This window comes from Lentilactobacillus sp. SPB1-3, from assembly GCF_026913205.2.
GTDB lineage: Bacteria > Bacillota > Bacilli > Lactobacillales > Lactobacillaceae > Lentilactobacillus > Lentilactobacillus terminaliae.
Map to the genome: position 1 here is coordinate 922743 of NZ_CP168151.1, position 57671 is coordinate 980413.

Genomic DNA, 57671 nt, shown 5'->3' on the forward strand with positions numbered 1-57671 from the left:
GGCAAACAATTTTTAGCTATGACTTTTCAAGATAAATCCGGTGAAATTAATGGAATGTATTGGGACGCAAGTGATGAGGATGTTGAAAAATTTACTGCAGGGACGATCGTTCATTTAACTGGTAAACGCGAAAGTTATCTGAATAGTCCCCAAATTAAAATTTCGTCAATGAGTTTACCTAATGCTGATGAACACCTGGTTCGGGATGATTTCGTTCAATCGGCCCCAATCAAGATTTATGATATGAAAGCAGAAATTGACCAAATCGTCTTTTCCATTACCAATGCGACTTGCAGTCGAATCGTTAGATTCTTATTGAAAAGACATGGCGAGGCGTTCTTTGAATATCCAGCGGCTAAGTCTAATCATCATGACTATGAGGGTGGATTAGCATTTCATACGATATCGATCGTTAGATTAGCTGAACATATTGTAGATCAGTACAGTGGTATTGATGCACCGCTGTTATATTCAGGAGCTTTATTGCATGACTTAGGTAAGACTGTTGAATTGTCAGGACCTGTTGGGACGACATACACATTAGCAGGTAATTTGCTAGGCCATCTAAGTATTATTGATGCGGAGATCGTTGAAGCTGCTGATAGTTTAGGGATTTCACAAGATTCCGAAGATTTATTGTTATTGCGGCATATGGTACTTTCTCATCACGGACTAAAAGAATATGGTTCGCCTGAACGCCCACAATTACTAGAAGCAGAGATTCTCCATGATTTAGATGAAATGGATGCTTCAATCATGATGATGAAGAGGGCCATTAATCAGACACAGCCAGGGGAGTTTTCTGATAAGATTTTTGGACTGGACAATAGAAGATTCTATCGACCAACCAAAACCGAATAAAATATATGTACAAAAAAAGTGAGCAACTATAAAGTTACTCACTTTTTATTATTTACTGATTATTTCTTGCTACTTGATGAAGTAAGGTAATCAGCTAAGACGTTTTGAAGGTCTTTATCTTGAATTTGAACGTTACCCTTCTTCAAGACTTTTGAAACGACTGACTTAACAGTTGCACTGTCTTGAAGTTTGCTTTGAACGATTTGGTCCTTCAATTCACTTTCGTGATCTTTGTAAGAACCTTTCTTAGGATGGTTTACCATTTGAATTACTTGGTAACCATATTGAGTCTTAACAGGGGTCTTAGTGTATTGACCGTTGTTCAACTTGAAGGCAGCTTTCTTGAAGTTAGTATCAAGTGAAGTGTTAGTGTTATCAAAGGCTGCGATACGGCCACCCTTGTTCTTAGTAGCAGAATCAGTTGAATACTTCTTAGCTAAGCTTGAGAAGCTCTTACCGTTCTTAAGTTCACTGATAACTTTTTCAGCAGTTGATTTCTTAGCAACTAAAATTTGGTTAACAGTTACTTTTGGTTGGTAAGACTTGAATTGTTTCTTCAATTGAGCGTCTGTAATCTTGATATTATCCTTAACGGCTTCTTGAAGAAGAAGGTTAGAACGAATATCATTCTTAAGACCTGAAGCAGTCATACCATTTTGTTGTAGAACAGCGTTGAATGATGAACCGTATTGTTTCTTGTATTTGTTAAAGGCATCAGTAACTTTAGAGTCTTTAACTTTGTTGCCGTATTGTTTTTCCAATACTTTGTTCAAAATCATTTGTTGAAGTACTTGTTTACCACTTGAAGTACCTTTCAAACTACTGTAATAAGCACTTTCGGTGATTTTACCACCATCAGTTGTGGCAACTGATTTACTACCACATGCAACAAGAGTAAAACTAAGTAATACTCCGGCTAAAGCGATTAGCCATTTTTTCATAAATAAACACATCCATTTCTACAGATTTTTGGCTTGAAACCAAGCGTTCCTAAAAATAATAACATACAAATGCTACTATGCACTAACGTCAGCTAAATTTAAACAAATATTCAAAAAGATTAAACCAACCTTAAAATCTCACTTAATCAATGTCATTAAGCTCATCTGAATGCTTCTGAATCTCTTCAAGACGAGGTTCGATTTGAAACATTGCTTCATCAATATCTCTTTGAATATCATTCATAACGTCATTGATGATCGTTGATTTTTCTGAGAAATTATTGAGAGAATCTTTGAAATTATCCATCGCAGATTTGAAATTCACAATATCAGTTTTCTTTTGCGTAAACTTTTCTTTGGCATTCACCACAAATTCTTGCGGGGTTTCTTTTCTTGAGTATAAATAAAGACCTGCAAGGAGGGCTGAACTGCCGACGACCTTAAACAATGTTTTCATATTACTTACCCAGTTCCTTAATAATTGAATTTTGAATAGCCTCTAATTGTTCAGGGGTGTATTCATTGGAATTGTCTTTGAATGTCATGCTGAAATCATCATGATCAGTATAACGAGGAACTAAGTGGAAATGTGAATGAAATACTGATTGGTAAGCAATCTGACCGTTATTATTCACAATATTCATCCCTTGAATATCTGGATTTGATGCTTTGACAGCACGAGCAATTTTTGGAATTCTTGAGAATACTTCTCCAGCTAGTTCAGGGTCATATTCAAAGATGTTTGGAACATGTTTCTTTGGGATTACCAAGGTGTGACCTGGAGTTCCTTGAGAAATATCTAAGAAAGCTTTGACAACATCATCTTCGTAAATGGTGTAGCTGGGGATGTCACCCGCAACAATCTTACAAAAAATACAATCTTTCATAGCAATTTACCTTCTTTCTCATGCATTATACTTCGATTATAACATTGCTTAGTCGTAACACTAATTCAAAGTTCAGTGACCTATGTTATAATCGTCGATGTAAATTTATACGATTGGAAGTGGCATGTTGGCTTTAAAAATCAATAAGTTAGTTGGTGGCTATTCTTCAGTCCCCGTATTAAAAGATATTACATTCGACATCAAAGATGGTGAGTTAGTAGGACTTATCGGTTTAAATGGTGCCGGAAAATCAACAACGATCAATCATATTATTGGGTTGTTAACTCCTTTTTCAGGTTCAATTGAAATTAATGGTACGACTATTAGTCAAGATCTAAAGAAATATAAGGAACAGATTGCCTATATTCCTGAATCGCCAATCGTTTATAAGGAACTCACATTAAGAGACCATATTGAAATGACGATTATGGCTTATAGTTTGGATCATGATGAAGCTTGGCAACGAGCTCATGCTTTGTTGAAAACATTTAGGCTAGATAATAAATTAGACTGGTTCCCAGATAACTTTTCAAAGGGAATGCGACAAAAAGTGATGATTGTTTGTGCATTTATGACTAATGCCAAGCTGTTTATCATCGATGAACCATTCTTAGGCCTTGATCCACTGGCTGTTAGTGATTTACTACAACTTATTACTGATCGTAAACGTCAAGGTGCTAGCATTTTGATGTCAACCCATGTTCTAGACACTGCTGAAAAGTATTGTGATCGGTTTGTTCTGGTTCATGAGGGTCAGGTTCGGACTGAGGGAACTCTAGATGAACTTAAGGGTGAATTTCCAGAGGCGGGAGATTCATTAAATGACATTTATTTGACCTTAGCAAAACAGCAGGGTGAACGAGATGAATAGTTTGTTTAAAAACAGACTATCAAGTCATTTAACTGAAATGCTGAAGTATCTTCGTCTCGTATTCAATGATTACTTCGTTTTGGCATTGATGTTTATGATCGGTGGTTTAGGTTATTACTATTCAGGAGTTTTAAAAAGTCTTCATCAAGGTACTTGGTGGGCTGCACTGTTGATGATAGTTATTTTCACTGCTAGTTTGCAACTTGGTCGGCTAGCGACTTTACTAGAAGATCCAGATTATGTGTTCTGGTTGCCTAAAGAATCGGAAATGCATAGATATTTTAAGTCTGGGTTTAATTACAGTTTAGTAATTGCGATTGTGGTTCAGGTCGTCGTTTGGTTCATTAGTATGCCATTCATGGTAAGAACCATGCACGTACAGATGATTTTCTTATTGATATCATTGATATTATTAAAAATAACTTGGTTATTAAGCGACTATGTTAGAAAATTCAAAATTAAAACTTGGTTAGCTAATCGAACGATTATTAGGTTTTGTTTGCCTATCATTACGTTGGTAGCGTCATTTTACATTAACTCAATTGTGGGAATGATCATCAGTATCATTTTCTTATTGACATTGATGTGGTACGCCAGAAAATTATCTGGCAATGTTCCTGTGGACTGGCGAGATGCTATTGATGATGAGAATAGTCGAATGCATACGATCTATTCATTTTTCAATCTATTTACTGATGTCAAAGAGATCGGTGGTTCAGTTAAAAGACGTCGTTATCTTGACTGGTTAGTAAATCGCATTAAACCAAAAGCAGAAAACACTTACTTGTACCTGTATGCACATGGTATTATTAGAGATACAGAAATGAGCGGTCTCTTTGTTAGATTAACCGTGATTGGTTTAGTTTTACTTCTATTTGTTAGTGGAACTTGGCTACCAATTATTCTGGCTGTATTATTTATCTATTTGATTGGTTTTCAGTTGGTGCCATTTTATTACCATTTTGATGACAATGCCTTCGTGCACATTTATCCAATTGACCAAAAGAATCAATTAAGAAGCTTTCAAATCGTTATTAGGGATATGTTAATGGTCACTGCCATTTTGTTTGCCATCGCGGTGGCAATCGCAAATTGGGGTAATTGGACGACAATTGGTTCAGTAATCATCGTAGAGGTGATTGAATTGATCGGGTTCATTTACTGGTATGTTCCTAGTCGACTAAGACGAGCTGCAATAAAACGTTAATTAAAAAGCTGAGGTGATTTAAACCCCAGCTTTACTTATGTATTAAAAAGAAAGAGGCAGAAAATGCGAGTTAGAAAAAAACCATGGGCAGCGTCATTTATCAATGACCACCAAGAATACATTGTTCTAGAACCGAAAAATTATTTAGGCAAATGGCAATCCAGATTTGCTAAGGAACAACCATTACATGTTGAAATTGGTACCGGTAAGGGTCAGTTTATTATTGAAATGGCCAAACAACATCCTGAAATCAATTTTATTGGAATTGAACTGCAAGAGTCTGTAATCGCCACTGCATTAAGAACATTTTTAGAAGCGCCAACACCTAACCTTCAATTCGTTTTGACTGACGGTGGGGATGTCAATGAATTTTTCAACCAACACGAAATCGAAAAGATTTATCTTAACTTCTCTGATCCATGGCCAAAATCTCGTCACGCAAAGCGTCGATTGACGTCACCAGGTTTCTTGAAAAGCTATCAAGAAGTCTTACAAGAAGACGGTGCCATTGAATTTAAGACTGATAATCGTGGATTGTTTGAGTATTCATTGATTAGTTTTAATAACTATGGCATGAGTTATGAATACGTTAGTTTGGATCTGCATAATTCACCAGAAGCAGTTACTAACGTCGAAACAGAGTATGAACAGAAATTCAGTCCCAAAGGACCAATTTATAAACTGGTAGCCAAGTTTAATTCATCGTTACCTGATGACTAGTGATAACACCAGATTGGTCAGCGTAATACTCGTGAATTAAAACATTTGCTGAATTATCTTCGTAGTCTAATCCGAAGTGAAACGCTTGCTTACCATTGTTACTGTTCTGTTCAAACCAGCTACCAAGGAAAGTTAAATTAGAGTCATCAATTGTTGGCTTGACCTTATTAATGAGTCGGTTTTGCAGTGATCGCATTAAAGCCTGATGTTTTTTATTATCACCAAGTTTTTTAGCGACAAATAGTACCATAGAAATACTAGTAAGTGATAAACTGTATAGAAGAGATTTAGCTTGCATCATGATGCCTCCAGTAATTTAATTATTAGATACATTATATAGCAAGCTTGCTCTTTGTAAATTAACTGATTCATTCAGTAGAAAGAAAAGGGATTTCAAATGGAAGTACTTGAAAAAACTAACTACGCCAACCTCATAGATCAGCACAAAGATGGCAAATACATGCTATTCTTCACTGCTGACTGGTGCCCTGATTGCCGCTTCATTAAGCCAGCTATGCCAGAAATCGAATCTGAATTTTCTGATTATACATTTCTAACAGTTGACCGTGATGAAAATATCGATCTTGCTGCTGAAATGGGTATCATGGGAATCCCAAGTTTCGTTGCGCTTTCTGACGGCGAAGAAATCGGTCGTTTTAATAACGGAGACCGTAAAACAAAAAAAGAGGTTGAAGATTTTATCAACTCACTTAATTAAATTGATGTATGGAAAGGTTTTTTAAATGTTAATTGCAAGTTATAATCCTAAGGGGACGGGCGACACATTAATTGTGATCTTACGTCCAGACACTAAAGAGCAAAAACAAGAAATCAAGAATGACATAGTGCGAATTTCAGATGTTGAATCTAATGAAACGTTAGGTTACAACTTCTTTAATGCCAGTCAGATTCTCGATGACTTAGAAGGAGTTAATGGTCAAGCGCCATTAACGGCTACTGATGTTGACAAACTAAATTCTGCTTTGGTGGCTGCTGGTTTTACTGGAGATATTGAATTTGATCCAGAACCTAAGTTTGTCATTGGCTATGTGAAGAAGATGGAAGATCATCCTGATTCTGATCATTTGAAGGTAACCATTACAGTTGTTGATGGTGGAAAAGAGCTTCAAATCGTTAGTGGCTCACCTAACATGGCTGAAGATATCAAGGTAGTTGTTGCCAAAGTTGGTGCTATGATGCCTGATGGATTAATAATTTGGCCTGGTAAACTTCGTGGAGTAGAGAGCGATGGCATGATTGTTTCTGGTCGTGAATTACGATTAGCCAATGCTCCACAGAAAAAGGGAGCATTGATCTTGCCAAATGATTTTGGCGAAGTTGGTGATACCTTTGACTTTGACAAAGGTCAGCACATTTTTGATTAAAAAAGAAAAACGCAGGGGATTGCAATGAATCATTATGATGGCCCTGCTTTTTTTCGTAGAAAACGCGAAAAACGGCAGGAAGTAACTAATAAAAAATTAAATACAGAGTCTGATGATCGTCAATCTAAGATTAAAAAGGTAAGTCATCCAGAAGAAAGCACCAAAACTTCTAAAAGAGAGCAAACTAGCCAACAAGTATTGGCCTCAGCTCGCTCATTTTATGATTTACCGAGTGAAAAAAGCATTCGTCGAACTCCAGGCAATAACCAAAGAACTGCCGTTCCTGGTAGCAGACGTCGTGGACTATACGATTTATTTAAAACTGAATTGGCTGTTCAACCAGATCAGTTGATTTTATTTAGTCCAGTGGGGAATGAGTATGATTTTGATTTAGATAATGCGACAGTAAATGCTCAATCTGGGCAAGTTGTCGTTGAAGAGGAACCGGTTGTTAGAGAAAGTGATTCTGATAATGCACCGTTGCCTAATGATCAATGGCTCGATAATTCAAATTCAGCAACTGAAGTATCATCACAAGATGATCAAGATGTCGAGGATGAAGAGGTGGCAGATAGTTCGGCGAATGAAGAATTTAATGAACCTGATTCTGAACCAGATATTTATGATCAAACGGACAATCAATTGGATTCTATTGATGATACTGATACCGCTGAATCAATGAACGACTATCAAGAGAGTAATTTTGAAACTTCAATGACTACTGTTGAGGATCCTTCGAAGATGGATGAAGATGATTCGTCTGTTGAAGAATCACTAACTCAACCAAGTCTAAGGGCCGCGAAGAAAGTTAAGGTTCGCAAAGGACTTGGCAAATCATTCAAAGCGATGCTGCATCAAAGATCTAATAAGTTAAACGATACTGACCGCCATTCTAAAGAAACTGGTTCTTATGATAATCGGGTGGATACTTTTAATGAACCTGAAAATGATCAGGTAGATTTACAATCGTCAGTCGCATTTACCAGCCATAACGAAGCAAGTGAAGTTTCAGATGCTCGGGCCGATCAAGAAAATTCAGTGGATGATGCGCCAGTTGAATTCAATGAACATTGGCGACCATCAATCACTCTGCTGGACAAAGAGCCAACCGATAACATTCAGTTGAACGATTCATTTGTGACGGAGCAAATTACGAAGTTGAACCAAACTTTGTCGGCATTTAAAGTCAATGCTGAAGTGGTTAACTATACTGTCGGACCAACCATTACTCAGTTTGAAATCAAGTTAGCTTTGGGTGTTAAAGTTAGTCGGATCACCAATTTAGTTGATGATCTTAAACTTGCATTGGCTGCCAAAGATATTCGAATTGAGGCGCCAATTCCAGGCAAGTCAACAGTCGGAATTGAAGTTCCTAATCCACATTCAAGACCAGTTAATTTGGCTGAGATTATTGATTCGCCAGAATTTGTTAACGAGCAAGCCTCATTAGTCGCTGCAATTGGTGAAGATATTTCTGGAACCCCAGTAGTAGGGGACATTTCAAAAATGCCACACGCGTTGATTGCCGGGGCCACCGGTTCTGGTAAAAGTGTGTTTATTAATGGCTTATTAACGTCGTTAATGTATAAAGCTAGCCCAGCTGATTTGAAACTGCTTTTGATTGACCCTAAGGCAGTTGAGCTTTCAATGTACAGTGGCATACCTCATTTGTTGGCGCCAGTTATTTCTGATCCACAAACAGCAACTCAAGCTTTGAAATGGGTTACTAAAGAAATGGATGAACGATACGAAAAACTGGCTGCTGCTTCGGTTCAAAATATTAAACAGTTTAACCAAAAAGCTGAGGATTCTGGAGAGTATGGCTTGAAAATGCCTTATATTCTCATTGTAATTGATGAATTAGCTGATTTAATGATGGTTTCTTCTCAAGATACAGAAATGTATATTGCCAGAATCACGCAAAAGGCACGGGCTGCCGGTATTCACTTGATTGTAGCTACGCAAAGGCCTAGTGTGGATGTTGTTACGGGAACCATTAAGAATAATATTCCAACTCGAATCGCTTTTGCTGTTTCTAGTCAGATCGATTCACGAACCATTTTAGATACTTCTGGTGCCGAAAAGTTACTTGGAAAAGGGGACATGCTTTATTTGCAAAGCGGTTCCTCAAAACCAGTTCGGCTACAAGGAGCGTTTGTTAAGAACGATGAGATTCATCGCGTAATCGATTATGTTAGACAGACAGGTAAGCCACATTATCAATTTTCTCCTGAAGCATTGAAAAAATCTTACGAAGAAGCCGAGCAAAGTGACCCAATCATGGGTGATGTTTTAAATTATATTGCCGAGGAAGACTCTATTTCTACTTCAAAGCTTCAACGAGTCTTTTCAATCGGGTATAATAGAGCTGCAACGATTATTGATGATTTGGAAGAGCAACATTATATTTCCGAACAGCACGGTTCCAAGCCGAGAGAAATTTACTATCGGAAGAATAGTGAGCAAGAATAAAAATAACTTTAGTTAGGAAGAGAGATATGGATTCAGATACGACTTATCATTTTGTAGGAATTAAGGGAACGGGAATGAGTGCAATGGCACTTATTTTGCATGACCGGGGAATGAAGGTTCAAGGTTCAGATATTGAACAATACACATTTACCCAACGAGGATTAGAAAAAGCTGGTATTGAAGTAATGCCATTTGATCCTGAAAATATTCATGAAGGACTTACAATTATTGCTGGTAATTCATTTAATGATGATCATCCAGAAATCAAAAAAGCCCGCGACATGGGACTAACTGTTTACCGCTATCATGATTTCTTAGGTAAAATGATTGAAGGCAAGACCAGTATTGGAGTGGCCGGTGCGCATGGTAAAACTAGTACCACAGGTTTATTAGCCCACGTGTTATCTGGTATTTCTCCAACAGATTATTTAATCGGTGATGGTTCAGGTAAGGGTGTTCCTGATGCTCGGTTCTTTGTATACGAAGCAGATGAATATCGCCGACATTTCTTAGCTACATATCCTGACTACGCAATCATGACAAATATCGATTTCGATCATCCTGATTATTACGAAAGTATTGATGATGTTGTTGATGCATTTACATCATTTGCTAGTCACGTTAAAAAAGGCATTTTTGCATGGGGCGATGATGAACATCTCCGTCAACTTAAGGCTGACGTACCCGTATATTACTATGGACTAAAGGACACTGATGATTTTCAAGCTGTTGATGTGAAGAGAACAACTAGTGGTTCAACATTTACTGTCATGTATCATGGTGAATCATTAGGAGAATTTGAAGTGCCATTGTATGGTGAACACAACGTGTTAAACTCACTTGCAGTTATCGCTGTCTCATACTTTGAAAAAGTCGATCTTGATGAAATTCGTCGAGAACTGCTCAGTTTCTCTGGTGTTAAACGTCGTTTCTCTGAGAGAAAAGTTGCCGACATGACAATTATCGATGACTACGCACATCATCCTTCTGAAATTAAGGCTACATTGGATGCTGCTAGACAAGAGTATCCTAATAAAGAAATCATCGTAGTCTTCCAACCACATACATTTAGTAGAACCATCGCATTGATGGATGATTTTGCTAAGAGTTTGAACTTGGCTGACAAAGTATTCTTGACTGATATTTATAGTTCACCACGTGAAAAATCAGGAAATGTTTCTTCTCAAGATTTGGGTGCCAAGATTACCAAGGGTGGTCAAATCTTGAAGGTCGAAAACATGTCACCATTACTTGATTACGATAATGATGTTGTTATCTTCATGGGTGCGGGAGATATTCAAAAGTATGAACAAGCTTATGAAGAATTACTAAGTCACTTAAGCAAAAAAGTAAATTAATTAATTTTCCTTTATGAAGACCATTAATTGGGTATAATTGCTTGATTAATGGTCTTTGTTTGCTAAAATTACTTAAAACAATAAAAAAGGAGCGATTTAATTGGATAACTTTTCAAATCAAGATGCTCGTCGAGTGGTTAACGCGGACTCTGGTTTAAATAAATTTTTAACCAAGATGTATGGTTGGATGTCACTTGCCGTACTAGTTTCAGCCATTACCGCATACGTGGTTGTCGAAACTGGTGGTGGAACCATTGCAATGGCAATAGCTGCCAATCCTTTGCTTAGATGGGGTTCATTGATTGCTTGGATCATTATTCCAATGGTTATTTCAGTTCAGTCAATGAAACGGCCGACAGCTAGTTTTGTGATGTTGATGATCTATTCTGTGTTAACTGGTTTAGTCTTCTCATCATTGCTGTTAGTTTATACAGGTAAGTCAATCTTCTCAGCATTTCTAAGCGCTGCAGCAATCTTTGTGACAATGACTATTATGGGTGTCGTTACAAAACGGAACCTTAATCGTTTGGGTACTCAGATTACTGGTGCATTGATTGCTTTGATCGTGGCAATGGTAATTAACATCTTCTTAAGAAGTTCAGCGATTGGCTTCTTCTTATCATTAGCTGCCGTTGTTATTTTCTCAATTTTAACAATGTACGATTCAAATCGTCTTACCAAGATGTACACGCAATATGGCAGTACTGGTCAAGTATCAGTTAATGGTATTGCCGTCTTTGGTGCTTTACAACTATATCTAGATTTTGTTAACCTATTCATCCAGTTATTAAATATTTTGGGTGTAACTGATAATAAATAATTTCTGTAAGTTTAAGTTATATAAGGTGTGTGAGGAATTTGTAGTCAAATTCTTCATATACCTTTTTTACATATTTGAGTTTTATCCGTGATTTGAATTAGTTAGAATTATTATTAGCTGAGTAAGGTAATAATTGCTCTCTTCGTGGTAAAATTAAATGAGAAGAATTACGCACAATACAAATTGTTAGGAGATTCTAATGCCAAAAAAATTATTATTAATTGACGGAAATAGTGTCGCGTTCAAGGCTTTCTATGCACTTTATACATCTATGGAAAGATTTGTTAACTCCGAAGGATTGCATACTAGTGCAATGTACGGTTTTAACTTAATGTTGAACAAGGTATTAGAAGATGAACAACCAACGGATGTGTTGGTTGCTTTTGACGCTGGCAAGACAACTTTTAGAACTAAGATGTTTGATGAATATAAAGGTGGTAGAAGTAAGACACCTAGTGAATTGTCAGAACAGTTTCCTTTTTTACGAGAAATGTTAGCAGATCGTGGTATTAAAACTTATGAGCTTGCTGATTACGAAGCTGATGATATTATTGGAACTTTGGCTAAACAAGCTGATGAATCTGGTGATTATCAAACAGTCATCGTGACTGGTGATAGAGATTTAACGCAATTAACCTCGAATACCACCACTGTTCAAGTCTCTAAAAAAGGGGTTACTGACTTAGAATCATATACTCCCGCTTACGTTGAAGAAAAATTGGGTGTTAAGCCAGAACAAATTATTGAAATTAAAGGTCTTCGTGGTGATACTTCTGATAATTATCCAGGAGTCGAAAAAGTCGGTGAAAAGACTGCCGTTAAACTGATTCAACAGTTTGGAACCATCGATAATATTTATGCCAACATCGATGATGTTTCTGGTAAGAAACTTAAAGAACATTTGATCAATGATCAAGAAAAAGCGTTGATGGCTAGAACTTTAGCAACTATTAATCGGGATGCTCCTTTAACCATCGGATTAGATGATTTAGTTTACCAAGGAGACAATTCTGAAACTTTGCCAGCATTCTACGAGAAGATGGGCTTCAAATCTTTTCTCGATAAGTTAGCTCCTAGTGAAGAAGTTGACCAAAGCACAGAAATTGAATATCAAGTGTTGACGAAGGATAATCTTCAAGATGTTCAGGACTCCATTAATGATGAGTTTTCACTTCAAGTGGAATTAAGTGATGAGAATTATCATTTAGCTGATATTGTTGGCTTTGCTTTAGGTAGCGGAGAAAAATGGTTTGCTAGTAATCAAATAGACTTATTAAGTAGCCCCGTTATTAAGAAGTTGCTAGAATCAGACAAAATTAAGGTTAATGTTTTTGATGCTAAGCGGACATATGTAGCTTTAAATCGTTTGGGAATCACGTTGAAAAACGTTGATTTTGATATGCTATTGGTTTCTTATTTATTGGATACCAGCAACAACAGTAACGACGTGGCAACAATTGCTAGAAGTCAGGGATATCGTAATATTCAAACTGATGAGGATGTTTATGGTAAAGGTGCTAAACGCTCGATACCAGTTGATCAACCAGAATTCTTGGATCATCTGATTCATAAAGCCTGTGCCATTGATCAGCTTCACGAAAAGATGTTTGTCGAATTAGATGAACATGATCAAACAGATTTGTATCGCGACATGGAAATTAAAATTGCCTTTGTTCTTTCACGGATGGAAATTGCTGGGATTAAGGTCTTACCCCAAACGTTGGAAGAAATGGGCAGCAAGTTTAAAGAACGCCAGAGCGAAATTGAACAACAAATATTCAATCAAGCCGGTGAAGAATTCAATATTGGTTCACCTAAACAATTAGGGAAAATATTATTTGAAAAACTAAAACTACCAGTAATTAAAAAGACCAAGACTGGCTATTCAACTGCCGTCGATGTTTTGGAAAAGTTAGCTCCAGATGCTCCTATCGTGCAAAACATATTGGATTATCGACAAATCAGTAAGTTATTGTCGACGTATATTGAAGGGCTACTCAAGGTTATTCATCCCGATGACTCAAAAGTTCATACTCGTTATTTGCAAACATTGACCGCCACTGGTCGATTATCATCAGTTGATCCTAATCTGCAAAATATACCCATCAGATCAGAAGATGGTAAAAGAATTCGCGAAGCCTTTGTTCCTAGTCATGAAGGCTGGCAGATCTTCTCGTCAGATTATTCTCAAATTGAATTACGAGTTCTTGCATCTTTATCTGGTGATAAAAATATGCAGGCCGCATTTAAGTCTGGTGAAGATATTCATGCGGAAACTGCCCGGAGAATTTTCGGCTTGGAGTCCAATGCGGATGTTACTCCTAATTTAAGAAGACAAGCCAAAGCGGTTAACTTTGGAATCGTCTACGGAATTTCTGATTATGGTCTGGCAAATAACACTGGGATCACAAGAAAACAAGCTCGGGAATTCATCGATAGATACTTTGAAGAATATCCAGGTGTGAAAAAGTATACTGAAGATATTGTTAAATTTGCTCGAGAGCACGGGTATGTCGAAACAATTGCTCATCGGAGAAGATATTTACCAGACATTAATTCTAAGAGCTTTAATCTGCGTTCATTTGCCGAAAGAACGGCTATGAATACACCAATTCAAGGAAGCGCAGCAGATATCATCAAAATTGCGATGATTAAAATGGATGAAGCATTAGAAAAAATGGATACGAAGATGTTGCTACAAGTCCATGATGAATTGATTTTTGAAGTTCCTGAAGAGGAATTAGACGAAATTAAAACATTGATTCCTAAGGTAATGGATGAAGCAATCGATTTGGCAGTTCCATTAAAAGTAGAAAGTCATTATGGCAAGAATTGGTACGAAGCAAAATAATTATTTATGTTAGTGAGGGGTTTAGATGCCAGAATTACCTGAAGTTGAAACAGTAAAACGAGGATTAAATGAATTAGTTGCAGGCAGTACTATTAAGGATATTGAAGTTCTGTATCCAAAAATGATCAGTAATGTCACTGCAGATCAATTTATTGCTACGCTAAAAAATCGCAAGTTAGAAAAAGTTGATCGCCGTGGCAAGTATTTGTTGATTCGCTTGTCAGATGGGCTGACGATTGTTTCTCATTTGAGAATGGAAGGTAATTATGATGTGGTGCCTGATGGTACGGAACCTAACAAACATACACATATTATTTTTCACTTAACCGATGGTCGTGAATTAAGATATAATGACACTCGTAAGTTTGGCCGGATGTCAGTGGTTAATACCGGTGACGAATACACGGTGGCGGGATTGAAGACGATTGGTCCTGAACCAACCGAAGACACCTTAGACATTGATTATATGGTGAAAATTTTTGGTAAAAGTCGAAAAGTGGTCAAACCATTCTTATTGGATCAAAGTAATATTGCCGGTTTGGGAAATATTTATGCTGACGAAGTATTATGGATGAGCAAAATTCACCCTGAAAGACCCGCTAATTCACTAACCAAACCAGAATTAGTTGAATTAAGGAAAAATATTATTTTAGAACTTCAAAAGGCCATTGCTGGTCATGGAACCACTGTTCATTCTTATTCAAATGCGTATGGTGAAGCAGGTAGTTTCCAGAATCAACTCAATGTTTATGGGCGTGAAGGTCAACCATGTTTGCGCTGTGGGACACCTATCGTTAAAATCAAATTAGCTCAACGAGGAACTCATTTCTGTCCTCATTGTCAGGTTTTACCTGAGGAGGGTTAGCATGCCTAAGATTATTGGTTTAACTGGTGGAATTGCCACTGGTAAGACCCAGGTATCTAATTACTTGAAGTCATTAGGCATCTCAGTTATCGATGCAGATATAGTGACTCGACAAGTAGAATCAAAGGGTCAACCAGGTTTGGCGGCCATTATTGACAATTTTGGGGATGAGTTTTTGAATGAAGATGGTGAGCTAGATCGGCAACGGTTTGGTAACATGGTTTTTAGTTCAAAGCGGTCGTTAACTAAGCTCATTCGAGTCATCAATCCGTTTATTGAGCAGGAAATATATCATCAAATCGAATTGCATTCATCAGAAAATGTGATTGTTCTGGACGCCCCAACGTTGTTTGAAAATGGGTACAATAGTATAGTTGATGAGATAGTATTGGTTTATGCGGATCCAACAACGCAACTTACTAGATTAATGAATAGAAATCAGTTGGCGACTGCTGATGCAATGAAGCGAATTGCCAGCCAGTGGTCATTAACAATTAAACAAGAGCTCGCCGATGTAGTTTTTTATAATTCAGGTGAGTTTAACTTAACTAAACAACAGATAGATAATTGGATAAAAAAAGAGAATTTTAAGGAGTGATCGTTCATGCAGTGTCCTCATTGTGGTCACAATAGTTCCAAAGTTATTGACAGTCGACCAACTGATGATGGTCGGGTTATTCGACGCAGACGTGAATGCGAAAATTGTGGCTTCAGATTTACCACTTTTGAACGAGTTGAAGTTACCCCGTTATTAGTAATCAAAAAGAATGGTAATCGTGAAGAATTCAATCGTGAAAAGTTGATGAAGGGAATTGTTAGGTCAGCTGAAAAACGTCCAGTATCAATGAACGCGATTACTGACCTGGTTGATCGGGTCGAAAACCGTCTTCGCTCAAGTGGAGATAGTGAGGTTACCAGTAATGAAATTGGTGAATATGTGATGGAAGATCTTGCATCTTTAGATCAAATTGCCTACATCAGATTCGCATCGGTTTACCGTCAATTCAAGGATATGTCAGTCTTTTATAAAGAATTAAAAGAAATGATGGAAAAAAATGATAACAGTTCAACGGATAATAGTGGTGATAAATAAATGGTAAATGAGGAAAGACTGTCGCCAGATAGTCGATTCGCAACAACAGCTCGTAATAGTAATCAGGAACCGAATCTTAGCGTATTAACCGATCTATATTTACCATTGATTGGTTCAAACGCTTTTTCGTTGTACATGCTATTATTTGGAATTGCTAGAGAAGATAAGTATCAATTCAAAGCACATTCATTCTACGAACTGCAATCTATTCTTAATTTATCACTTTCAGATATCGAAACGGCTCAGCATAAACTCGAAGCTGTTGACTTGTTATCAACGTCTATCGGTAATGAAAAAGTTTATCGATTTGCGATGCATTTACCTCTGTCATCTGCAGAATTTTTGCGAACCGATTTATTAACCACCTTACTATTAGGGAGAGTTGGTAGTGTAACTTTCAAACAATTGGTTCAAAGAGTCGATCAGCCACAGAATGATTCAAAAGAGACGCAAGATATCTCTGCTTCTTTATTGGATGTCTTCACTGTTACCAAGACAGCGGTGCAAAATCCACCCAAAGAAGTCGTTGAATTACAACAGAGAAAAGCTGATCACTCAAGACTATCTGTAAACCAACAGGCTCTAAAACAAAATCCGTTTGATTTTAATTTGTTGATTGAAGTTTTGTCGAATTCATTTATTGATATCGAAAGTGTAAAGACTGCATATAACGCCATAATTGCGGAACATTTACTGTATGATATTGATGAAGTTACGATGAGCAAGCTGATTTTAAAAGCCGTTGATTTAAAGAACAATCAATTAGATACTGACCGTTTAAGTCAGGTAATTGCCAATGATTATCAGAATGCTACTACAGGCCAAATGAAGAAGACAGTTGTGCAGGCCACTAAACCAGTTGCTAAGGCTAGTCAGTCTTCGTTTGACACGCAAACTAAGCAAATTATCTTGATTGCCCAAAAGACTGCTCCACTAGCTTTCTTGAATCAGGTCAAAAAACAAAAGGGCGGTTTTGTTTCTAGTAACGAGCAACGAGCAATTAGAGACTTGGTAGCTAAAGACATACTGCCAATTCAAGTCATTAACATCATGACTTACTATGTTCTGGTCAGCATGGGGAATGCCACAGTGAATAAGGGTCTGCTTGAAGCAATCGCTAATGATTGGGCACAGAAGAAAGTGGCTACTGCTGAGGATGCGATTGTTGCAATCAAGAAAAGACAAGAAGAGCAATCACAACCAAAAAAGAATACCAGAAGGCAGTCTAATGGTCGTCACACAGTCAAAGAAACATTGCCAGATTGGGCGAAGAGAGAGAATAGAAATAAGGACTTGTCAAGCAGTACGATGACTCCTGAAAAGGCAAAAAAGTTAAAAGAAAAGTTGGATAGACTAAATATAAAGAAAAAGTAGGTGAATTGAGTGGAAAATGTCTCTGAATCGATGAAGAAAATTTTGGCTAGTAAGCATTTGAATGATAATTTTGATAAATTGGTTACGGCTGTGAAGCAAGACCCTGAAATCACTGATTTTGTGAAAGAACACCAATCCGAATTAGCTAGTGATGCGGTCGAACGGTCGATTGCTAAATTGTATGAATTTTATAATGTGAAGCAAAAAAATGCACACCAGGAGAAAACGTTTGCTCCAGGATATTTACCTCATTTGGTGGTAAACGACCGTTTAATTGATATCATCTACAGTGCCTCTCCTGAAGTGCAGGCAAGACAGAAAGAGCTGGCACAAAAACGATTGATTACGACTGTTCTCATGCCAAAGGATGTTCAAGATGCTAATCTTGAAAATTTCTTTTCTGATGATGGTAATAAATCAGATGTTCTTGATGCAGCCATTGATTTTATAGATGAGTTCAATGCGAGTCCCGATACTTTCCATCAGGGGTTATATTTATATGGACATTACGGTGTTGGAAAGACGTATTTACTTGGTGCAATCGCTAATAAGCTATCAGAATGGGGGGTTCAAACTACACTAGTTCATTTTCCAAGTTTGGCGGTGGAGATGAAAGCAGCTATTTCTGATAATTCAGTAGCTAGTAAAATTGATTCAATAAAAAAATCGTCAGTTTTGATGATTGATGATATTGGTGCTGATTCGATGTCTAGTTGGGTGAGAGACGATATTTTAGGAGTAATTCTAGAGTATCGAATGCAACAACAATTACCAACATTCTTCTCCTCCAATTTTTCAATGGAGAAACTAGAGGATGAGCATTTGCGAGTCACTCAACATGGAGATAACGAGCCGTTAAAGGCAGGTCGCTTGATGGAAAGAATTAGATTTTTATCACGACCAGTTGAAATGGATGGTCCCAATCGAAGATTGCATTAAAATTTTATTTGACAATAATTGTTGGTAATCATATACTCTAATCATTGATGGAAAGACATGACTATCGTGACTCATCCCAGGGAGGGTTTTCATATACTGAAAGAAAACCTGTTAAGATCACTATAGTTACCACTTTTCAGCTTCGGATTGCGGACAATGCTATCCCGGTAGGTAACCGTTAGCAACCACTTGAGAGCTTTAATTTATTTAAAGTAATATGGGTGGAACCGCGCTAAATGCGTCCCTGGTGTATATATTTGTACACCAGGGACTTTTTTTGTGGTTTCAGTTCAATAAAAAAGGGAGATAATAATATGGCAGATCTATCATTTGAATTTCCAGATGGCAGTATTAAAGAATTTGCTGACGCAGTTGTTGGTGAAGAGATTGCAAAGTCAATTTCAATTAGTTTAGCTAAAAAAGCCGTTGCTGCTAAAGTTGATGGCAAACTACATTCAATTAATGAACCTTTACATAAGGGTGGCAAGTTAGAAATTATTACTAAGGACAGCGTTGAAGGTTTAACAGTTCTTAGACAAACTGCTGCTCAAATCTTAAAAATGGCTATCACTCAAGATTTTGATAACGTTCAATTTGGTGAAAGCGTTGCTGATGTTGATGGTTTCTACGTTGACACTGACAAAGCCGGAACTCAAATTACTGTTGATGAACTTGACGGTTTAGCTAACTCAATGAAAAAAATCGTTTCAGATAACTTAGAAATTAGTTCTTTAGAATTATCAGTTGCTGATGCTAAAAAATTAGCTGGCGATGATCAATATCAATTGTCATTGATCGACAAGTTAGCAGTTGATGGTCAAGTGCTATATAACCAAATTGGCGATTTCAAAGGAATTTCAGAAGGCGCTGTATTACCAAAGACTGGTGCTGTTAAGATCTTCAAGTTACTTTCAGTTGCTGGAGCATACTGGGAAGGTAAGTCATCAAACCCAATGCTACAAAGAATTTACGCAACTGCCTTCAACAAGCAAGCTGAACTTGATGAAGATTTGAAACAACGTCAAGAAGCTCGTGACCGTGATCACCGTGTAATCGGTAACCAACTTGATTTATTCTTCGTTGATCCTAAGGTCGGCGCCGGATTACCATACTGGATGCCAAATGGTGCTACTATCAGAAGAACCATTGAACGATACATTATCGACCGTGAAGTGGCTAATGGTTACCAACATGTTTACACTCCAGTGCTTGCCAACCTTGATCTATACAAGCAATCTGGACACTGGGATCACTATCGTGAAGACATGTTCCCACCAATGGACATGGGTGATGGCGAAATGCTTGAGTTACGTCCTATGAACTGTCCTTCACATATCCAAGTTTACAAGCATCACATTCGCTCATACCGTGAATTACCACTTAGAATCGCTGAATTAGGTATGATGCACCGTTATGAAAAATCAGGAGCCCTTTCAGGATTACAACGTGTTCGTGAAATGACTTTGAATGATGGTCACACTTTTGTAACTCTTGACCAAATCCAAGAAGAATTCCAAAAGATTCTTAAGTTAATGGTTTCTGTATATCATGACTTCGATATTAACGATTACACATTCCGTTTGAGTTATCGTGATCCAAAGAATACTGAAAAGTACTTTGATGATGATGAAATGTGGAACCGTGCTCAAGGTATGTTGAAGGGTGCCATGGATGAATTAGGCTTAGACTACGTTGAAGCTGAAGGTGAAGCTGCATTCTACGGTCCTAAGCTTGATGTTCAAACTAAGACTGCCCTAGGTAACGAAGAAACTCTATCAACTATCCAATTAGACTTCATGTTGCCAGAACGATTTGACCTTCATTATGTTGGTGAAGATGGTCAAGAACATCGTCCAGTTATGATTCACCGTGGTTTGGTTTCAACTATGGAACGATTCACTGCTTACTTAACTGAAATTTATAAGGGTGCTTTCCCAACTTGGTTAGCTCCTCATCAAGTTCGTGTTATTCCAGTTAGTGAAGAAAAACATGGTGCCTTTGCACAAGAAGTTAGCGAGAAATTAAGAGAATTTAACATTCGTGCTGACGTTGATGATCGTCCAGAAAAGATGGGTTACTTAATTCGGGATGCTCAAACTCACAAGATTCCTTATACCTTAGTTGTTGGGGATGACGAAGTGAACTCAAACGCCGTTTCAGTTCGTAAGTATGGTGAAGATGATTCTAAATCTGAATCAGTCGATGCATTCGTTGATGAAATCAGAAACGATATCGATACTTACTCAAGAAACGAAGAATAAGGACAAAACCTTGACACCTAATTTGATAGATGATATTCTATTAAAGTTGACAAGAAAGTAAAGCAGAAGCGACCCGCTTCTCGCCTGAGTAAAAATGTTTACTGGGCACGATATCGAGTCAGGACTAATCACTATGTGATTCAGTCTTGTAATTGAGCGGGCGCAAATATTGCGCTCGCTTTTATTCTGCTTTTATCAATTTCGGAGGTGAAGTACCATAGCAAAAGATATGATGGTTAATGACGGAATTCGCGCTCGTGAGGTACGTCTGATTGGTGCAAATGGTGATCAACTTGGTGTTAAGTCAAAGGATGAAGCTTTAAAGCTTGCCGAAGACGCAGAGTTAGATTTAGTTTTAGTTGCTCCTAAAGCAAAGCCGCCAGTAGCAAAGATTCTGGATTACGGGAAGTACCGCTTTGAACTTCAAAAGAAGGAAAGAGAATCTCGTAAGAAGCAAAAAGTCATCAGTGTCAAAGAAGTTCGCTTAAGTCCTACGATTGATGTTAATGATTTCAACACTAAGTTAAAGAACGCTAAAAAGTTCTTAGCTAAGGGTGAAAAAGTTAGAGTTTCAATTAGATTCAAGGGACGAGCAATAACACATAAGGATATTGGTCGTGAAGTTCTTGACCGTATGGCAAAGGAAACTGCTGATGTTGCCAATGTCGAACAAAAGGCAAAGATGGACGGCCGAAGCATGTTCTTAGTGTTGTCACCAAAAGATTCAGATAAAAATTAGTTAAAATTTTTGAGGAGGAAACATAATGCCTAAACAAAAAACAAACCGCGCTGCTGCTAAGCGTTTTAAGAAGACTGCTAACGGTGGTTTCAAGAGTGGAGCCGCTTATACTAGTCACCGTTTCCACGGTAAGACAAAGAAGCAACGTCGCCAACTTCGTGGCACTCACATGATGGACAGCACTAATGTGAAGACATACAAGAAGTTATTAGCACACTAATACATTAAAAAATTAATCGCCAATAATTAGGAGGAATTCGATATGCCACGAGTAAAAGGTGGAACAGTCACACGCGCACGTCGTAAACGTGTTTTAAAATTAGCTAAGGGTTACCGTGGTGCTAAGCACCGTTTGTTCAAGACCGCTAAAGATCAAGTAATGAAGTCACAAACTTATGCATTCCGTGATCGTCGCGCTAACAAAGGTAACTTCCGTAAATTATGGATTGCCCGTATTAACGCTGCATCAAGAATCAATGGTTTGAGCTACAGTCAATTTATGCACGGTTTGAAGCTTGCTAACATTGACATGAACAGAAAGATGCTTGCTGATCTTGCAGTTAACGATGCAGATGCATTCAAAGCACTTACAGATGAAGCCAAGAAGGCTCTCAAGTAATTTTTGACTTAAACAAGACTTTCACTGGTTAACGGTGAAAGTCTTTTTAAATAATTTATTAAAAAGGGAGTTTCCCAATGATTTCTATGTTTAAACCAAGCTGGATGTTTCGGGATATTTATCATGTATCTCCAGAATTTTTGGCAGGAAATCACATAAAGTATGTTTTAACTGACCTTGATAATACATTGATTCCGTGGAACCAAATTGCCGGTGATGAGAAACTGGCAGAATGGTTAAAGGAAATGAAAAAATATGGCATTAAGGTCATTGTCGTTTCAAATAACAGTTATTCACGGATAGAGCATGCACTCGTTGATTATGACGTGAATTTCGTTTCTAGAGCATTAAAACCACTAACGTTTGGTATTGATCGCGCAATTCGCAAGTATTCACTTAATCGCAAAGAAACAGTAATGATTGGCGACCAGTTGATGACTGACGTGTTCTCGGCTAACAACAGTCGTATTAATAGCATTTTGGTAAAACCGTTAGTAAATAATGATAGTTGGACGACATGGTTTAATAGATTTATTGAACGTTTTGTGTTTCAATTACTAAAGAAAAAATATTCTGATATCCATTGGCAATAGGAGGAAATATATGGCTGAAAGCGAAGTTATAATTGATGGAGAAGTTCTTCACTGTATTGGTTGCGGAGCAGCAATTCAAACTGAGGATAAGACTAAACCGGGCTACACCCCTGAATCGGCTTTAAATAAGGGCTTGGAATCTGGTGAGGTGTATTGTCAGCGATGCTTTAGATTACGGCACTATAATGAAATTGTTCCAGTTGGCCTAACTGATGATGACTTTTTGAAATTATTATCAAGTATTTCGGCTACTGATTCTTTAATTGTCTATGTCGTTGATATTTTCGATGTTAACGGTAGTTTAATTCCAGGTCTTCACCGATTAGTAGGTGACAACAAGGTATTATTGGTTGGAAATAAGGTTGATATTTTACCAACTTCTTTCAAACATAAGAAAGTTGCTGATTGGTTGAGACAACAAGCCAATGGTGCAGGAATTAGACCAATTGGCGTACAACTTGTTTCAGGAAAAACGAATGAAGATGTCGACCGTTTACTTGCTAGTATAGATAAATATCGTAAGGGCAAGGATGTTTATGTCGTCGGCGTTACTAATGTAGGTAAATCTACATTAATTAACCAAATCATTCGTCAATCTACCGGAGTTAAGGACTTGATTACTACATCACGGTTCCCAGGAACTACGTTGGATAAAATCGAGATTCCATTAGCTGATGGTCAAACATTGACTGATACTCCAGGAATTATTCAACCAGAACAGATGGCGCATTTGCTAAATGGGGAAGAACTAAAGTTAGTTACTCCACAAAAGACAATTAAGCCAAAAGTTTATCAATTGAACCCAGAACAGACATTGTTTATGGGTGGCTTAGGTCGATTTGATTACGTTTCTGGTGATAAGAAGCACGGTTTTACAGTTTATGCTGAAAATGGGTTGTACTTGCATCGTACTAAGCTAGCGAATGCTGATGAATTTTACGAAGGCCATCTAGGTGGATTGTTAACGCCACCTACAGCGGATAATGCTGCCCAATTTGATAAATTAGTTCCGCATGAATTTAAAACTACTGTCAAGAGCGATATTGTAATTGAAGGACTAGGTTGGATTACTGTTCCTGCTGGAATCGTTGTCCGTGGATGGGCACCAAAACAAGTTGCGGTCTTAATTAGACCAGCCATGATTTAAGGGGTATACAATGGAATTAAAAGGAAAACAAAGAAGATTATTAAAATCAAAAGCCAACAGAATGAAGCCAATTTTTTCAGTTGGGAAGAATGGCTTGTCACCTGTTTGGTTAACAGAAGTCAACACGGCTATTGAAAAGCGTGAACTTATGAAGATCAACATCTTACAAAATGCAGACGTTTCAACTGATGATGTAAGAAAATATATCGAAGAAAATTCTGATATTATGGTTATTCAAGTTATTGGCCACAGTTTATTATTATTTAAAGAAGCCGGTGACCCTGATAACCGTGACGTATCAGTTGAAGTAACATCAATCTAGGAGTGTTAAATCATGACGAAGGTTGCTAGTACCGTACAAACTTATGCGAAGACACAATTAAATACTGATGACCATCATAAAAAAATTGGTCTATTAGGTGGGACATTTAATCCCATTCATAATGGTCATTTAATAATTGCAGAACAGGTAATAGACCAGTTAGGTTTAGACGAAATCAGGTTCATGCCTGATTTCATGCCACCTCATGTCGATAAGAAGCTGGCCATTGATGCCAAAGATCGTGTCACCATGATCAATGGTTCAATCAGAGATAATCCTCATTTTGCAATTGAAATGGAAGAAATTGCTCGTGGTGGAACTAGTTATTCATATGATACGTTGGTGGCTTTAAAACGCAGAAACCCAAATTATGAATACTACTTTATCATCGGTGGTGATATGGTTGAATATTTACCTAAGTGGCATAAAATTGATGAATTAGCTAAGTTGGTAACGTTTGTCGGAGTTAAACGATCGGGATATAAGACGACTTCAAAATACCCAATTATTTGGGTTGACGTTCCATTCATTGATATATCATCAACACTTATAAGATCTAAGGTAAGAGCTAATCATTCAATTAGATACCTTGTACCAACCCGTGTTGAAAAATATATTAGGGAGAATGGTCTATATGCAAACTAAAGAATTAACGTATCAACATCATTACACGTCGTTAACTCGACCCGAGTTAGTGGCAAAGTTAAAAACTACATTAACTGATGATCGCTTTCAACATGTTTTGCGTGTTGAGCAGACTGCAGTTGATTTGGCCGAACGCTATGGTGTTGATCCTGAAAAGGCCAGTATAGCTGGATTGGTCCATGATTATGCTAAGCAACGTTCTGATAAAGACTTTGTTGATGCGATTCATGAATATCATTTGGACCCTGATTTGTTGAATTATGGCAATGCCATTTGGCATGGAGTAGTTGGCTGGATTTTTGTCAAAAATGAATTAGGTATCAACGATATAGAAATTTTAAATGCTGTTGAATACCATACAGTTGGACACGAAGTGATGACTGTATTGGCGCAAATTGTTTATATGGCTGACTACATTGAACCAAATCGGAATTTTCCAGGAGTGGAAAAAGCCCGTCAGTTGACCAATACAGATTTAGTGCTTGCGGTGGCTTATCAAACTAAGCAGACATTGGCTTACTTAGTGGCAAATAACCGCCCAGTATTTCCCCAGACGGTTGTTACTTACAATAGTTGGGTACCCAAAAGTGGACTTAATTAATAGGAGGATTTATGGATAGTAAAGATATTGCTCAAATCGCGGTGCGAGCTGCAGATAGTAAACGGGCAAATGACATTGTTGTATTAGATATGCAAAACGTTAGTTTGATGGCAGATTATTTTGTCATTGCTGATGCTAATTCAAATCGTCAAGTTAAGGCGATTGCTGATGAAATTGCTGACCAAATGTCAGCATCAAAAATTGAAATTTACCAAGTATCTGGAAGAGACACTGCTAAGTGGATCTTGATTGATCTTGGTGAAGTAATCGTTCATGTTTTCCAAACAGATGAACGTGATTTCTATAATTTGGAAAAATTGTGGTCAGACGCACCATTCTTGGATACACGGGATTGGCTTGAAGTATGATCTACGAAAAGTTTGCTAAATTTTACGACGAACTATTTGATGATGAGTTGTATACCAAGTGGGGCAACTACTTTGAACAGAGAGTCTCTAAATCAGCAAGCATTATGGATTTAGCGTGTGGGACTGGTAAGTTAGCGATTGAATTGATTCGACGTGGTTATAATGTGACCGGATCTGATATTTCAGAAGACATGCTTAAGTTGGCTAGCGAGCATGCTCAAGTAGCTAACGTAAATCTTCCCTTGATTCAAATGGACATGTTAGAAATGGATGGCTTGACGACATTTGATGCAATTTCTTGTTTTGATGATTCCTTATGCTATTTAATTGAAGATGGCCAGTTATTAAGAGCCTTTCAGCAGGTTAATGCTCATTTAAATCCTGGAGGGACCTTTTTATTTGATGTGATTACACCATATCAAACTGATGAGGTGTATCCAGGATATATGTTCAATGATCGAACTGAGGATTCCGCTTTTATGTGGTCATCGTATTCAACTGATGATTCTGAACATGCTATTGAACATGATTTAGTTTTCTTTTTATTCAATGAAGAAAAGAATGCATACGATGCTTATAATGAAATTCATGATGAACGTTCCTTTGAATTTGCTGTCTACCAACATATGTTGAATGATGCTGGTTTTAAAGATATTAAAGTAACCACTGATTTTGGTAATCAACCATATCAAGAAAAGGTTAAACGTTGGTTTATTGAATGTACAAAGGGGTGATTTGATGGAGACGGCTGTAGGGATTATTGCAGAATTTAATCCATTTCACAACGGACATCAATATTTACTAGATCAGGCCCGCAAACAGTCAGGAGCGACAACTGTGGTCGCTATTATGAGCGGTAATTGGATGCAGCGGGGAGAACCAGCCATTTTTGATAAATGGAAAAGGGCTCAAGCTGCCGTTGCCGCGGGTGTCGACTTGGTAATTGAATTACCATTTTCAGGTGCCGTTCAACCAGCACATTTATTTGCTAAGAGTGCTGTGAAAATCGCATCTGAAATGGGGATTGAATCGTTAGCTTTCGGCGCAGAGCACCCAGATATGGATTATGATTTGTTAATTCATAATCAACCTGAAAAAGACGATTCATTTAAAAAATTTAACGAACCCTATGCTTCAACTTTTCAAAATTATTTGAAAGAAAAAACAGGGATAAATTTACGTGAACCTAATGACATTTTGGCATTTAGCTATGCAAATGCTAATTTTGATTTAGGAAATCCGTTAAAATTATTGCCAATTCAAAGAATCGACGCTGACCATAACGAACCAGAATTGAGTAAGGGTTCTTTGATCAGCAGTGCTTCTGCAATTAGAAATAGTATTTTCGGAAATTCAACTGAATTTAGTAAATTTGTTCCTGAATCAAGTTTACACATGATCTATAGTGGTTTTAAGTACGACTGGGAACAGTTTTGGCCAATGTTACGTTATGAGCTAGTAAAGACGCCTATCGAAGAATTACAGCGAATTTATCAGATGACTGAGGGTATTGAGCATCGGTTAAAAGATGCAGCCAGAAAGTCTAGATCGTTCACTGATTTTTTGGAGACGGTGAAGACTAAACGATACACGTATACCAGAATTCAAAGGTTATGTGTATATGTATTAGTGCATGCATTCACCGACAACATGTTAGTGGATCCTAGCTATTTGAGACCACTGGCATTTAACGAGCAAGGCCAAAGGTATTTGAATCAAATAAAACACGACACGGAATGGCCTATTATTACCAAAGTAACCGATGAAGTGGTCGATGAGTTTGTAGGTTTAGACTATCGATCATCAATGATGCAAGAGTTGGTTAGTGGTGAAGCACAAGACATTCATCGACATCCATTTATGGAGATATAAATGCGGTTGCTATCAAGGAATTAGCCTTGACAAGGTATTTTGATGCCGGTATAATAAGTCGTGTTGCATTGGAGGAATAACATGGAAATGTTTTTTAGGGAACTTCAAAAGTATCCCGAAAATGCACCTTTTAAATTTGAAGAAACTCTTGATATAAAAAAAGAGCTTCTTGATAGGTATGCTGATCAAGTAATTGATGCAGATAAGTTTACCGTTTCTGGAACAGCTTATGCTGATTTAGGAGACGTAATTGTGAATTATCACGTTACTGGTAATCTTGTGGTGCCATCATCCAGATCATTAATGCCTGTCAATCTGCCTATGGAATTCGACGTTGAAGAATTTTACGTCCCATCTAAGGCCGCTGAGTCTCGGTACCCTAAAGATGCAGTTGTCTTCGTTCTTGATGAGGATGCAAAAGTTGAAATCACTGATTCAGTAATTGATAACGTCATATTAAATATTCCAATGCAGGTTCTTGCTGAATCTGAAATCGACGGAGAAGACGATATGCCCAGCGGAAACGACTGGGAAGTTATGACCGCCGATGATTTCGACAAGAACAAGGCAGAGTTAGAAACTGTTGATCCACGTTTAGCTAAACTAAAGGATTTATTCCCTGAGGATAATCAAGAAGATTAGTTAGGCATTAATAATTTCACTAGTGGATATTTTAAAGTAGAGGAGGGATTTTTAATGGCTACACCAGCACGTAGAACCTCTAAGGCGAAAAAAGGTATGCGCCGTGGTCACATCAAGTTACAAACACCAAATCTTAGTTTTGATCCTAAGACTGGCGAGTACAGAATGCCACACCACGTGTCACCATCAGGCTACTACAATGGCCGTAAGGTTATCGACAAGTAATTGTCTTTAAACTATTAAGAACGCCATGGATTCTTAACGGTTTGTTAAAACGCTCTAAGCAAATGCTTAGGGCGTTTTATTATGGAGTGGAGTAATCTGAGAGATTAGATAAAAAAGAACTAACGAATAGTTATGCTATTCGTTAGTTCGATTATTAAAGGATTAAACTGTAAGATTATTTAGTAAAGTCAACAACCATACGACCAACAATTTTTCCGGCTTTCATTTCGTCAATGATATCATTGATTTCTTCAAGCTTTCTAGTGTGAACGATAGGTTTAACTTTACCTTCAGCACCGAATTGGAAAGTTTCAGCTAAGTCTTGACGAGTACCAACAAGTGAACCAGCAACTTGGATACCATCTAAAACAGTCTTGTCGATGTTAAGAGCCATGTCACCTTTAGGAAGGGCAACGGCAACTAATTTACCATCTGGACGAAGAGCGTTAACTGAAGTAGTGAAAGCAGCAGCGTTAACGGCAGTAACTTGGGCGTTGTGAACACCACCAACTTTTGCTTGAATTTGTTCAGCAACATCTGGATCATGACGGTCAATACCAATTTCAGCACCATTGTCTTTAGCAGCTTGTAACTTTTGTTCGTTACCATCAACTGCAACAACGTGAGCACCAAAAACATTGTGAGCAAATTGTACGGCAAGGTTACCAAGACCACCGGCACCAACAACTTCAACCCATTGACCTGGGCGAGTGTCACCAACTTTTAATGCTTTGTACATAGTAACGCCGGCACAAGTTAATGATGTTGCTTCGATGGGGTCAAGTTCTTCAGGAACCTTAACGGCATAGTTAGCATCAACGATTACTTCTTCTGCCATGGCACCATCAACAGTGAAACCAGAGTTTTTAACGTTACGGCAAAGAGTTTCACGACCAGTGTTACAGAATTCACAATGACCACAGCCCTTGAAGAACCAAGCGATTGATACTCGGTCACCAATCTTTAAGTTGTCAACATCGTCAGCAACTTGAATGACTCTACCAACACCTTCGTGACCGATGATTCTTCCTGGAACTGCACCAAAGTCTCCGGCAGCAACGTGGAGGTCTGTGTGACAAAGACCACAATATTCCACTTTAACTAAAGCTTCACCATGTTCGATTGGGCGAAGAGTAACATCTTTAATGTCAACGTATCCGTCAACAGAATCGCGTACAACAGCTGCTTTCATATAATACCATCCTTTTGAAATTTATTTTCTTAAACAAAGTTAATTATAAATCAAACAAGTCTTTTATCAAGTGAAAAAAGACACAAATTGATGAAAAATGAAAATTATTTCCATATATACCTTAAATGAGAAAATATCTCTTATTTCACTTAAGTATGTTAGAATTAGAATAATATTTAAAAAGAACCTTAATTAGGATTACGTAGGAGAATTGTAAAATGAGTCGAGTTTTAATAATTGAAGATGAAAAAAATCTTTCCCGGTTTGTCGAGCTTGAGCTACAGCATGAGGGTTATGAAACCCAAGTAGAGCTAGACGGTCGCAAGGGATTAGATGCTGCATTAAATGATAATTTTGACGTAATTTTACTAGATTTGATGCTTCCTGAACTTAATGGTATGGAAGTTGCTCGTAGATTACGAGAAAAGAAAAATACGCCAATTATAATGATGACCGCAAGGGATTCTGTGATCGATCGAGTATCAGGATTTGATCATGGAGCAGATGACTATATTGTTAAACCATTTGCAATCGAAGAATTATTGGCAAGAATTCGGGCATTGTTGAGACGAATTCAAATCGAAAACGATCAACAAAAGGGCAACAAGAAGACAGTTGTCTTTAAGGATTTGACTATCGAAAAAGAGAGCCGAATCGTTCGTCGTGGCGATGAAGTTATCAACTTAACCAAGCGTGAGTATGAATTGTTGTTGGCATTGATGGAAAATGTTGACGTTGTTTTAGCTAGAGATGTGTTATTAACCAAAGTCTGGGGTTATGATTCTGAAGTTGAAACTAACGTCGTTGATGTCTACATCAGATACTTACGAAACAAGATTGACCGTCCTGGTGAGAATAGTTACATTCAAACTGTTAGAGGTACGGGTTACGTGATGCGCTCATGAGCGAAGAAATTAGTCCCAAAAAAAGAAGGATCTCTTTAACATTTAAGTGGTCCTTTTTTACATCTATTGGTGTATTTGTGATTGTCTTAGTATTTTCAATGTTGATTTTTAATCGGTTCACTAATGTTTTAGTCCAACAAGAAAGAGGCTATATTAATGACACCTTGATGACTGTCTCGGGTCGGCTGGCCAATTTTGATTCACCGATTACTAAAAACAACGTTAATTCAGTTTTGAGACCAGACATCGATAATGAAAATAATAACAATGTACCAATTGATAAACAGACGCACCAAAGCATTTACTCTGATTCTCTGATTATTAATCTATCAAGAGACAGTATGGTCGTGAATGTTTACAACAATGATAAGCAATTATTGTTTGAATCTAGAGAATCTAACTTTAAGTTAAGGCCAGCTAATTCCAAAAAAATCTCCATTTCCAGTGTCGATGGCAAAGAAATGTTGATTGGTAGAATGCCAGTCTTATCCAAAAGAAATGGCTCCTTGGTTGGTTACATTCAGGTGGTCGACACCTTGGCTAATTACCATCAAACCGTCAGAAAATTATTGGCGATCATGGGTATCTTATTAATTTTGGCAGTGTTGATTTCGGTAGTGGTTGCATATGTTCTTGCTACAGAACTCTTAAAGCCCATGAAGGAAATCCAAAAGACCATATCTGAAATCAAAGAAAATCCTGATTCAGATGAACGGGTTCCTGAATTACAGACTAATGATGAAATCTCTGATTTAGGTAACTTATTTAATGGTATGTTAGATCAAACGCAACGCTATATGAACCAACAAAGTCAATTCGTTGAGGATGTTTCTCATGAGTTAAGAACTCCAGTAGCTGTCATTCAAGGCCACATGGAAATGCTGCTTAGATGGGGTAAGGATGATCCTCAAGTCCTAGATGAGTCCTTGAAGGCGTCCTTACAAGAAACCAAGCGGATGCAGAGTTTGGTTGCAGAAATGCTCGATCTTTCCAGAGCCGAGCAAATTGAAATCAATTACGGTGATGAAATCACCAACGCCAATGAGGTCTTTGACCAAGTTAATAATGACTTCAAGATGATTCATCCAGAATTTAACTTCATTGTTGATAATGATACGTACAATGATGTGTACGTGAAAATTTATCGAAACCATTTGGAGCAGATTTTAGTTATCTTAATCGACAATGCCATTAAGTACTCCAAGGATCGTAAGGAAATTCATACTTCTATTTCTAGTACAGATTCTACCGTTAATATTGCGGTCCAAGACTTTGGTGAGGGAATTGCTAGTGAAGATGTAGATAAAGTCTTTAACAGATTCTACCGAGTCGATAAGGCTCGTTCTCGAGATAAAGGTGGGAATGGTTTAGGATTGTCCATTGCTCAGCGATTAGTTGAGGCTTACCATGGTGATATTTCAATTGAAAGTTCATTAGGATATGGTTCAATTTTTCAAATAAAATTTCCGATTTTAAGAAATGGTAGCAATGACGATTCAACACAACCAGATGAAGAACCTAATGCAGAAGAGCACAGTGATGCTGATGAATAAAATGTGCTTAACAGAATAATTTATAAAAATAACCTCATGAGTGTGGATGTAATATCGCACTCATGGGGTTATTTTTGATTAGATAAAAAAACCACCCAAATAAAATTTGAGTGGTCTAAAGATTAATCTTTATGGTTTCGGTTTTGCTTACCGGCATTGCGTTGTCTATTATTACCGCTACTTGGGCGTTTGTTGGTATTTGAATCGTTAGAATTAGTATCTTCATTAGAAGGTGCGGGTTGCTTTGGAATGAGATCGTCAACGTTTACTGTTTTGACATTCTTCATTTCAGCTGCAACATCTTTTCTGATTCTTGGACGATACAAGTTAATGATCAAGGTTTGCAAACAAGCGAACAATCCACCGATGAAGAAGTAGATTCCTAAACCGGCTGGTGAGTTAATTGTGAATAACAGAATCATAATTGGACTCATCAATAACATGGCACCAGTTTGCTTCTTTTGATCCTTAGGAATACCTATTAGTGAAAGGTAGCTTTGTAATAGGTAAGTTAGGAATGAAAGAACAGCTAGAACCCAACTTGCTTGACCAAGCTTAATGCCCATGAACACTTCATGAGATAACTCAGGAGAGTAACGAATGGCGGCGTATAAAGCAGCAAAGATCGGCATTTGAATCAAAAGTGGTAAACAGCCGATTCCACCTGTCATCGAGATATTGTTTTCCTTGTAGACTGCCATCATTGCTTGGCTGACTGCTGCTTGTTCTTCAGGAGTCTTCGCTTCTTTTTGACGTTTTTGAATTTCGCTTAGTTGTGGGCGAATAAGTTGCATTTTTTCCTGTTGAATAGTGGAGCTCTTCATCTGTCTAACCATCATTGGTAGTAAGAACATTCTGACAATAACGGTCAAAACGATAATGGCCCAGCCGTATGAACCTGTGAAACCAGCTATCCATTCCATAACCGCCTGAGCGGGTCTAGCAAGATAGTCATAGACAAACCCATATGGGTGTCCTGATTTGGTAGTTCGGACACAACCACTCAGCAAAATTGCCATCATGGAAATGAGTCCAAACACCGTCAGTGATTTAGTTTTTTTCATTAATTGAGACCCTTTCTGATCTTTAATAACATAACAGGTTAAATATTACTAGATTTATTTGATGTTTTCAATTTAATATTTAACATAAAACCCATTCGCTTCCTTTAAGGTTGTATAATTGAGTTTGATATTAGTAACTTTGCCATATGGGCTAGGAGATGTTTTAACTTTTTGAATGAATTTATCAAGTTGTGATACCTCTCCGGTAGCAACGATATGAACGGTGTTGTCTGGTAAATTCTCAACGAATCCACGGATATTCAGTGTTTTAGCTAAATTAGTGGTGCTATAACGGAAGCCAACACCTTGAACTAAACCTGATACTACTATGTCGACAGTTTTTTGCATTAAAATAACCCCAAATCATATTTAAGATATTTGAAAGGAAACCAAAATGGAATTCTTAACTTCAAACCAAAATCAACGAGTCAAAGACTGGAAAAAATTACAAACTAAAAAACAACGTATTCGTGCCAATTCTTACATTATTGAAGGCTGGCATCTAATCGATGAAGCCATCAAAAGTGGTAAGCAATTTAAGGAACTTATGGTGGTTGACCCAGAGGATTTAGATGGTCTTAATCTTAATTCAGAAACCGAGTTGTTTCAAATTACTCCTGAAATTGCTGCTCATATTTCAGATACTAAGACTCCTCAAGGAATTTTTGCTGTCTTGCCACTGGATTCTTATCATGAAGAAATTCCGGAAGAATTATCAGGTCATTGGTTATTATTAGATAACGTTCAAGATCCTGGTAATCTTGGTACCATTGTTCGAACAGCGGATGCTGCCGGCCTTAATGGAGTTGTTTTAGGCGGTAGTAGTGTCGATATTTACAATCCGAAGTTAATTCGTTCTATGCAAGGCAGTCATTTTCATATTTCACTGTATTCAGGTGACCTTAATGATTGGATAACTTCATTCAAGCAACAACAAATCCCTGTATTTGGTACCGAATTAAATGAAGACGCTAAGTCTTATAAAGAAGTTGGGCAACCTGAAAACTTCGCTTTAGTTATGGGTAACGAAGGCAATGGGATGAGCGAAGACACTCTTGAACAAACTGATCAGAATCTTTATATTCCAATGCGTGGCAATGCTGAGTCATTAAATGTTGCGGTTGCTGCTGGAATTGTAATGTTTCAACTTATAAAAAGTTAGTCATTTTAATTGATTATTTGGTATAATGCTAGTATTCTCTGAATAGAAACTAAGAAAAGGGGTATTGCATGCAAAGAGATGAGTGGAAGAATGACGAGTTATATGTTTCCATTGTTAAGGATTTATTAGATACCGATTTGGTCCAGAGTTTGGCTAATTACACTCAACATCATAATTCTACCCGCTTAGAGCATTCTTTATCTGTTTCTTACGATAGCTATAAGATTGCTAAACGGGCGGACTTAGATTATCGTTCTGTTGCCAGAGCTGGATTGCTTCATGATCTGTTTTTCTACGATTGGCGGACTACTAAGTTTGACCTTGGGTCTCATGCATACATTCATCCTCGAGTTGCATTGAGAAATGCCGAAAAAATTACTGATTTAAATGATATGGAAAAAGACATTATTCTAAAACATATGTGGGGAGTTACACTTGCGAGACCCAAATATCGTGAGAGTGTCATTGTTTCTTTAGTCGATGACTATGAAGCAGTTAATGAATTCATTCAACCATTTAAAAAACGAATTACCGCAAGACTAAAAGTATAGAAAGGAGCATCCGATATGAGAACTAGTTTTTCTGTAAAAGAACCAATCAATTATTATCTTTGTCCCCGATTTGAAAAAACTTTTTCATTCTTAGGCAAAAAATGGAACGGTCTAATTATCGACGTTTTGTTGCAAGAAGGTAAACTTCGATTCCGCGAAATCGCCAGACAAATTCCTAAGTGCTCCGATAGAGTACTTGTAGAACGTTTACGAGAATTGGAAAATGATGGTGTGATCGTTAGAAATGATTATGCTGATTCTTCATTGATCGAATATTGCTTGACTGATCAAGGACGTGAATTAGCTCCAATTATGACTCAATTGCATGATTGGTCTGAAAAATGGTATCCAGTTGACGAAGGTTAACTTGACCATTTTTTTGTTTTAGCTTATTATTTTAGAGTAAATGCGTTGTAAAAAGAAGTAGTAGGTTAATCTAATTGGCCAGAGACTTTTGGGATAGTGGGACCAAAGGAATTAGATTAATTGAATTCATCTTTTGAGCTGAAATTGGGAGTTTTAATAAACGAAAAATTTTCCGGTTATCGCCGTTATCGATTTGAGTGTTCATCTGACCCAATGCTTGGGTAGATGTAAACTAGGGTGGTACCGCGAGAAACCTCGTCCCTTTTATGGGATGGGGCTTTTTTTGTGCCTAAAATATTGGAGGGATTCTATGTCTTTAAGAGAAGACTTAACTAACATTAGAACCAAGAACTTAGAGATTATCCAGCAAACAGATAATCTGAAAGAATTAAATGATATTCGTGTCAACTTGCTTGGTAAAAAAGGCCCAATTACCACAGCTTTAAGATCTATCAAGGATTTGCCAGTTGAACAACGTCCCGAGGTTGGTAGTTATGCCAATGAGATCAGGGATGACCTAACAACTGCTATCGCGGCTCAAAAAGAGAATTTGGAGACCGCTCAAATGAATGCGCGTCTTGCTAATGAATCGATCGATGTTACCTTACCAGGTACTGATTTACCTCAAGGCCAACCGCATGTTATCCAACAAATTATCGATCAAATCGAGGATCTGTTTTTAGGAATGGGATACGAAGTTTTAACTGGTCCAGAAGTTGAAGAAGAAAAATATAATTTCGAAATGATGAACCTTCCTAAGGATCATCCTGCACGTGATATGCAAGATACGTTCTATTTGACGAACGACATTCTTATGAGAACTCAAACTTCACCAATGCAAGCTAGAACTCTAGAAAAGCATGACTTTAGTCAAGGACCATTAAAAATGATTTCACCAGGTATCGTTTATCGTCGTGATACTGATGATCCTACTCACTCTCACCAATTCCACCAAGTTGAAGGATTAGTCATTGATGAACATATTACAATGGCTGATTTGAAGGGTACTTTAATCACCATGACTCATGAAATTTTTGGTGACAAATTTGATATTCGACTCAGACCAAGTTACTTCCCATTTACTGAACCTTCAGTTGAAGTGGATGTTACTTGTTTTAACTGTATGGGTAAAGGCTGTGATGTCTGCAAACATACAGGTTGGATCGAAGTTCTTGGTGCTGGAATGGTTCATCCAAATGTCTTAAAAATGGCTGGTGTTGACCCTGATGTTTACGGTGGTTTCGCCTTTGGTCTTGGACCAGATAGATTCGCAATGCTTCAATATGGGGTAACTGATATTCGTGATTTCTATTTAAACGATGTTAGATTCCTAAATCAATTCGACAAGAGGAGTAATTAAATTGAAACTTTCATACAAATGGGTAAAAGAATATTTAGATTTAAACATTCCAGCCAAAGAGCTTGCCGAAAAAATTGAAAGAACTGCTGTGGAAGTAGATTCAGTTAGCCGGTTAGATGATGGCTTGAAAAAAATCGTCACTGGAAAAGTATTAAGTATGGAGAATCACCCAGATTCTGACCACTTGCATATTTGCCAGGTTGATGTTGGTGAGGAAGAACCATTACAAATCGTCTGTGGAGCACCGAATGTTGCTGCCGGACAAACTGTTATCGTGGCTCTTCCTGGTTCAAGAATCGGTGGCAACGTCAAAATTAAGAAATCAAAGATGCGTGGTGTTCAATCGAACGGAATGATCTGTGCGCTTGACGAAATTGGTTTTTCAAGAGATGTTGTTCCTAAGGAATGGGAAGACGGAATTTACGTATTTGATGATTCGGTTCCAGTTGGCGAAGATGTCTACAGTTATTTAGGCATGGATGACGACGTCATCGACTTAGACGTGACTCCTAATCGTGGTGACATGTTAAGCGTTTTGGGAACAGTTCATGAATTAGCTGCTATTTATAATCAAAATCCAGAAATCAAAGAACCTGAAATTACTGAAAATGCTGATGTTAAGGCCAATGATGAAGTAACTGCAGAAGCTGATCCTGAACTCGCACCAACTTATAAGTTGAGATTAGTTAAGGGTGTTAAAATCGCTCCAAGTCCAACTTGGTTACAGATTAGATTATGGACTGCTGGTATTCGACCAATTAACAACGTAGTCGATGTGACCAATTACATCCTAGTTAAATATGGTCAACCATTGCATGCTTTTGATAGTAACCAAATTGACGGTGGTATTCATGTACGAGCTGCCAAAGATGGTGAATTATTCACTACTTTGGATGGCGAAGAAAGAGAACTAGTATCTACTGATACTTTGATCGCTGACGATTCTAAACCAGTTGCTTTGGCCGGAATCATGGGCGGATTGAACTCTGAAATTACTGATAAGACAACTGATGTCTTAATTGAATCAGCTATCTTTAATCCAAGTCGGATTAGAAAAACAGCTCGCAGATTGGTATTACATTCTGAAGCTTCACAACGTTTTGAACGAGGAATCAACTATGATACAGTAGAAACTGCTTTGAATGAAGCAGCTCAGATGATTGCTGAATTAGCAAATGGACAAGTTGCCCAAGGAATAATTTCAGCAACTGATACTCCACGAGAATTGCCAACCATTCATGTTTCAGAACAAAGTGTTAACAAGGTATTAGGTACTGATTTAAGCACTGAAACTATTAAAGATATTTTTGATCGTCTTGGATTTACTACTGTCAATATTAATGACGGCTTAGATGTAACCATCCCCGCACGTCGTTGGGATATTGAAATTCCTGCTGACTTGAATGAAGAAGTTGCTAGAATTTACGGTTACGACAATTTGCCAGTTTCATTACCAACCGGTCGAATGGGTGTCGGAGCCTTAACTGCTAATCAAAAAAATGAACGCGCAATTCGCCAAGTCCTTGAAGGATTAGGATTAACACAAGCTATTTCATATTCGTTAACAACGGATGAAAAAGCCAAAATGTTCTTAACTAGGGAATCTGTGGAGACTAAACTTAGTTTCCCAATGACTAAAGATCATTCAGTTCTAAGAATGAATTTATTATCTGGGTTACTCGATGATGTTGCTTATAATCAAGCTCGTCGAGTATCAGACATTGCTTTGTATGAATATGGCCGTGTGTTCTTCAAGGATAATGCAGAACAAGTTCGTCCAACTGAGGTCAGTCACGTTGCTGGAGTTGTCACTGGCAACTTTGTTAACAAGAGCTGGAGTCATGGTGCAGTCAAGGCTGATTTCTTCCTTGTAAAGGGAATGGTTGAACAAGTTATTCGTAACTTTGCTACTAATGGTGAAGTTGAATTTGTTGCTGATGATAGCATCAAAGAAATGCATCCCGGTCGAACAGCCAAAGTTTTAGTTCATGGCAAAGAGGTTGGTTTTGTCGGTCAGATTCATCCTGCAATTGAAAAACAATTTAAGATCAAGGATACTTACGCATTTGAATTAGATTTTGCTCTTCTTGACTCAATGCCAAAGAATGCTGATCAATTTACTCCAATTTCTAAGTTCCCAAGTGTTCAAAGAGATATTGCCTTACTAGTTGACGAAAACGTTTCAAATGACGATGTTGTCAACATCATTGCTAAACGTGGTGGTGCATACTTAGTTAAGACCGAGCTTTTCGATCTTTATACAGGTGAAAATGTTGTCGATGGCAAGAAGTCACTTGCTTATTCACTGACATTTGCTAACCAACACGACACATTGAAAGATGATGAAGTCAATGCGATAATGGAAAAAATTAAAAAACACTTAACAGATGAGTTAAATGCAGAAATTAGGTAGTTTCATCTCTATAATGAACTTTAAGAAATAATAGGAGGAGCTGCTGATGAATAACGAGCCAACCACCCCGACACCAAAACCAAATAAGGGGTTAGGTAAAAAAATAATTATTACTGTGGTTACTATCTTAGTGATCTTACTTGCAACGCTTGGTCTGCTAGGATATAACTACTTTCAAAAATCTCTAAAGCCACTTGATCCAAATAATGAAAAGGTCAGTCAAGTTCATATTCCTCTTGGGGTGTCTAATAAACAAATTGGTTCGATCTTACAAAACCAAAAAATCGTTCGAAGTGGAATGGTATTTGATTATTATGTAAAATCTAATAACTTAACTAACTTTCGGGCTGGTTACTATCAATTAAAGCCTTCAATGAGTCTTAAAACGATTGCTAAAGAACTGCAAAAAGGTGGAAGTGCTGAACCTATTCAAAGTTCTCAAAGTAAGATTTTAGTCATGGAAGGGGCCAACATTAAGGACGTTTCTTATCGAATTGGCTCAACAACTGACTTTTCAAGTAAGGATTTCCTTAATTTGATGAAAGATAAGAAGTTTATCAATTCACTTTACGCGAAATACCCTCAATTACTTGGTTCAGCCATGAAGGCAAAGGATGTCAGATATCGTCTTGAAGGTTATCTATATCCAGCCACTTACCCAGTGAAGAAGAAGATGTCACTTGAAGATTTAGTTACTCAAATGGTGGCTAAAACTAATCAAGTTTTGACGCCATACTATTCATCGATTAAAAAAGAAAAGCTAACTGTTCAACAATTCTTAACGTTGGCTTCACTTGCTGAAAAAGAAGGCGTGAGTCAATCGGATCGTCGTAAGATTGCTGGTGTATTTATGAACCGGATTAAGATCAATATGCCAATTCAGTCAGATATTTCAGTGTTGTATTCACTGGGAGTTCGCGACAAGGAATTAACCACTAAAGATTTACAAAATGATTCGCCATATAACTTGTATGTAAATACTGGTTATGGACCGGGACCATTTGATAGTCCAAGTTTAAGCTCGATTCAAGCTGTGTTAAAACCACTTGATCGATCAAAGAATTATTTGTATTTTGTTGCTGACACTAAAACTGGAAAGGTGTATTATTCAAAGACGTATGCAGAACACCAAGCCAAGAGTGCCAAATACTTGCACAATAACTAGAATCTGAGGAGCATTAAGATGAGCGCAGAAAAAAGACCTGTAGTCATTGGGGTCACTGGTGGTTCAGGTAGTGGAAAAACCACTGTTAGTCGAAAAATATTTAACGAGCTTGCTGACAATTCAATTATGATTTTACAGCAGGATTCTTACTATAATGATCAAAGCGATATGTCCATGGAAGAGCGTAAGGCGGTCAATTATGATCACCCGTTAGCTTTTGATACTGATTTATTGATTGATCAATTAAAAGATTTGTTGGAATATAAGGCTATTGAAAAACCAGTTTATGATTATTCTCAATTTACTCGGAGTCAAGAAACCATTCATCAAGAACCACGCGAAGTAATCATCATTGAAGGTATTTTGATTTTAGATGATAAACGACTTCGTGATTTGATGGATATTAAAGTTTATGTGGATACTGATGACGATATTCGCATCATTCGTCGAATTGAACGTGATAACGGTGAGCGTGGTCGAGACCTTGAGGGTATCATCAAACAATATTTAAGTACCGTTAAACCCATGTACCATCAATTCGTGGAACCCACTAAACGATACGCGGACATCATTGTTCCCGAGGGTGGCGAAAACCAGGTTGCAATTGACTTATTGACAACTAAAATTCGTTCAATTCTGTTAAAACGTGGTAACGAACATGTTGCAAATAATCAAGATTCAACAATCTAATTAAGGAGACTTTTTAATGGCTGAAGATAGTTATCCAATGACGGCTGAAGGCCGCCAAAAATTACAAGAAGAACTTGAGGACTTGAAACTAGTTCAACGTCCTAAAGTGGTCGAAAGAATCAAAATTGCTCGTTCATATGGTGATTTATCAGAAAATTCTGAATATGAATCAGCTAAGGACGAACAAAGTATGTTGGAAGGCCGTATTCAAACTGTTGAACACATGCTTCAATATGCAGAAATCATTGATGCAAACGGTACAGATAAGAACGAAGTTACAGTTGGTAAGACTGTGACATTCCAAGAACTTCCGGATGAAGAACCAGAAAGTTATCAAATCGTCGGAGCCGCTGAAGCAGATCCGATGTCAGGTAAGATTTCTAACGAATCACCAATCGCTAAAGGACTTTTAGGTCACAAGCTTGATGAAGTAGTTACAATTGAAATTCCTGCCGGTAACATGGAAGTTAAGATTACTAAAATTGAATAATCAAATGATTTAACTGAGGCTCTCGTCATAATTTGATGGGAGCCTTTAGTTTACTTTGTGAAAAAAATTAATGATGTTATAATGATGTAAGCGAATACAATGATTTGGTGGTGGTAAATGTGAAAATTACAGTAACTGACGCTGCAAGTAAGTGGTTTGAGGACGAAATGGGCTTAAGTAGTGGTAACGGAGTTCGTTTCTATGGCAAGGTATATGGTAAGACACCGGTTCATGATGGCTTTTCATTGGCACTAACTCGAGATGATCATCCCAATAAAGTGTATTCTGAGACCGAAAAGGATGGCATCAAATTCTTTGTTGATCAGGGCGACGAATGGTTCTTTAAGGGTTATGATCTCACAGTCGATTTTGATCCTGAATTAGGTGACAATGTCACATATCGCTATGAAGAAAATGGCGAATTGGGATAAATCAATTCAATAAAAAATCCGATTCACACGTACCAACGTGTAAATCGGATTTTTTATTTGCGGCGACGTACGATTGCTGTGCTAGTTAGTGTGATAATTAATGTGATGCACGAAATCACGATTCCTAAAAGTAAACCTTGTGGACGATAACTGAATTTAACTGTCTTAGCACCACCAGGGTTATTAACATAGATAAATGTGTTTGCCCATTTATGAATTGGGACTGTCTTGTTTTTGATTTCAGCATGCCATCCTGAATCATAGGGGATGGAAGTGACGATAGTCTTATTATCTTGATGTTTAAAATTAGCGACAATGTGGGTACTGTTAGTTTGATTAATCTTAACGGAGTCTTGTTTGATTTTCGCTGCCCAATTGGCTAATTTTTGTTGATTTAATTGATAGAACTTAATTGATGAAAGCCAAATATTCTGTTTGGTAGTACTAATATTCATATCAAATATTTTGGTGTGATTACTAGAATTACCAATATTTACGATCACTGAGTGCTTAAACGGTGTGAATTGTTTGATTTTAACGCCGTTGGTAGTGATTGAAATGTCTCTCACAGGAGTCTGTTCGTTGATGGTCATATACAATGAACTATGAGCTTTAATTTTGATTTTGGCGCCGATATATGCCTTTTTTAATAGCAATTTTTTATTGATGATGGCATTGTTAAGACTATTTACGGGAGTGGCATTTTCAGCCGTGAAATCGTAAGGGCTGATTTCAGTCAATAAGTTACCAGTCATGCCAAAACTGTTGGCTAATTCATTTTGATAGGTGATTGGGTCATCATTTTGATATTTTGGATGTGTATTTTTTAGGTTGCTTCTAAAAACGAGCGGTAGTGCGTTTTGATTTTGATAGGTGTCGAGATAGGCATTTCGGTCAATTAAATTGTAAGCCGATAATTCAGGCCGGTTAGTATTTAAATTGGTAAGGGTATTAAAAATCGTATTAGAACTCTTAGTTGCAAATGGATTTTCAGTGATCAAATATTTGAACCCAAGTAATGAATCAGTGAAAAGTGTTGGATTAGTATAAACGACAAATGCATCACCATTTGGATTACCCATATCACCATAAAACTTTGAAACGTTATTTTCTAAAGTTGATGAAAAATTAGAACCGCCATTATAGCCGGCAGTCAAAGCATCATTTTTAGAACGTTGAAAAGTTTTACCAACTCGATAAAAATTGTGATCGCGTTGCTTAAGTATATCCGTGGACTGTTCAGTCATCTGAGCAAATTTTGTGTAATCGCTGGAACTTAAATACGATATGTTGTTCAGCGAATTGACTAGATTTAAACTCATTTCGCCACTAACTAAAATCAATAGTCCGAGCTGAAGAATTCGCACTGTGGGAATAATATCTTGAATTGAGATCAAAGCAATCGTGGCAACCACATAAATGACGCCAAAGGTAAATGCGTCAGTGCTGAGATACTCAAATTTGGATAGGTTAACTAAAATATAGAGCAATCCCAAAGCAATGATTCCACTGGAAATGATCAGAGCACGTCGATTCAATCCTTCGTGAACTATCGATAAATAGGCCTTATAAGCAATGACTATCATCCAGAAAGAGAAAATATATGCAAACCGGTATGAGTACCAGACTGGCAGTTGAAAAGCGTGCCAAAAAATATCTAATGGATTAAAGCACATTGATAAGATGAAAAATGCGGTTAATCCTAAACTCAAAATTTTATCGATTTTTGAAGTTCTTGGTGAGACGAAGAAATAAATAAATGCAAAAATAACTAAACTGGCTACGAATAAATTGGGTGTTCCATTTGGCATCTGTTTAAAATCGAATGATCCATTAATGAATTTACCAATCATTAATAGCGGGTTGTATTCAAACTTGAATTTTAATTCGTTACTGGAGTAAGCAACTTTACTATTTTGCAGTGCAATGAAGGTCGGCACTGTGATCCAAGCCGATAACAAAACAGCAATTAGAAAATTGCCAATATATCTCATCATGTGTTTTAAGTATTCAGTAAATGATTTAACCAACGGAATCGTGAATAAGAGCAAGTACAATGTGGTAAAGATAGCAATCATGTAAGCCATGTAATAATTGATCATTAACATTGCTGCCATGGAAATGATAAATAATGGTGACCATTTTTTATGCATCAATTTTTCTAGGCCTAAGAAAATTAGTGGCAATAAGATCACTGCATCTAACCACAATAGGTTTAATTGATTGGCGACCATCCAACCCATTAACGCGTATGAAACTGAAAATGTAATCACTGATAAAGATTTTTCCTTAAATCGATGAACTAAGAAAATACTGAAGGTCAATCCTGACAGTGAGTATTTTAAAATTGTGACGATGCCAATTGCTGCAGGTAACAGTTTCATTGGAAATAACAAGAATATTAAGTTGAGCGGGCTCATTAAGTAATAGCTCCAAGTTCCCAACATGTTGCCACCTAACGCCTTTTGAAAGCTGTAAAGAATAGACGAGGGGTCATTAAGCATTGCGTGCTTATAGAATGCAAAAAAATCAACATATTGCTGTCCCAAATCGACTGTTAATACGGACGAACTGCCAAATGGTGCAAAAGATCTGAAGATGAAATATCCAGAGACGATTAACAGTGGAATCAGGAAGCTGAGAAAATAAACTAGTTTTTTTGATTTCATAGGTGCCATCCTTTATTACTTATTAACATTTGCTAGAATAGCATAAATTAGTTAAAGATTGTGTAAGCATTCTAGTTTTTAAGCAGTAATTCTGATAGAATTAAGCCTATGCAAGGAGTTAAGAAAATTGAAATTATTTAATCGTAAGTCTTCAAAAAATAAGAGTTCCAAAACGGCTTCACTACCGTTTCGAATCAATGTGATTTTTGCGATAGTTGGAGTCTTGTTTATTGCTTTATTGACTCAATTAGCGTACTTACAGGTTGTAAGTGGAACTAAGTTTAAGGCAGAAGTAAATCGAAATGATTCCACAGTTGTTACAGGTAATGTTCAACGGGGGATGATTTACGATTCTACTGGTAAGGTTTTGGTTGGTAATTCAGCCCACCAAGCAATCACTTATACTAAGAGTGTGAACGAACTCTCTAGTGATATTTATCAAACGGCTTCCAATCTTGGAAAGTATGTCAAGGTTCCCACCGGAACTTTGACACCTCGTCAGTTAGCTGATTATTACTTGGCTAATAATGATAATTTGAAAGCTGTCTTAGCTAAAATTCCTAACAGCGAACAATACAGTGCCGATGCTAAATACAATAAGGCTTTGGATTATGTCCAAAATCATAATGTTAAATTCACAGCGGCTGAAAAAAATGCTGCTGAAATTTACGCCAAGATGAGCGGTGCATATCAATTATCTACTACTAATATCAAGAACAGTGGCGTTACCAGTGGTGAAATTGCTCAAGTTGGAGAACATTTGGGTGAACTTCAAGGTGTTAATATCGGAACCAGCTGGAGCCGAAATTATCCTGATGGTCAGTCAATTCAAGGACTAACAGGCACGGTTTCAAGTGAAAAAGCTGGTTTGCCTGCCGATGAGGTTAATCAATTACTTGCTGAAGGATACTCTAGAAATGACCAAGTTGGTCAAAGTTACCTGGAACAGAAGTATGAACCAGTTCTAAGTGGTTCTAAATCTCAAACACAAGTTTTCTTGAATAGTCAAAACAAGATTACTAAAGAGGTTACCAAGTATGGTGGTCAAAAGGGTGATAACCTTCAATTGACGATTAACGCCAACTTCCAGAAAAAATTATCTTCATTGGTCAAATCTGCTGAAGAAGGTGCTGGGGGATATTCGACTGGAACATATGCAGTTGTTATGAATCCTCATAATGGTGCAATTTATGGAATGGCCGGGGTTGATAGAGATCCTGCAACTCAAAAGATCAGAAGTAATGATTTGGGTAATATTAACAGTTCCATTGTTATGGGTTCTGTTGTTAAGGGAGCCATGGTTTCTGGAGCTCTTCAGGATGGAGTGATCACACCAAATAATAGTGTGTTAGTTGATAAACCTATTAACATTGGTGGAGTTACTAAGTCTTCATGGTTTAACAAGAAGGGTGCCGCTGATATCTCTGTTGATGCCGCAGGAGCACTAGAAGTTTCTTCTAACTCGTACATGATGCAGTTAGCCATGAAGGAAGCCAAATTTAATTATGTTCCTGGTGGTGCGCTTACCATGAACCCATCTATCTTTACTAAGATGAGAGATAACTTTGCACAATTTGGATTAGGTATTAAAACTGGGATTGATATTCCTGGTGAAACAACTGGTTTGAAAGGTAAAAGTGATTTTGCTCATATTGGTTCTGCCCTTGATTTATCATTTGGTAACTACGATGCTTATACTACAATGCAAGTTGCTCAGTATATGTCAACAATTGCCAATGGTGGTTATCGAATTCAACCACATATCGTAGCCGCAGTTAGAGGAACCCAAAAGAACGGAAAAATGGGTGCAATCAAGGATACAGTGACTCCTAATGTTATGAATTATGTCAGCATGACTCCTGCCCAACGTGCATTGGTTAAACGTGGATTGTATCAAGTGGTCCATGGTAGTAATCAATACAAAACAGGTGGTCAGTTGGATACTATCAAACCTGAAATTTCAGCTAAGACTGGTACTGCTCAAACATTTTATAATGGTACAGAAACAGTTACTTTGAGTTTGGCATCATTTGCTCCATCTAAGGATCCTCAAGTGGTAGTTGCATTGGCAATGCCTAACTTAGGAGTAAACGCTGAAAGTAACAATATGCAGTTAGCTAAGCAAATTTACTCAGCTTACTGGTCAACGGTACAGTCAAAATCAACTGTTAAGTAAATTTACTTAACATTTATCTAGATAATGCTAGTAATTTTTCTTCTTTGATGTTAGAATATCAAGAGTTAAGGTTATTATTAGCCATATTAAAAGTTTGGAGGTTATATTCCATGCGAGTACACATTACTATGGAATGTACTGAATGCCACGAACGCACATACTTATCAAGCAAGAACCGTCGTAACAACCCAGACCGTTTGGAGCTTAACAAGTATTGCCCTCGTGACCGTAAAGTTACATTACATCGCGAAACTAAGTAAGGTTTGGGTGGTTACCCAAACCTTTTTATTTTGCTCAATTATATTAATAAGTGGAATGAATACTAATTAGTTAGGGTAGGTGGTTAAATGAACAAGAAAGACATTCGCGCAGAAGTTATCCCGATCCTAACAGAGTATCTAAAAACTGATGATGGGCAGAAGAATGCACATAATCTATATCTGCAGTTGTTTTCTTCGCCTCTATTCAAAAGTAGTCAAACAATCGGAGTGACTTTAAGCATGGCGGGTGAACTTGACACTCAACCAATTATTGATCAAGGCAATGCCACGGGAAAACGGATGGTAATTCCAAGGACTCTGCCCAATTTTAAAATGGAATTTGTTGAACTTAATAGTGAAACAAGCCTTGAGAAGACCAAATTTGGCGTTTCTGAGCCAATAAATGGTTCTGTGATCAATGCAAGCGATATTGATTTAATCGTTGTTCCTGGACTTGCATTCGCTCCTGATGGAGCCCGTGTCGGGTTTGGTGCTGGATTTTATGATCGATATCTGAGAAATTATGTCGGTGAGACAGTTTCGTTAGCTTTAAAACCACAATATTTTCCGGTTGCAAAGTGGGACGTCACCGACTATGATGTTTTGATAAAAAATATATACCATTAAGGAGAACAATCTTGATTAGACAAAAACCGTTTGTGACTTATTCTTTATTAGCGATTATGGTTGTAGTATTCGGAATCATGACGCTTAGTGGTGGCACAGAAAACCCAGCTGTGTTAGTGGAGTTTGGTGCTAAATATAATCCGTTGATCGTGGAAGGCCAATATTGGCGATTTATTACCCCGATTTTTATTCACATCGGATTCATGCATATATTGATGAACGGAATCACATTGTACTTTATCGGTCAATATGTGGAAAATATTTTCGGACACGCCCGGTTTTTTGCGATTTTTATGATTTCTGGAATTATCGGGAACTTTGCTAGCTTCGCATTTAATGATGGCATATCAGCAGGTGCTAGTACCGCGATATTTGGGCTGTTTGGAGCGTTCTTAATGTTAGGTGAAAGCTTCCAAGATAATCCGATGATCGTGTCGTTAGCACGGACATTTTTGCTGTTTGTTGCGCTTAATATTGGTATGGATTTGTTCGTATCCGGCATCGATATTGCTGGACACATCGGAGGCTTAATTGCCGGCTTCTTAAGCGCATACATTGTTGGCGTGAATTTCGACAAAATTCCCAGAATTAAACGAATTATTTCGTCAATCATGTTATTATTTGTTGCGGGAGCAATTTTATACCTCGGTTTTCGAAAAAACATGTAAAAAATTTTCGAAATTGAAAGAAATTTTTATTAGGATGTGAGATAATGAAAACGCTATATGATGTTCAACAGCTTCTAAAAAAGTTCGATATTTACGTTTACGTTGGAAAAAGAATTTGGGATATTGAAGTTATGGCGTTAGAACTCGACCATCTGCATGAAGCCAAACTTATTTCTCAAAATGATTTTTTGCACGCCAAAATGGTTTTAACTCGAGAACATCGTGTGGAGGAGCAAAAACAAGATAAAGATATCTAGGAGGAAGTAAGCATGGCAAAGAAATTGATTGGAATCGATTTAGGGGGAACCACAACAAAATTTGCTTTTCTTGATGAACAGGGGAATGTTCTTTCTAAGTGGAGAATCATTACGGACATTACCGATGAAGGGTCACACATTGTTCCAAATATGATCAAATCCATTGAAGATCAAATGAGAAGAGAAGATTATAATTCTGATGATTTCATTGGAATCGGAATGGGTACTCCAGGGACGGTAAATCGTGACGAAGGAACTGTAGTTGGTGCTTACAACCTCAACTGGAAAGAAGTGCAACCGGTTCGTCAGCAAATTAGTGGAGCACTAAAATTGCCAATCTTTATCGACAACGATGCTAACTGTGCAGCTCTTGGTGAATTTTGGAAGGGTGCCGGAAACGACGCGGATGACGTGGTCTTCGTTACTCTTGGTACTGGTGTTGGTGGTGGTGTCGTTGTTGACGGTCACTTAGCCCACGGTATTAATGGTAGTGCCGGAGAAATCGGTCACATCTGTGTTGAGAAGAATGGTTTCTTATGTACTTGTGGTAAACGCGGTTGTTTGGAACAATACGCATCAGCTACTGGTGTTGTAAATGTTGCTAAGGATACTGCTGCTAACTTTACTGGTCATTCACGAATCAAGGAATTGATCGACAATGATGAAGACATTACATCGAAATTGATTTTCTTCTTAGCAGACAATGGTGATATCTTGGCTAACCAAATCGTTAACCGTGTATGTTCATACTTAGGTTTGGCACTTTCACATATTGGTAATATTTTGAACCCAGAAAACATTATCATCGGTGGTGGAGTTTCAGGTGCTGGTAACACTTTGTTACAACCAACGACAAGATCATTCCAAGAAAATGCCTTTCCATCTGTTAGAGATTCAACTAGACTTAAGTTAGCTCAATTAGGTAATGATGCTGGTGTTATTGGTGCCGCATCATTAGCCTTACAAACAAAATCAATGTAAGAATTTAAAGGAGTGAAGTAACAAGTGAATGTTGCTGCAATTAGTGGAAGTTTAATATCGTGGATTGTGTTGGTAATTTTATTATTAGCTTGGTTTGGTTATTATACTTTTCAAAATTATCAGGTTCGACAAGTAGCTACATATTTATCGAATGAAGAGTTCAGAAAGGGTATGCGTCGAGCTCAAGTTATTGATCTACGAGAAAAAAGCAACTTTAAAAGTGGCCATATTCTTGGGGCTAGAAGCCTACCATATTCAACACTTCGTAGTTTTTATGCTCAAATCAGAGCTGATTTACCAGTTTACTTATATGACCAAGGAAGAACGGTTAGTAAGCGAGCTGCAGTTCTCCTAGGTAAAAAAGGTTATAAGAACATTTACATCTTGAAGACTGGTTATCAAAACTGGGACGGTAAAGAGAAAAAAGACGAAATCTAAAAAAAGTTGGTATAAAACAATTGCATGTTTTATACCAACTTTTTTATTTCGAATTGCTGATTATCCTTGGTGAGAAGAACGACTTTTACGCATTGCTTTTCTGCGATTATCGTCGAAACGTTCCTCTTCTTCTTCGATTGGATCTACGACAGTCTTTTTAAAAGTAAACAGATCACTGAATAGTGCAGCTAATGTGGCAAGGATTCCTACGAATAAACCACCTGTGAATTTCTTCATATTAAATGCCCCCTTTTCTTAGTTTATAATTATATTATGCTTGATTTACAGTGAATTATCTAGTTAATTGTCCTAATTCTTATGATAGGATATAGAAAGCAATTATAGAAATGGAGAGAAAAAATGCACAAAGTTTTGGCAATCGTTGGACCAACTGCAGTTGGTAAAACTCAACTATCGATAGAGTTAGCAAAACAACTGAATGGTGAAATTATTTCAGGTGATTCAATGCAGGTTTATCGTGGCTTAGATATTGGAACTGCCAAAATAAAACCTGAAGAGATGCAGGGCATCCCTCATCATTTGATTGATATTTGCGATGTCAATGAACGCTATACCGTTGCTAGATTTGTAGAAGATGCAATTGAGGCTATCAAAGAAATCGAAGCTGCTGGTAAGTTGCCAATCATTGTTGGCGGTACTGGATTTTATTTGCAAGCACTTGAACAGGGATTGAACTTAGGTGGCAATCAAGATGTCAGTGAATCACCAGTTCGACAAGAATTACTTGCTAAAGCGACCGAGATGGGTTATCAAGCAATGCATGACTGGCTGCTTAAAGTCGATCCTAAAGCTGCCGAAAAAATACCGGCAACTAATCAAAGACGAGTTATTCGGGCTTTAGAAGTGTATTTGCAGACGGGTGAGAGGTTCTCAGAACAAATTAACAACGAATCCAATCTGGATTTTAAATACGTTACGCTAACTGCTGATAGAGAATTACTATATGACCGCATTAATCGTCGAGTAGATATTATGGTCGAAGAAGGTTTGTTTAAAGAAGCTCGGTGGCTATATGATCAAGGCGGTAGAAGTTTATCAGCTAGTCAGGGGATTGGCTATCACGAATTATTCGATTATTTTGATAACCAAACTTCTAAAGAAAATGCGATTGCCAAAGTTAAACAAGACTCTCGTCATTATGCTAAACGCCAATTAACATGGTTTAGACATAAGGTGAAATCAAATTGGTATAACTTGATTCAACACGAAAATACGGTTGATGAAATCATTGAAGATGCGCGTGAATGGCTGAAAAACTAGGATTTTATTAAATGTTATATTTTATGACATATGAAGTTGACTATTGACTGGTAAATGATATTATTAAATTATGTTTTGGTGGAGGTGAAAAATGTCTGAGAAGGAATTACGGCGTTCGCTATCGGTGCTGCCAATCGGAACAGTAATGAAGCTGACTGATTTATCAGCCAGGCAAATTCGTTACTATGAAGAGCAAGGGTTAGTGATGCCCGAGCGAAACGACGGTAACCGGCGAATGTATTCATTAAATGATATTGATCGGATCCTTGAAATTAAGGATTATCTTGACGATGGATTAAACATTTCTGGAATCAAGGAAGTTTACAAAAAGCAACAACAGCTTGAGGACGAAAAGAAAAATCATCAAGATACACAATTGACCGACAGCGATGTTCGGCGAATTTTGGAAGATGAATTTCTACATATTAGTGGACTAATGCCACCTTCTTCCACATTTAATAACCAAAAACTATAAATCATAGATAGGGGATTGATCAGGATGGCAACAAGGCATGATTATACTAAAGACGATATTCGACAAATGGTTGAGGATGAAAACGTTAAGTTTCTTCGACTAATGTTTACAGATTTATTCGGAACGATTAAGAACGTTGAAGTACCGATAACTCAATTGGAAAAACTTTTGGACAACAAATTAATGTTTGATGGTTCTTCAATTGAAGGATTTGTCCGCATTGAAGAAAGTGATATGTACCTATATCCTGATCTTTCAACTTGGATGATTTTCCCATGGAGTTCAGAACGAGGCAAAATTGCTCGTGTTATTTGTGAAGTTTATACTCCAGATGGCAAGCCATTCGCTGGTGATCCAAGAAATAACTTGATCCGAGTTCTTGAAGATATGAAGAAAGCTGGTTTTACAAGCTTCAATATTGGACCAGAACCAGAATTCTTCTTGTTCAAGATGAACGAAAACGGTGAACCAACCCTTAACTTGAATGATAAGGGTAGTTACTTCGATATGGCACCAATGGATCTTGGTGAAAATTGTCGTCGTGAAATTGTTTTAACTCTTGAAGAAATGGGCTTTGATGTCGAAGCTGCCCATCATGAAGTTGCCCCTGGTCAACACGAAATTGACTTTAAGTATGCTGATGCCTTAACAGCTGCTGATAACATTCAAACATTCAAATTGGTTGTTAAAACTATTGCTAGAAAATATGGTTTGTATGCAACCTTTATGCCAAAACCACTTAGCGGTATCAATGGTTCAGGTATGCATTTAAACATGTCATTATTCACTGATAAGGGTAATGCCTTCTACAATGAATCAGGAGATTTAGAGTTATCTAAAGATGCTTACAACTTCTTAGGTGGACTTTTGAAGCATGCTAGAGCATTTACAGCCATTTGTAACCCAATCGTTAACTCATACAAGCGTTTGGTTCCTGGTTACGAAGCTCCTGTATATGTTGCGTGGTCAGGTTCTAACCGTTCACCATTGATCAGAATTCCTAATGCCCGTGGTAATTCTACACGACTAGAAGTTAGGAGTGTGGATCCTGCTGCTAACCCATACTTAGCAATTGCTTGTGTTCTTGAAGCTGGCTTAGACGGTCTTAAGAATGAAATTGAACCTGAAGATAGTGTTGACCGTAACATTTATCGAATGGATGCTGAAGAACGCCAAGAAAGTCATATTAAGAACTTACCTGACACATTGCATAATGCACTTAAAGACTTAGCAACTGATGATGTCATGAAGAATGCTTTGGGGACTAAACTTTACCAAAGTTTCTACGAAGCTAAGAATTTGGAATATGATTCATATCGTACCCAAGTTTCTGAGTGGGAAAGAGATCAATATCTCGAATTATACTAAGCTTAAATGGCTAAGAAGGGGACCTGAATTAATAATTCAGGTCTTTTTTTATACTTTTTTACCAAAATTAGTAAATTTATGAAAAAAATCAAAGAAATGTCTTTATTTATAGTGATTAGTTAGATAACATTAATTAAGAATATAAATAAAAAAGTGATGAGGATACGTTATGGATATGAACGAACAAAATGATCAATTTAGTCAAAATGATTCAATTTTGTCTTCAGCAATTGACCATAAATTGGATTATTTAAATCAATTAAATGAATCAATCAAAAGTGGGGATGATTTAAAGTTATATGAATTGATTGATACTAACCGGTACAATCAAGAATTCAAGGGTGAAGAAGGCACAGAACAAGCCAACGATTTTAATTTAGTTGCTAATTTAGATTCTGAATTAAGTCATCATCTTAGTAATCAATTAATTAACTATCTTGGAAAGACGTATCCATTCTTTTATTATCATGAGTTTGATCTTGGAAGATTTAACATTTACTTTGGTAACTGGTGGGACCACCGTTTATTTGGGGAATTAGATGTGCTAAACGTCCAATTCCATTTTGCCGAAGATGAATATAATAAGTTATCTCAATCGTTTGAACTTGAATTACAAAACAAACGGGTCAACGATGACGAAATGAAGAGCTTGGCTGATGAAAATGAGCGCCTTGGCCAGTTAATGGATAGCCAAAGTGAACGTGATCAACAAAAGGATAGCTTGCGTGCCCAAATCAAGGAGAACGAAGAAAAATCGCCAATGCCTTGGGAAGCCGCAAAGGTTCGTGAAGAGCGTGAACAATTAAATCAATCAATGTTAGAGTTAACACAAATTGATGAGGAAGCAAACGGCGCTCGTCAAACAATCAAAGACAATGAAGCTAAAATTCTTTCACTTTCAAAAGACGAAACTATTTTAAATCTTGAAAAACAAAATATCAGAGCAACATTTGGTTCATTTGAAGAATTCAATCAAAATAACCAACAATTATATACAAAATATCTTACATTCTTATCAGATGGATTGAAGGTGAACGTAGATGAGTAACGATAACGATATGCAAGAAGCAGAAATTACCGTACAAGACACCTTCTCTTCATACACTGAATCAATCAAGACCGGCTTGGATAACGGTTTGAATTATGTTTTGCTATTCAATACCTTAGTTAACACTAATGATTTTGAAGAATTATTGAATGCTGCAGAACAACTTGCTGACTTTTCATTAGATTCTGAATACTTGGAATTTCCACATCAATTCACTGGTGAGGATGTCCAAAGTATCTTCTTATCCCGGGTCTTAGAATTAGGTGGTGTTAGCGACCAGTTCAAACTTAAAGATACTAGCCGAATTCAAAAATTATTGGGTAACTTTAATGGTCTAGATGATCAACCATTTACTTTCAAAAAATCACCTAAATCAGAAGCCGGTTATTACTTTGTGGCTACTAATGATGGTCAATCATTGATGTATCTTAATCTTAAGACCAAAGAATTAATGTTTAATGGTCGTGCACTGATTAACTTCTTTGTGGTAGTTCTTGAAGGCAAAGATATTGCAAGTATTAAGAACATGCTTAATACTTTGAAAAAATTTGGCAAGATTTTGAAGGAAACTTCTGGATTTACTGTTGAATTTAACGTTCTAGATAGTTTCAATAATCAATTCTTTGAATTTGCCGGTGGTAATGTTGCCGAAGAAATCATGGATGAGTTATTTGTTAAGTCAGCAGAGAATGAATACATCTTGATGGCAAACGAATCTGGTGACGCTATTTTGGACTTGAATGCCGACACAACTCTTGTCATTTCAAATAAGGGTACAGTTGATCATCCAAAATACGGTGCATACATTCAAGATAAGGATCAAGAAGAAAACTGGATCTACTTATTGTTAGATTACGACTTCTTGCAAAAGTGGTACTTGGATAACGAAAAGCAACTTGAGATTTTATCAAATCGAGTTGTGTTTGGTTAGAAACGGAGTTTAGTAATGGATCTACAACAGATGCTAAGTGCTTCAGTGTACTTAAATCGCTTGATCGATAATAAAAAGAAATTGCACTGGGCTCCTGAAGCCAGAGTTCAAAATGCTTTTGTTGCTTTGGATGTTGAATTGTCTGAAGTGGCTAATACTTCTGAATGGTTCAAGGTTTGGAAGACTCATCGGGGTAAACATGATGAGAATCAAACTCCGGAAGAAACTTTGCTGTTTGAGTACGTTGATGCAATGGATTTCTTCTTGTTGATCTCTAATTTAAAGAACTGGAATCACGTGATTTTAAATACGCAACCGGATTTGGCAAAGATTGCTACTTATAAGCGTGAACAAAATCTAGACAAACAGTATTTAATTATCAAAAAGATGTTATTTAATGCATTCTTTGATCGCAGCGAGTCGGCCTTTAGTCATTGCTTTAGACTATTCATTAAAATGGGATTGGTTGATTTTGGCTTTTCTGAAGATCAGATTGAAAAAGCATTTATGGAAAAGAATGAATTAAATCAACAGCGTCAAGCTGAAGATTACTAAAAAAGGAAGTCCATTATGGACTTCCTTTTTGTTTAGGATTACTAATTTTCAATGGAGATGTAGATTGCGTTGTTATCCCAGCAATCCCAGATACCAATTTGAATCGTATCATTGTCAGTGAAGCGCTTCTGAGAATCAATATCCTTAATTTGAGATTTAAAGCCGGACCATTGATCAATAAAGATATTTGCTGAACGGGTGGTGGCTTCAGAAGAGAGAAACTCTCGTTTTAGTTTTGAATCTGATTTTAAAGGAATACCAGACATCTCATCATTCAAAGTTTCAATAAAACTGGGTGCAGTGTATTCATCACCATCATCTGCAAAAGCTTTTAAATTACCAAAATCAGTTTCTGTAGTGGAACTAGGTAGCTGATCTTTAACCAAAGCAATTTCATAACCGTATTCAATTTGTTTTTCCTGACCAGCAAGTTTATTAATAATTGCAAGGATTGAATCAACTTCTTCCGCCATACGAAAACCTCCTAATATTAATCTTAAATCAAATATAAAATTACTGGTTTAAAAAGGCAAATGATTGGGTTGAAAAGAAGATGCAGACCAATATTTTATAATTTAATATCTAATATTAAACAAGTTACGCGCAATGTAATCTTCATTTTTGCAACTCACGTTCAGAATGTGAAAAAATGTAGTTAAAGAAATGTGAGGTGATCCAATGAACGATAGAGTAAAGATTAATTATTTAAAAATGATTGGCTTCATCATTGGCGTTGAAATATTAGGATTTTGTTCCTCTTTATTGTCTGGTAACATTCGCGAAATATACAATGGATTGGCTTTACCGCCATTTTCTCCGCCTGGTCCTTTGTTTGGCATCGTATGGCCAATACTATATGTGTTACTTGGAATTTCTGGGTACTTATTTTGGATACATCGAAATATCAGTCCCACTGATAATTGGTTGTTTTGGATTCAACTAGTATTGAACTTACTGTGGACTATCATATTCTTTAACTTCGCTTGGTTTTGGATAGGAGTATTAATAATTCTAACGATGGACGGTTTAACAATTAAAATAATCATCCAGTTAAACCGTGGTAAGTTAGTTTTAGCTAAATGGTTGATGGTGCCATACTTACTATGGATTTTGTTTGCGACATACTTAGCAATTGGAGTGGCAATATTAAACTAAAAAAGCAGCCATGTTGGCTGTTTTTTTATATTCAATTTAAATTTTCTAAACGTCTAATTATTAGACACGGGACACATAAATTTATGGCTGACTCCAACGATTTGGTTTAGAAGGTAATAAGGTCAAAATAAAGAACCAAAGATTTCCAATTAGTGGAACTATCGTAATTAAAATCCACCACCCAGAACGATCAGTATCGTGTAATCTGCGAACCTTCAAAGACAGAACACCAAGCCATACAATAAAAATGACAATGTCTGAGAAAATAGTAAAGTCAAAACCTGGAGAATTTTGAGTATCCATAAAGTGATGACCCGTGGACATTTCAATAATAGCAACAATGATACCACCCAAAATATAATTAATAATAATTGGCCACCAATAGTCGGGACGATCTGCTGTTCCAGAAAAATTGGTGATGTTATGCCAGAACTTCTTGTATGAATCAACCATTTATATCATCTCCTTGAGGTAGTTATACCATAGACACGGAGAAATGGGGCGGATTTAGTTGCTTAGATGATTATGTATAATTTAACCTATTAATTTAGTGAAATTCATTAAAAAAATGCCAGACAAGATTGTCGGCATTTTTGTTTTATATGAAATTATTATCTTAGATATGAGATCATCCAAACAATAAAACCAGCGATTGCAAAGAGTAGCCACCAGTAACGTGCGGCGAAATCCCAGAAGTTCATTTTGCCGTAGTAGGGATGTTCATCTTCTTTATTTCCTAAAACTAATTCATCGAGTGAGCAA

Annotated in this window: 66 protein-coding genes and 2 other annotated features (2 of these 68 cut by a window edge); of the genes, 54 read left to right on the forward strand and 12 right to left on the reverse strand. The window is 37.2% G+C overall.

From position 1 onward, the window contains the following. On the forward strand, positions 1-861 hold the 3' portion of the coding sequence (locus O0236_RS04590; RefSeq protein WP_268912938.1) for a 3'-5' exoribonuclease YhaM family protein. It extends 90 nt beyond the left edge of the window; the window shows 861 of its 951 coding nt (coding positions 91-951); the start codon falls outside the window, past its left edge; the stop codon is at positions 859-861. 59 nt (positions 862-920) lie between these two features. Here O0236_RS04590 and O0236_RS04595 read toward each other — a convergent pair whose 3' ends face one another. The 3 genes from O0236_RS04595 to O0236_RS04605 form a co-directional block, all read right to left on the reverse strand. Further along, a complete protein-coding gene (locus tag O0236_RS04595) occupies positions 921-1802 on the reverse strand; it encodes a peptidylprolyl isomerase PrsA (RefSeq protein WP_268912939.1) in 882 nt (293 codons plus the stop codon). A 142-nt stretch (positions 1803-1944) separates the two neighbouring features. After that, positions 1945-2259, reverse strand: coding sequence for a hypothetical protein (locus O0236_RS04600; RefSeq protein ID WP_268912940.1), 315 nt, complete (start codon positions 2257-2259; stop codon positions 1945-1947). A gap of 1 nt (position 2260) precedes the next feature. Next, positions 2261-2689 (reverse strand): HIT family protein, encoded by a 429-nt coding sequence (locus O0236_RS04605; protein WP_268912941.1) that lies wholly within the window; start codon positions 2687-2689, stop codon positions 2261-2263. A gap of 127 nt (positions 2690-2816) precedes the next feature. Here O0236_RS04605 and O0236_RS04610 point away from each other — a divergent pair, with 127 nt between their 5' ends. The 3 genes from O0236_RS04610 (at position 2817) to trmB (ending at position 5487) form a co-directional block, all read left to right on the forward strand. After that, positions 2817-3560 (forward strand): ABC transporter ATP-binding protein, encoded by a 744-nt coding sequence (locus O0236_RS04610; protein ID WP_329608919.1) that lies wholly within the window; start codon positions 2817-2819, stop codon positions 3558-3560. Continuing rightward, on the forward strand, positions 3553-4767 hold the full coding sequence (locus O0236_RS04615) for an ABC transporter permease (protein ID WP_268912943.1): 1215 nt from the start codon (positions 3553-3555) through the stop codon (positions 4765-4767). Before O0236_RS04610 ends, O0236_RS04615 begins: the two co-directional genes overlap by 8 nt. A 63-nt stretch (positions 4768-4830) precedes the next feature. Further along, positions 4831-5487, forward strand: coding sequence for a tRNA (guanosine(46)-N7)-methyltransferase TrmB (trmB, locus tag O0236_RS04620; protein WP_268912944.1), 657 nt, complete (start codon positions 4831-4833; stop codon positions 5485-5487). Here the strand turns inward: trmB and O0236_RS04625 are convergent. Then, positions 5462-5785 carry a hypothetical protein gene (locus O0236_RS04625; RefSeq protein WP_268912945.1) on the reverse strand — a complete coding sequence of 108 codons (324 nt, stop codon included), beginning with the start codon at positions 5783-5785 and terminating at the stop codon, positions 5462-5464. The genes trmB and O0236_RS04625 overlap by 26 nt on opposite strands. 99 nt (positions 5786-5884) lie before the next feature. Here O0236_RS04625 and O0236_RS04630 point away from each other — a divergent pair, with 99 nt between their 5' ends. From O0236_RS04630 to rpmF, 25 genes are all read left to right on the forward strand, one after another. Then, positions 5885-6205 (forward strand): thioredoxin family protein, encoded by a 321-nt coding sequence (locus O0236_RS04630; protein ID WP_268912946.1) that lies wholly within the window; start codon positions 5885-5887, stop codon positions 6203-6205. A 25-nt stretch (positions 6206-6230) separates the two neighbouring features. Beyond that, positions 6231-6872: a YtpR family tRNA-binding protein gene (gene ytpR / locus O0236_RS04635; RefSeq protein ID WP_268912947.1), complete on the forward strand. Its 642-nt coding sequence runs from the start codon at positions 6231-6233 to the stop codon at positions 6870-6872. 24 nt (positions 6873-6896) lie between these two features. Then, entirely contained in the window at positions 6897-9344 is a 2448-nt protein-coding gene (locus O0236_RS04640) for a DNA translocase FtsK (RefSeq protein ID WP_268912948.1), read from the forward strand. Positions 9345-9370: 26 nt separating this feature from the next. Continuing rightward, positions 9371-10702 (forward strand): UDP-N-acetylmuramate--L-alanine ligase, encoded by a 1332-nt coding sequence (gene murC, locus O0236_RS04645; protein ID WP_268912949.1) that lies wholly within the window; start codon positions 9371-9373, stop codon positions 10700-10702. Positions 10703-10802: 100 nt separating this feature from the next. Further along, positions 10803-11522, forward strand: coding sequence for a Bax inhibitor-1 family protein (locus O0236_RS04650; RefSeq protein WP_268912950.1), 720 nt, complete (start codon positions 10803-10805; stop codon positions 11520-11522). Positions 11523-11721: 199 nt separating this feature from the next. Then, a complete protein-coding gene (polA, locus tag O0236_RS04655; protein WP_268912951.1) occupies positions 11722-14373 on the forward strand; it encodes a DNA polymerase I in 2652 nt (883 codons plus the stop codon). Between the two features lie 25 nt (positions 14374-14398). Further along, positions 14399-15238, forward strand: a complete 840-nt coding sequence (gene mutM / locus O0236_RS04660) for a DNA-formamidopyrimidine glycosylase (protein WP_268912952.1) — start codon at positions 14399-14401, stop codon at positions 15236-15238. A 1-nt stretch (position 15239) separates the two neighbouring features. After that, positions 15240-15836 (forward strand): dephospho-CoA kinase, encoded by a 597-nt coding sequence (coaE, locus tag O0236_RS04665; protein ID WP_268912953.1) that lies wholly within the window; start codon positions 15240-15242, stop codon positions 15834-15836. 6 nt (positions 15837-15842) lie between these two features. Then, complete coding sequence (gene nrdR / locus O0236_RS04670) at positions 15843-16331, forward strand: transcriptional regulator NrdR (RefSeq protein ID WP_268912954.1); 489 nt, start codon at positions 15843-15845, stop codon at positions 16329-16331. Continuing rightward, the gene (locus O0236_RS04675; protein ID WP_268912955.1) at positions 16332-17705 is read left to right on the forward strand and encodes a DnaD domain protein; all 1374 of its coding nucleotides are present in this window, start codon (positions 16332-16334) and stop codon (positions 17703-17705) included. It abuts the gene before it with no gap. 9 nt (positions 17706-17714) lie between these two features. After that, positions 17715-18644 (forward strand): primosomal protein DnaI, encoded by a 930-nt coding sequence (gene dnaI / locus O0236_RS04680; protein ID WP_268912956.1) that lies wholly within the window; start codon positions 17715-17717, stop codon positions 18642-18644. A gap of 314 nt (positions 18645-18958) precedes the next feature. After that, entirely contained in the window at positions 18959-20905 is a 1947-nt protein-coding gene (gene thrS, locus O0236_RS04685) for a threonine--tRNA ligase (RefSeq protein ID WP_268912957.1), read from the forward strand. 54 nt (positions 20906-20959) lie between these two features. Then, positions 20960-21098, forward strand: a sequence feature (ribosomal protein L20 leader region). Positions 21099-21134: 36 nt separating this feature from the next. Next, positions 21135-21644, forward strand: a complete 510-nt coding sequence (infC, locus tag O0236_RS04690; protein ID WP_268912958.1) for a translation initiation factor IF-3 — start codon at positions 21135-21137, stop codon at positions 21642-21644. 25 nt (positions 21645-21669) lie between these two features. Then, entirely contained in the window at positions 21670-21864 is a 195-nt protein-coding gene (rpmI, locus tag O0236_RS04695; RefSeq protein ID WP_125008076.1) for a 50S ribosomal protein L35, read from the forward strand. A 42-nt stretch (positions 21865-21906) separates the two neighbouring features. Continuing rightward, positions 21907-22263 carry a 50S ribosomal protein L20 gene (gene rplT / locus O0236_RS04700; protein WP_125008077.1) on the forward strand — a complete coding sequence of 119 codons (357 nt, stop codon included), beginning with the start codon at positions 21907-21909 and terminating at the stop codon, positions 22261-22263. A gap of 77 nt (positions 22264-22340) precedes the next feature. Further along, positions 22341-22856, forward strand: coding sequence for a YqeG family HAD IIIA-type phosphatase (locus tag O0236_RS04705; protein WP_268912959.1), 516 nt, complete (start codon positions 22341-22343; stop codon positions 22854-22856). 10 nt (positions 22857-22866) lie between these two features. Beyond that, positions 22867-24003 (forward strand): ribosome biogenesis GTPase YqeH, encoded by a 1137-nt coding sequence (yqeH, locus tag O0236_RS04710; RefSeq protein ID WP_268912961.1) that lies wholly within the window; start codon positions 22867-22869, stop codon positions 24001-24003. A gap of 10 nt (positions 24004-24013) precedes the next feature. Then, entirely contained in the window at positions 24014-24325 is a 312-nt protein-coding gene (locus tag O0236_RS04715) for a YhbY family RNA-binding protein (RefSeq protein ID WP_268912962.1), read from the forward strand. Between the two features lie 12 nt (positions 24326-24337). Beyond that, a complete protein-coding gene (locus O0236_RS04720) occupies positions 24338-24970 on the forward strand; it encodes a nicotinate-nucleotide adenylyltransferase (protein ID WP_268912963.1) in 633 nt (210 codons plus the stop codon). Further along, on the forward strand, positions 24960-25571 hold the full coding sequence (yqeK, locus tag O0236_RS04725; RefSeq protein ID WP_268912964.1) for a bis(5'-nucleosyl)-tetraphosphatase (symmetrical) YqeK: 612 nt from the start codon (positions 24960-24962) through the stop codon (positions 25569-25571). Before O0236_RS04720 ends, yqeK begins: the two co-directional genes overlap by 11 nt. Before the next feature lie 11 nt (positions 25572-25582). Beyond that, complete coding sequence (gene rsfS, locus O0236_RS04730; RefSeq protein WP_268912965.1) at positions 25583-25939, forward strand: ribosome silencing factor; 357 nt, start codon at positions 25583-25585, stop codon at positions 25937-25939. Then, positions 25936-26673, forward strand: coding sequence for a class I SAM-dependent DNA methyltransferase (locus O0236_RS04735; RefSeq protein ID WP_268912966.1), 738 nt, complete (start codon positions 25936-25938; stop codon positions 26671-26673). The genes rsfS and O0236_RS04735 overlap by 4 nt, the downstream gene beginning before the upstream one ends. Positions 26674-26677: 4 nt before the next feature. After that, a complete protein-coding gene (locus O0236_RS04740) occupies positions 26678-27811 on the forward strand; it encodes a nucleotidyltransferase (protein WP_268912967.1) in 1134 nt (377 codons plus the stop codon). A gap of 81 nt (positions 27812-27892) precedes the next feature. Further along, positions 27893-28453: a DUF177 domain-containing protein gene (locus O0236_RS04745; RefSeq protein WP_268912968.1), complete on the forward strand. Its 561-nt coding sequence runs from the start codon at positions 27893-27895 to the stop codon at positions 28451-28453. A 54-nt stretch (positions 28454-28507) separates the two neighbouring features. Then, positions 28508-28678 carry a 50S ribosomal protein L32 gene (gene rpmF / locus O0236_RS04750; RefSeq protein ID WP_125008086.1) on the forward strand — a complete coding sequence of 57 codons (171 nt, stop codon included), beginning with the start codon at positions 28508-28510 and terminating at the stop codon, positions 28676-28678. 175 nt (positions 28679-28853) lie between these two features. Here rpmF and adhP read toward each other — a convergent pair whose 3' ends face one another. After that, positions 28854-29870: an alcohol dehydrogenase AdhP gene (adhP, locus tag O0236_RS04755; protein ID WP_268912969.1), complete on the reverse strand. Its 1017-nt coding sequence runs from the start codon at positions 29868-29870 to the stop codon at positions 28854-28856. 218 nt (positions 29871-30088) lie between these two features. Here adhP and O0236_RS04760 point away from each other — a divergent pair, with 218 nt between their 5' ends. Further along, a complete protein-coding gene (locus O0236_RS04760; RefSeq protein WP_125008088.1) occupies positions 30089-30775 on the forward strand; it encodes a response regulator transcription factor in 687 nt (228 codons plus the stop codon). Beyond that, positions 30772-32328 carry a HAMP domain-containing histidine kinase gene (locus O0236_RS04765; protein ID WP_268912970.1) on the forward strand — a complete coding sequence of 519 codons (1557 nt, stop codon included), beginning with the start codon at positions 30772-30774 and terminating at the stop codon, positions 32326-32328. Before O0236_RS04760 ends, O0236_RS04765 begins: the two co-directional genes overlap by 4 nt. Positions 32329-32450: 122 nt before the next feature. On the opposite strand, the gene yidC is transcribed toward O0236_RS04765, so the two are convergent. Together yidC and O0236_RS04775 are read right to left on the reverse strand one after the other, a co-directional pair. Further along, positions 32451-33392, reverse strand: a complete 942-nt coding sequence (yidC, locus tag O0236_RS04770) for a membrane protein insertase YidC (RefSeq protein ID WP_268912971.1) — start codon at positions 33390-33392, stop codon at positions 32451-32453. A gap of 72 nt (positions 33393-33464) precedes the next feature. Beyond that, the gene (locus O0236_RS04775) at positions 33465-33740 is read right to left on the reverse strand and encodes an acylphosphatase (protein WP_268912972.1); all 276 of its coding nucleotides are present in this window, start codon (positions 33738-33740) and stop codon (positions 33465-33467) included. Between the two features lie 46 nt (positions 33741-33786). On the opposite strand from O0236_RS04775, the gene O0236_RS04780 reads away from it, so the two are divergent. From O0236_RS04780 to O0236_RS04820, 9 genes are all read left to right on the forward strand, one after another. Continuing rightward, positions 33787-34554 carry a TrmH family RNA methyltransferase gene (locus O0236_RS04780; RefSeq protein ID WP_268912973.1) on the forward strand — a complete coding sequence of 256 codons (768 nt, stop codon included), beginning with the start codon at positions 33787-33789 and terminating at the stop codon, positions 34552-34554. Positions 34555-34622: 68 nt separating this feature from the next. Next, on the forward strand, positions 34623-35105 hold the full coding sequence (locus O0236_RS04785; protein WP_268912974.1) for an HD domain-containing protein: 483 nt from the start codon (positions 34623-34625) through the stop codon (positions 35103-35105). A 15-nt stretch (positions 35106-35120) separates the two neighbouring features. Further along, the gene (locus tag O0236_RS04790) at positions 35121-35471 is read left to right on the forward strand and encodes a winged helix-turn-helix transcriptional regulator (RefSeq protein WP_268912975.1); all 351 of its coding nucleotides are present in this window, start codon (positions 35121-35123) and stop codon (positions 35469-35471) included. Between the two features lie 36 nt (positions 35472-35507). Next, positions 35508-35737 (forward strand) — a binding site (T-box leader). Between the two features lie 44 nt (positions 35738-35781). Further along, positions 35782-36831, forward strand: coding sequence for a phenylalanine--tRNA ligase subunit alpha (gene pheS / locus O0236_RS04795; protein WP_268912976.1), 1050 nt, complete (start codon positions 35782-35784; stop codon positions 36829-36831). 1 nt (position 36832) lies between these two features. Continuing rightward, positions 36833-39244 (forward strand): phenylalanine--tRNA ligase subunit beta, encoded by a 2412-nt coding sequence (gene pheT, locus O0236_RS04800; RefSeq protein WP_268912977.1) that lies wholly within the window; start codon positions 36833-36835, stop codon positions 39242-39244. 46 nt (positions 39245-39290) lie between these two features. After that, positions 39291-40409, forward strand: coding sequence for an endolytic transglycosylase MltG (gene mltG, locus O0236_RS04805; RefSeq protein ID WP_268912978.1), 1119 nt, complete (start codon positions 39291-39293; stop codon positions 40407-40409). A gap of 18 nt (positions 40410-40427) precedes the next feature. After that, positions 40428-41099 carry a uridine kinase gene (gene udk, locus O0236_RS04810; protein ID WP_268912979.1) on the forward strand — a complete coding sequence of 224 codons (672 nt, stop codon included), beginning with the start codon at positions 40428-40430 and terminating at the stop codon, positions 41097-41099. A gap of 16 nt (positions 41100-41115) precedes the next feature. After that, positions 41116-41589 (forward strand): transcription elongation factor GreA, encoded by a 474-nt coding sequence (gene greA / locus O0236_RS04815; protein WP_268912980.1) that lies wholly within the window; start codon positions 41116-41118, stop codon positions 41587-41589. A 119-nt stretch (positions 41590-41708) separates the two neighbouring features. Continuing rightward, positions 41709-42020: a HesB/YadR/YfhF family protein gene (locus tag O0236_RS04820; RefSeq protein WP_268912981.1), complete on the forward strand. Its 312-nt coding sequence runs from the start codon at positions 41709-41711 to the stop codon at positions 42018-42020. 53 nt (positions 42021-42073) lie between these two features. Here O0236_RS04820 and O0236_RS04825 read toward each other — a convergent pair whose 3' ends face one another. Continuing rightward, the gene (locus O0236_RS04825) at positions 42074-44689 is read right to left on the reverse strand and encodes a YfhO family protein (protein WP_268912982.1); all 2616 of its coding nucleotides are present in this window, start codon (positions 44687-44689) and stop codon (positions 42074-42076) included. Positions 44690-44816: 127 nt separating this feature from the next. Here O0236_RS04825 and O0236_RS04830 point away from each other — a divergent pair, with 127 nt between their 5' ends. The 7 genes from O0236_RS04830 (at position 44817) to O0236_RS04860 (ending at position 50096) form a co-directional block, all read left to right on the forward strand. Continuing rightward, positions 44817-46865 carry a peptidoglycan D,D-transpeptidase FtsI family protein gene (locus tag O0236_RS04830; RefSeq protein WP_268912983.1) on the forward strand — a complete coding sequence of 683 codons (2049 nt, stop codon included), beginning with the start codon at positions 44817-44819 and terminating at the stop codon, positions 46863-46865. Positions 46866-46975: 110 nt separating this feature from the next. Beyond that, entirely contained in the window at positions 46976-47125 is a 150-nt protein-coding gene (gene rpmG / locus O0236_RS04835; RefSeq protein ID WP_078256956.1) for a 50S ribosomal protein L33, read from the forward strand. Positions 47126-47212: 87 nt separating this feature from the next. Continuing rightward, entirely contained in the window at positions 47213-47752 is a 540-nt protein-coding gene (locus O0236_RS04840; protein WP_268912984.1) for a 5-formyltetrahydrofolate cyclo-ligase, read from the forward strand. A gap of 56 nt (positions 47753-47808) precedes the next feature. Beyond that, positions 47809-48420: a rhomboid family intramembrane serine protease gene (locus tag O0236_RS04845; protein WP_268913306.1), complete on the forward strand. Its 612-nt coding sequence runs from the start codon at positions 47809-47811 to the stop codon at positions 48418-48420. Between the two features lie 44 nt (positions 48421-48464). Then, positions 48465-48677 (forward strand): YqgQ family protein, encoded by a 213-nt coding sequence (locus O0236_RS04850; protein ID WP_125008104.1) that lies wholly within the window; start codon positions 48465-48467, stop codon positions 48675-48677. Positions 48678-48689: 12 nt separating this feature from the next. Next, the gene (locus O0236_RS04855; protein ID WP_268912985.1) at positions 48690-49658 is read left to right on the forward strand and encodes an ROK family glucokinase; all 969 of its coding nucleotides are present in this window, start codon (positions 48690-48692) and stop codon (positions 49656-49658) included. 24 nt (positions 49659-49682) lie between these two features. Beyond that, positions 49683-50096: a rhodanese-like domain-containing protein gene (locus O0236_RS04860; protein WP_268912986.1), complete on the forward strand. Its 414-nt coding sequence runs from the start codon at positions 49683-49685 to the stop codon at positions 50094-50096. A gap of 60 nt (positions 50097-50156) precedes the next feature. Here O0236_RS04860 and O0236_RS04865 read toward each other — a convergent pair whose 3' ends face one another. Further along, positions 50157-50333, reverse strand: a complete 177-nt coding sequence (locus tag O0236_RS04865) for a DUF3042 family protein (protein WP_268912987.1) — start codon at positions 50331-50333, stop codon at positions 50157-50159. Between the two features lie 123 nt (positions 50334-50456). Between O0236_RS04865 and miaA the strand changes: the two genes are divergently transcribed. The 6 genes from miaA (at position 50457) to O0236_RS04895 (ending at position 55754) form a co-directional block, all read left to right on the forward strand. Next, positions 50457-51377 carry a tRNA (adenosine(37)-N6)-dimethylallyltransferase MiaA gene (gene miaA / locus O0236_RS04870; protein ID WP_268912988.1) on the forward strand — a complete coding sequence of 307 codons (921 nt, stop codon included), beginning with the start codon at positions 50457-50459 and terminating at the stop codon, positions 51375-51377. A 91-nt stretch (positions 51378-51468) separates the two neighbouring features. Continuing rightward, entirely contained in the window at positions 51469-51852 is a 384-nt protein-coding gene (locus tag O0236_RS04875; protein WP_268912989.1) for a MerR family transcriptional regulator, read from the forward strand. Positions 51853-51876: 24 nt separating this feature from the next. Then, positions 51877-53220 carry a type I glutamate--ammonia ligase gene (gene glnA / locus O0236_RS04880; RefSeq protein ID WP_268912990.1) on the forward strand — a complete coding sequence of 448 codons (1344 nt, stop codon included), beginning with the start codon at positions 51877-51879 and terminating at the stop codon, positions 53218-53220. A 169-nt stretch (positions 53221-53389) separates the two neighbouring features. After that, a complete protein-coding gene (locus tag O0236_RS04885; protein WP_268912991.1) occupies positions 53390-54268 on the forward strand; it encodes a hypothetical protein in 879 nt (292 codons plus the stop codon). Further along, positions 54261-55199 carry a hypothetical protein gene (locus O0236_RS04890; RefSeq protein ID WP_268912992.1) on the forward strand — a complete coding sequence of 313 codons (939 nt, stop codon included), beginning with the start codon at positions 54261-54263 and terminating at the stop codon, positions 55197-55199. The genes O0236_RS04885 and O0236_RS04890 overlap by 8 nt, the downstream gene beginning before the upstream one ends. A gap of 15 nt (positions 55200-55214) precedes the next feature. After that, on the forward strand, positions 55215-55754 hold the full coding sequence (locus O0236_RS04895; RefSeq protein WP_268912993.1) for a dUTP diphosphatase: 540 nt from the start codon (positions 55215-55217) through the stop codon (positions 55752-55754). A gap of 41 nt (positions 55755-55795) precedes the next feature. On the opposite strand, the gene O0236_RS04900 is transcribed toward O0236_RS04895, so the two are convergent. After that, positions 55796-56227: a hypothetical protein gene (locus O0236_RS04900; protein ID WP_268912994.1), complete on the reverse strand. Its 432-nt coding sequence runs from the start codon at positions 56225-56227 to the stop codon at positions 55796-55798. A gap of 205 nt (positions 56228-56432) precedes the next feature. Between O0236_RS04900 and O0236_RS04905 the strand changes: the two genes are divergently transcribed. Then, positions 56433-56909 (forward strand): TspO/MBR family protein, encoded by a 477-nt coding sequence (locus tag O0236_RS04905; RefSeq protein WP_268912995.1) that lies wholly within the window; start codon positions 56433-56435, stop codon positions 56907-56909. An 81-nt stretch (positions 56910-56990) separates the two neighbouring features. Here O0236_RS04905 and O0236_RS04910 read toward each other — a convergent pair whose 3' ends face one another. Both O0236_RS04910 and O0236_RS04915 read right to left on the reverse strand, forming a co-directional pair. After that, positions 56991-57362 carry a DUF805 domain-containing protein gene (locus tag O0236_RS04910; protein WP_268912996.1) on the reverse strand — a complete coding sequence of 124 codons (372 nt, stop codon included), beginning with the start codon at positions 57360-57362 and terminating at the stop codon, positions 56991-56993. Between the two features lie 158 nt (positions 57363-57520). Continuing rightward, positions 57521-57671, reverse strand: partial view of a helix-turn-helix domain-containing protein gene (locus O0236_RS04915; RefSeq protein ID WP_268912997.1) — the end only. It continues 170 nt past the right edge of the window; the window shows 151 of its 321 coding nt (coding positions 171-321); its start codon lies beyond the right edge, outside the window — the gene reads right to left on this strand; the stop codon is at positions 57521-57523.

Excerpts from the sequence above, each read along its gene's own strand:
- O0236_RS04605 (WP_268912941.1), bottom strand. The coding sequence starts at position 2,689 with ATGAAAGATTGTATTTTTTGTAAGATTGTTGCGGGTGACATCCCCAGC.
- O0236_RS04765 (WP_268912970.1), top strand. The coding sequence starts at position 30,772 with ATGAGCGAAGAAATTAGTCCCAAAAAAAGAAGGATCTCTTTAACATTT.
- O0236_RS04840 (WP_268912984.1), top strand. The coding sequence starts at position 47,213 with ATGAACAAGAAAGACATTCGCGCAGAAGTTATCCCGATCCTAACAGAG.
- rsfS (WP_268912965.1), top strand. The coding sequence starts at position 25,583 with ATGGATAGTAAAGATATTGCTCAAATCGCGGTGCGAGCTGCAGATAGT.
- polA (WP_268912951.1), top strand. The coding sequence starts at position 11,722 with ATGCCAAAAAAATTATTATTAATTGACGGAAATAGTGTCGCGTTCAAG.
- O0236_RS04900 (WP_268912994.1), bottom strand. The coding sequence starts at position 56,227 with ATGGCGGAAGAAGTTGATTCAATCCTTGCAATTATTAATAAACTTGCT.
- O0236_RS04630 (WP_268912946.1), top strand. The coding sequence starts at position 5,885 with ATGGAAGTACTTGAAAAAACTAACTACGCCAACCTCATAGATCAGCAC.
- O0236_RS04675 (WP_268912955.1), top strand. The coding sequence starts at position 16,332 with ATGGTAAATGAGGAAAGACTGTCGCCAGATAGTCGATTCGCAACAACA.
- O0236_RS04720 (WP_268912963.1), top strand. The coding sequence starts at position 24,338 with ATGACGAAGGTTGCTAGTACCGTACAAACTTATGCGAAGACACAATTA.
- O0236_RS04790 (WP_268912975.1), top strand. The coding sequence starts at position 35,121 with ATGAGAACTAGTTTTTCTGTAAAAGAACCAATCAATTATTATCTTTGT.
- greA (WP_268912980.1), top strand. The coding sequence starts at position 41,116 with ATGGCTGAAGATAGTTATCCAATGACGGCTGAAGGCCGCCAAAAATTA.
- rplT (WP_125008077.1), top strand. The coding sequence starts at position 21,907 with ATGCCACGAGTAAAAGGTGGAACAGTCACACGCGCACGTCGTAAACGT.
- adhP (WP_268912969.1), bottom strand. The coding sequence starts at position 29,870 with ATGAAAGCAGCTGTTGTACGCGATTCTGTTGACGGATACGTTGACATT.
- yqeH (WP_268912961.1), top strand. The coding sequence starts at position 22,867 with ATGGCTGAAAGCGAAGTTATAATTGATGGAGAAGTTCTTCACTGTATT.
- O0236_RS04890 (WP_268912992.1), top strand. The coding sequence starts at position 54,261 with ATGAGTAACGATAACGATATGCAAGAAGCAGAAATTACCGTACAAGAC.
- O0236_RS04850 (WP_125008104.1), top strand. The coding sequence starts at position 48,465 with ATGAAAACGCTATATGATGTTCAACAGCTTCTAAAAAAGTTCGATATT.
- O0236_RS04825 (WP_268912982.1), bottom strand. The coding sequence starts at position 44,689 with ATGAAATCAAAAAAACTAGTTTATTTTCTCAGCTTCCTGATTCCACTG.
- O0236_RS04895 (WP_268912993.1), top strand. The coding sequence starts at position 55,215 with ATGGATCTACAACAGATGCTAAGTGCTTCAGTGTACTTAAATCGCTTG.
- O0236_RS04885 (WP_268912991.1), top strand. The coding sequence starts at position 53,390 with ATGGATATGAACGAACAAAATGATCAATTTAGTCAAAATGATTCAATT.
- thrS (WP_268912957.1), top strand. The coding sequence starts at position 18,959 with ATGGCAGATCTATCATTTGAATTTCCAGATGGCAGTATTAAAGAATTT.
- udk (WP_268912979.1), top strand. The coding sequence starts at position 40,428 with ATGAGCGCAGAAAAAAGACCTGTAGTCATTGGGGTCACTGGTGGTTCA.
- rpmI (WP_125008076.1), top strand. The coding sequence starts at position 21,670 with ATGCCTAAACAAAAAACAAACCGCGCTGCTGCTAAGCGTTTTAAGAAG.
- murC (WP_268912949.1), top strand. The coding sequence starts at position 9,371 with ATGGATTCAGATACGACTTATCATTTTGTAGGAATTAAGGGAACGGGA.
- O0236_RS04715 (WP_268912962.1), top strand. The coding sequence starts at position 24,014 with ATGGAATTAAAAGGAAAACAAAGAAGATTATTAAAATCAAAAGCCAAC.
- glnA (WP_268912990.1), top strand. The coding sequence starts at position 51,877 with ATGGCAACAAGGCATGATTATACTAAAGACGATATTCGACAAATGGTT.
- miaA (WP_268912988.1), top strand. The coding sequence starts at position 50,457 with ATGCACAAAGTTTTGGCAATCGTTGGACCAACTGCAGTTGGTAAAACT.
- O0236_RS04705 (WP_268912959.1), top strand. The coding sequence starts at position 22,341 with ATGATTTCTATGTTTAAACCAAGCTGGATGTTTCGGGATATTTATCAT.
- yqeK (WP_268912964.1), top strand. The coding sequence starts at position 24,960 with ATGCAAACTAAAGAATTAACGTATCAACATCATTACACGTCGTTAACT.
- O0236_RS04905 (WP_268912995.1), top strand. The coding sequence starts at position 56,433 with ATGAACGATAGAGTAAAGATTAATTATTTAAAAATGATTGGCTTCATC.
- rpmG (WP_078256956.1), top strand. The coding sequence starts at position 46,976 with ATGCGAGTACACATTACTATGGAATGTACTGAATGCCACGAACGCACA.
- trmB (WP_268912944.1), top strand. The coding sequence starts at position 4,831 with ATGCGAGTTAGAAAAAAACCATGGGCAGCGTCATTTATCAATGACCAC.
- O0236_RS04785 (WP_268912974.1), top strand. The coding sequence starts at position 34,623 with ATGCAAAGAGATGAGTGGAAGAATGACGAGTTATATGTTTCCATTGTT.
- rpmF (WP_125008086.1), top strand. The coding sequence starts at position 28,508 with ATGGCTACACCAGCACGTAGAACCTCTAAGGCGAAAAAAGGTATGCGC.
- mutM (WP_268912952.1), top strand. The coding sequence starts at position 14,399 with ATGCCAGAATTACCTGAAGTTGAAACAGTAAAACGAGGATTAAATGAA.
- O0236_RS04760 (WP_125008088.1), top strand. The coding sequence starts at position 30,089 with ATGAGTCGAGTTTTAATAATTGAAGATGAAAAAAATCTTTCCCGGTTT.
- yidC (WP_268912971.1), bottom strand. The coding sequence starts at position 33,392 with ATGAAAAAAACTAAATCACTGACGGTGTTTGGACTCATTTCCATGATG.
- O0236_RS04745 (WP_268912968.1), top strand. The coding sequence starts at position 27,893 with ATGGAAATGTTTTTTAGGGAACTTCAAAAGTATCCCGAAAATGCACCT.
- O0236_RS04845 (WP_268913306.1), top strand. The coding sequence starts at position 47,809 with ATGGTTGTAGTATTCGGAATCATGACGCTTAGTGGTGGCACAGAAAAC.
- nrdR (WP_268912954.1), top strand. The coding sequence starts at position 15,843 with ATGCAGTGTCCTCATTGTGGTCACAATAGTTCCAAAGTTATTGACAGT.
- O0236_RS04910 (WP_268912996.1), bottom strand. The coding sequence starts at position 57,362 with ATGGTTGATTCATACAAGAAGTTCTGGCATAACATCACCAATTTTTCT.
- O0236_RS04735 (WP_268912966.1), top strand. The coding sequence starts at position 25,936 with ATGATCTACGAAAAGTTTGCTAAATTTTACGACGAACTATTTGATGAT.
- O0236_RS04865 (WP_268912987.1), bottom strand. The coding sequence starts at position 50,333 with ATGAAGAAATTCACAGGTGGTTTATTCGTAGGAATCCTTGCCACATTA.
- pheS (WP_268912976.1), top strand. The coding sequence starts at position 35,782 with ATGTCTTTAAGAGAAGACTTAACTAACATTAGAACCAAGAACTTAGAG.
- O0236_RS04780 (WP_268912973.1), top strand. The coding sequence starts at position 33,787 with ATGGAATTCTTAACTTCAAACCAAAATCAACGAGTCAAAGACTGGAAA.
- O0236_RS04855 (WP_268912985.1), top strand. The coding sequence starts at position 48,690 with ATGGCAAAGAAATTGATTGGAATCGATTTAGGGGGAACCACAACAAAA.
- O0236_RS04740 (WP_268912967.1), top strand. The coding sequence starts at position 26,678 with ATGGAGACGGCTGTAGGGATTATTGCAGAATTTAATCCATTTCACAAC.
- O0236_RS04625 (WP_268912945.1), bottom strand. The coding sequence starts at position 5,785 with ATGCAAGCTAAATCTCTTCTATACAGTTTATCACTTACTAGTATTTCT.
- O0236_RS04615 (WP_268912943.1), top strand. The coding sequence starts at position 3,553 with ATGAATAGTTTGTTTAAAAACAGACTATCAAGTCATTTAACTGAAATG.
- ytpR (WP_268912947.1), top strand. The coding sequence starts at position 6,231 with ATGTTAATTGCAAGTTATAATCCTAAGGGGACGGGCGACACATTAATT.
- coaE (WP_268912953.1), top strand. The coding sequence starts at position 15,240 with ATGCCTAAGATTATTGGTTTAACTGGTGGAATTGCCACTGGTAAGACC.
- mltG (WP_268912978.1), top strand. The coding sequence starts at position 39,291 with ATGAATAACGAGCCAACCACCCCGACACCAAAACCAAATAAGGGGTTA.
- O0236_RS04600 (WP_268912940.1), bottom strand. The coding sequence starts at position 2,259 with ATGAAAACATTGTTTAAGGTCGTCGGCAGTTCAGCCCTCCTTGCAGGT.
- O0236_RS04640 (WP_268912948.1), top strand. The coding sequence starts at position 6,897 with ATGAATCATTATGATGGCCCTGCTTTTTTTCGTAGAAAACGCGAAAAA.
- O0236_RS04595 (WP_268912939.1), bottom strand. The coding sequence starts at position 1,802 with ATGAAAAAATGGCTAATCGCTTTAGCCGGAGTATTACTTAGTTTTACT.
- O0236_RS04775 (WP_268912972.1), bottom strand. The coding sequence starts at position 33,740 with ATGCAAAAAACTGTCGACATAGTAGTATCAGGTTTAGTTCAAGGTGTT.
- infC (WP_268912958.1), top strand. The coding sequence starts at position 21,135 with ATGATGGTTAATGACGGAATTCGCGCTCGTGAGGTACGTCTGATTGGT.
- O0236_RS04875 (WP_268912989.1), top strand. The coding sequence starts at position 51,469 with ATGTCTGAGAAGGAATTACGGCGTTCGCTATCGGTGCTGCCAATCGGA.